This is a genomic window from Campylobacter sp. RM15925 (genome assembly GCF_012978775.1).
GTDB classification, from domain to species: Bacteria; Campylobacterota; Campylobacteria; order Campylobacterales; family Campylobacteraceae; genus Campylobacter_A; species Campylobacter_A canis.
The window spans coordinates 1-55821 of record NZ_LIWP01000012.1 but is presented as its reverse complement, the minus strand read 5'-3'; the positions used below and the strand labels follow the sequence as shown (position 1 = coordinate 55821).

Below are 55821 nucleotides of genomic sequence, written 5' to 3'. Positions count from 1 at the left end.
CAAAATAGAGAATATAAGGCTTTATAGCTAAATTTTAAGTATTTAAAATTGCTACTATTTTATACTCTAAAAAGCAAAATATCAAACTTATATTTCAGTTATAGTAGCAAGAATACCGATGCGTAAAATAAAATATATAGAAAATTTATAACATTGGAGAATTTTTGAAAAATTTATTAGAACTTGTTGTTTGCTTAAAAAAAGAGCTTAAATTTAATAAAAAAATGCTTGATAAAGTAGACAAAAGAAGAGTTAAAAGATATCCTTGTTTGTTGCAATCAAAATCTTTCATAAATTCTCGTGCTATAAAATTTACATTTAAAAAGCGCTCCAAATTTTGTATATCTCATAAAGATGGATGTGTGGCGGTGCTTTTTGGAAAAGGTTCATTTGGAGTGGATGTCGAAGAGTTAAAAGATAGAAATTTTGAGCACATAAACGAATTTTGTTTTACGGAATTTGAAGAGCAAGAGTGGAACAAGTCGCTAAAAAACAAAGAAAAATTTTATCAAATTTATACCACCAAGGAAGCTTTGATAAAGGCTCAAAATTTGGGCTTTAACGAGCTTAAAGTTGTAGATTCTTTAAGATCAAGAGGATATTTTAAAAAAAGCTTTATTGTTAATGATTTGTTTATAGTTTCTGTTGTTTTTAAAGGTAAAAAAGATATAATGATTAAATTTTTATAAAGACGAGAGTTTTGTTTGAGTGTGGTTAAATTCCTAAAATTGTTTGTTTTGGCGATATTACTATCTGCCTGCAATGCTAAATTTCAACCGCCTATTTCGCCTAAATTCAGTGAAAAAAATTTTGAAGTTATTTCTAGGCAAGGAACAGGCATTCTTTATGTAGCCAGTACCGACAAGGGATATAATTTTACTTTGATTAGTGCGCTTGGAGCTCCTTTGGCAAGGCGAGTTTTAACAAAAGACGGCAAATTTGAAAATATTGGATTTTTGCCACCAAATTCAAGATACAACGATCTTTTTGTATCTGTTCTTGATATGATAAAAAACAAAGAGCATGAGAAGGAAATTTTAATAGATGAAGAAAAATTTAAGGTAAAAAGCATTGATATACGTTAGTAAGCCGTCCATAGTGAGTGCACCCGGCATGAGTGCGGATGAAAATATTTTAAATTTACAAACAGGTAAGAGGTTTTTAACTCTTTGCGATAGTTTTATAGAGGGCAAATCATTCATGCTAGGCAAGATAGGCGTTGGTTTTGAAAAATTTAGCTCTAAAACTCCTGAACATTTTAAAACTCGCACAAACGCGCTTGCCTTAAACGCTATGATGCAAATTGATAATACAATAAAAGACGCCATAAAAAAGCATGGTAAAAATCGCGTAGGTGTCGTTATAGGAACTACAACAAGCGGAGTTGAAGAAAACTACAAGATATTTAAAGAGCATGCCAAGACAGGATTTTTTGATATATTTAGATACAATGTCAGCCAAAACGCTCTGGCAAATCCTGCCGAGTTTATCGCTGATTTTTATGGATTAAGCGGAGTTTGCTTTGCTGTTTCTACGGCTTGCACTTCGGGCGTTAAGGCGATAATTGAAGCCAAAAGGCTTATTAAAGCTGGAATTTGCGATGCGGTTATTTGCGGTGGAGTTGATAGTCTAAATACTCTTACTATAAACGGGTTTCATTCTCTTGGGATACTAAGTGAGAGCGAAACTAATCCCTTTTCAAAAAATCGCGACGGTATAAATATAGGCGAAGGTGCGGGGCTTTTCGTGCTAAGCAAAGATGAAATCTCTGATATTGTTATAGTGGGCGAACATTCAAATTGCGATGCGTTTCATATGACTCAGCCTGAAACAAGCGGCAAAATGCAAGGAATTTGCATCCAAGAAGCGCTTAAAAAAGCAAATTTAAGCAAGGTTGATTATATAAATTTGCATGGCACGGGCACCATCGCAAACGATCAGGTTGAAGCTGCCGTAGTAAATGCAAATTTGCCAAATACACCGGCAAGTTCTATAAAGCCTGCGATAGGACATACATTGGGTGCCGCAGGAGCGATTGAAAGCGCTATTTGTGTGATGCTTTGCATGCAAAAAGAAGTTATTTTACCGCCTCATATATATGATGGAATTTATGACAAAGAGATAAAGAGAGTAAATTTGGTTAAAATCAATGAAAAAGCCGTTGTAAATTCTGCCATGTCGTTATCTTTTGCTTTTGGCGGAGATAATGCGGCGATTATTTTTGAAAGAGTTAGATGAGTTTGGCTGATTATTTGCCTCACGGCACTTCTATCGTGCTTATAGATGAAATTTTAGAATTTAAGCAAGATTATATCAAGACTAAAAGTATCATAAAAAGCGATAATAAATTTTTGCAAGACAGCAAATTTGAGATGTATAAAAGCATAGAGATTATGGCGCAAGCGCTTGGGATATATGACTATAAGATGCGCGAGTTAAAAGGGTTAAAATCAGGACTTGGATTCTTGCTTGGAAGCAGAAAGTTTGAGATGTTTCAGCCGTTTTTAAATATAGGGGACGAAGTTGTAATAGAGGCAAGATGTTCTTTACAGGATGAGGAGGGGTTTGGAATTTATGATTGCGAGCTTTATGCGGATGGCAAAATAGCAGCCAAAGCCCGTTTAAACGTAATAAGTCCTAATGATGAGTTTGTACAAAGGATTGTAAATGAGTAAAAAAAGAGTTTTGATAACGGGCTCAAGCAGAGGCATAGGCGAGGCGATAGCAAGACGTCTTGCGGGTAGCGGCTATGAAGTGGTTTTGCACGGAAAGAAGAAAAGCGATGCGCTAACTAACCTTGAAAACGAACTTGGACTTAAAAGCCTTGCTTTTGATGTGAGTGATACACAGGCTGCAAATTTTGCCATTGAAGAGGATATGGCTAAAAACGGCGCTTACTATGGTGTAGTCTTAAATGCAGGGATAACTCGCGATAACACCTTTGTAGCGATTGAAAAAGAGGACTGGTTTGATGTTATGGATGTAAATTTAAATAGCTTTTATAATGTCTTAAAGCCTGTACTAATGCCTATGATACGCACGAGAAAGCCTGCTAGAGTAGTTGTGATAAGCTCGGTTTCAGGCATTATCGGCAATAGAGGACAGGTTAATTATTCTGCAAGCAAAGCGGGGCTTATAGGAGCTACAAAAGCTCTTGCCGTAGAGCTTGCCTCAAGAAATATAACCGTTAATTGCGTAGCTCCGGGACTTATTGAAACAGATATGATAGATGAAAATTTGCCGATGGATGAAATTTTAAAAGCAATTCCGGCAAAAAGAGCGGGCAAAGCATATGAAGTAGCGCCATTGGTTGAGTTTTTACTAAGTGAAGATGCCTCATACATAACAAGACAAGTTATCGGCGTAAACGGAGGTCTTTGCTGATGCGTGTATTTGTAACGGGAATGGGCATAGTAAGCGCTTTTGGCAAGAGCTGGAGTGAAGTAAGAGAGAAATTTAAGCAGGGCGAAAACGCTGTTGTTTATATGAAGGAGTGGGATAGGTATAATGATCTAAATACTCGCCTTGCCGCACCCATTTTAAATTACGAGTGCCCAAAAGAGTGGGATAGAAAGCAACTTAGAAGCCTTGGTATCGTATCAAGATATAGCGTTGAAGCCGCAGGACTTGCTTTAAGTGACGCAGGACTTTTGAATGATGAGAGGATTACGGACGGCAGGATGGGCGTGGCATGCGGTTCATCCACCGGCAGCACCGAGTCGATTTTATCTATGGCTAATCTTTTAAGCACGGGTGAAAATAGCTGCAATGCTAACACTTATATAAAGATGATGCCTCACACGACAGCTGCTAATATAGCTCTTTTTTATAAACTAACAGGACGCATAATACCCACTTCATCGGCCTGTACCAGCGGATCTCATGCTATCGGATATGCTTATGAGAGCATAAAAAGCGGCAGGATAGACATGATGCTTGCAGGAGGCGCAGAAGAGCTCTGTCCAAGTGAAGCTTATGTCTTTGATATGCTTTATGCAACCAGCGTTAAGAACTCAACTCCAAAGCTCTCTCCTGCACCATTTGACTCAGGCCGAGATGGTTTGGTTCTTGGAGAAGGAGCCGGTATAATGCTGCTTGAGAGCGAAGAGAGCGCTATGAAAAGGGGAGCTAAAATTTACGCTGAAGTTGTCGGGTTTGGTTCAAACTGCGACGGCACGCACGTAACAAGACCGCAAAGCGCTACTATGAAAGGCGCGATGCAACTAGCGCTAAAAGAAGCAAATTTAACTCCCGATATGATAGGCTATATCAACGCTCACGCAACCGCTACCAAGCAAGGAGATATCGCAGAAAGCATAGCTACAAATGAGCTTTTTGGCGAAAATATAGCTATCAGCTCGCTTAAAAGCTATCTTGGACACACTCTTGGAGCCTGTGGCGGGCTTGAGGCGATATTTAGCGTTATGATGATGAGAGAGAGGCGATTTTTCCCTACGATAAATTTAAATGATATTGATGAAAGCTGCGCTCCGCTAAGATATTTAAGAGAAGAAACAGCCATAAATACCGACTTTGTTATGAGCAACAACTTTGCATTTGGCGGAGTAAATACATCGCTTATATTTAAGAAAATTTAATAAGGAGCAGTAGTGAAAAAGATATTGTTTTTAGCGATTTTGATTTTTAGTTTAAATGCCGAGGAGATATTTAATCTAAGCATTGAAGAGGCGTTTAAAAATCCTTTAGCTAAAAAATATATATTACCCGATGTAAAAGTGGAATTTGCAGATACATACACAGCTGATAGAGTTGTAGTGGCAGCCACTGCAAGCAGAAAGCAAAGAGGCGAAATATCAGATAAAAAAGATAAGTGTGAAATAGCTTTTTTGGATGCTCTAAATGCTTTTCAAAGACGAGTTAAAAAAGAAAATGGATCAAAAGCCGTAAATATAGTAAGCTTTTTGTATGGCAATGTGTTTAGTTCTAAAACGGAATTTCAATGCCTCTATACTAACAAATTTACGGTTAGACTAAGAGGCGATATAGCCAAATAAAGGAGAAATGATGAAGAAAATTTTTGCCGGTATAGCGGTTTTGGTTTTGGGTTTAAATTTAAGTGCGCGCGATGACGTGCTTTACTTTTCGATTGACGAGGTTTTAAAGTCGCCAAAGGCTGCCGAAGTTCTTAATAAAGACATCAAGCTAAGCTTTGGCTCGGGCACAAAAGGTAAAATTTTACAAAAAGGTCTCACTTCAAACAAAAAGACAAATGCATTTAATAAAAGCGATAAAGAGGCTTGCGAATGGGCATTTTTATCAGCCATCAAGACATTTCAGGAGCGAGCCGTTAAAGAGGGTGGCACGAGAGTTATAAACCTTACCGGTTATTACAAAAAGCAGCCTTTTGACTCTAAAACTCAGTTTCAGTGCGGAGCCGGAGCGCTTATGGCCGGTGTAACGCTAAAAGGCGATATAGCAAAATAATGAATTTAAGCTTTAAGGTTGAATTTTTTGACGCTATTGTTTTTGATAATTCCGGCAAAAGCGAGCTTTTAAAATATACAAAAGAATTTGATATCTCGCATATCCCGCCGCTTGAAAGACGCAGGCTAAGCAAGGCTGCAAGGTGCGCCTTTCATCTTACAAAAAGTCTTGGCGATATCGATATGCCTGTGGTTTTTAGCTCATATAGCGGAGAGATAAATAGATGTTTTGATCTGCAAAGCACGCTTGCAAGAGGCGAGCTTATCTCGCCGACTTCATTTTCGCTTTCGGTTCATAACGCCATATCTTCGCTTCTTAGTATCAGTATGCAAAATCGTCATGAAATTTCCGCTGTGTGTGCGTATGCTACTCTTGAATACTCTCTCGTGCAAGCTAAACTTCATCTTGAAAACGGTCATGATAGAGTGCTTTTGCTTGCTTATTATGAAGCTGTAAATCAGGAGTATTTTAAACAAGAAGAAGCCTCTTTTATGGTTGCTATGGTAGTTTCTAAAGGGCAGAATTTAAAGCTAATTCAAGGCGAAAAGCAAAAAGATATCGATGAAAATTTACTGCTTAAATTTTTACTAAATTTTGATATATGTAAAAAATCATCGTGGACTAGCAGTGATAAAAACTGCACTTGGCAGTGGGACTATGAGCCTTAAAAAGCTTTTGCGTCAAGCTTTGGCGGCTGTGCTTTTTATTATTTTTGGAATTATTTGCATGGTAGGAAATCTAATATTTTTACCTATCGTGATACTTGGTCTTCATAAATTTAAAACAGTTCAAAATTTATCCCGCGATAGCGTTTGGTTGTCTTGGAAATTTTTCATAGCGGTGAGTAAAATTTTTGGCTATTTAGACTATAAATTTGATATCAAAACCGATCTGGGCAAAAATTCCCAAATGATAGTGGCAAACCACCCATCTCTTATAGACGTGGTCTTTTTGATATCTAAAATTCGGCGTGCAAACTGCATAGTAAAGGGCGATCTTACTAAAAATGTATTTTTATCATTTGCTATTAAAGCGTGTGGATATATACCAAATACGGCTAACGAAGAGTTGCTTGAAAGAAGCGTTTGCGCTCTTGAAAACGGAGAAAATTTGATCGTCTTTCCCGAAGGAACGAGAACTAAAGATGAGATAAATTTCCACAAAGCCGCATCTCATATCGCGACAAAAGCGGCAAGCGAAATCATAGGCATTGCTATTAATATGCAGCCAAGAAGCCTAAGAAAGGGCGAGCCTTGGTATAGCACGCCCGATGTTATGATAAAATATGACTTTTATGAGCTTTTTTGCCTTGATATGAAAGGTTTTTTTGCTCATAAGCCAAATCCTATAAGAGCCAAAGAGCTGCATAGGTATATGAATGAAATTTACAGGAAGGAGTTTGAATGCAAGAGTTAGTTAATGAGATAAAAGAGCTTATCATAAACAGCCTGAATTTGGAGGATATGAAGCCAAGCGATATAAATGAAAATGCACCTCTTTTTAATGAAGGTTTGGGGCTTGATAGCGTAGATGCGCTTGAGCTTGGACTTGCCGTTCAGAAGCGATACGGCCTTGTGCTTGATTCAAAGACGGCGAATTTAAAAGAGATATTTTATAGCGTAAATTCGCTTGCAAAATACATTTTTGAAAAGAGGAGCGAGCAATGAAGCAAGAAGAGATATTTGAAATTTTAAAATCCTCTTTGATAGAGCTTTTTGAGATAGAAGAAAGCAGGATAAAGCCAGAAACGCTTATTTATGAAGAGCTTGAGATAGATAGTATAGATGCGATAGATCTAATCGATCACATCAAGCGAAAAACGGGACATAGACTTATGCCCGAGGATTTTAAGAGCGTAAAGACGCTTGAAGATATCGTTAAAGCGGTTGCAAAGAAATTTGAAGCTTAAAACGGCGATAAGGGCGGGAATATTTATAGCAAGCATAGCTTATCCCTTTGCGCTATTTTTTGCAAACCGATTTAGTCTAATCGTCATTGTCGCACTTGGAATTTTATGGACGCTAAGAGGAATTTTAGAAAGCGGAAATTTAAGGCTTGTTTCTTTTTTGGCGGCGGCATTTTTTGGGCTTTGTCTTATCTTTAAAGGATCGGCTTTAGCCTTTTTATATCCCGTCTTGGTAAGTCTTGGATTTTTGGCTGTTTTTGCATATAGCTTAAAAAATGAGGCGATCATAACGAAATTTGCCAGACTGAAAGAGGCAAATTTGAATGAAAAAGTTATAGCCTATACTAGAAATTTGACTAAAATTTGGTGTGGTTTTTTTATTTTTAACGCCGCTTTGGCGCTTTTTTTATCTATTCTTGAGGATAAGATTTACTGGAGCGCTTATACGGGAGTGATTTCATATCTGCTGATGGGCTCTCTTTTTGGCGGTGAGATTTTGTATAGAAAGATTTTTATTTTAAGAGATGGCAGATGAGTTTTATTGATAAGTTTAAGAATTTTAGATTTATAGATGAAGATAGGGATGTATTTGCCCAGTCTAAGAAATTTGCAAGCTATTTAAAACAAAACAATATAAAAGAGGTTGAAATTTATCTAAGTTCGGCTTGTGATTTTTGCATAGCATTTTTTGGCGCGATGATGGCAGAAGCGGTTGCTTATATTTTGCCAAAGCCGATTTTTAGCGGCGAAATGCTTAGTGTAAGAGATGAAAATTTTGCCGAATTTTTATATGTAAATGATATTTACGAGCTAAATTTAAATGAGGATAGCAAATTTTACCTTCAGACTTCAGGCTCAACGGGCAAGAGTAAAAATATAAAAAAATCTCTTAAAAGCATGATTGTAGAGGGCGAATATTTGGCTAAAATTTTTGGCTTTAGTCCTGAAAATATAATATTTGCAAGCGTTTCGCACCAGCATATGTTCGGGCTTGCTTATAGGATATTTCTTCCTATGATGATTGGCTCAAAGGCTATCGCGCGCGAGCTTAACTACCCTGAAGCAATCCTAGAGCTTGATCTTAACAATCATGTTTTAATAACCTCTCCCGTGTTGCTTAAAGCCTTGGTTCAAAGCCCAAGAGCGGACGAGATAAAGCCTATTTGCGGTATAGTTTCGGCGGGAAGCGAGCTAAAAAGCGAGCTTAGAGAAGAGCTTAATAAGCTTTGCAATGCAAAGATAATTGACATATACGGTAGTACCGAAACCGGTACGATAGCGCAAAATTTAGGCGACGGGCTTATGCTTCTTGGGCCCGTTAAGGGCGGACTTGATGAAAGAGAAGCGCTAAACGTAAGCTCTCCTTGGTGCGAGTTTTTTCAAAGTAACGATTGTGCGGGCATAGAGGGTTCGCGTCTCATCTTGCGCGGCAGGATCGATAGGATAATCAAACTAAACGACAAGCGAATAAGCCTAGAAAGTATTGAAAAAAAGCTATTTGAAAGCGGAATTTTAAGCGATTGTTATTGCGCGGTTCATCCGAAATTTAAGCGTGCGGTTGCGCTTTTGGAATTAAATAAAAGCGGGCTTGATAAATTTAGAAAATTTGGCAAAGCGGGCATAGTAGAGCAGCTTAAAGAGATACTAAAGATAGAATACAAAAATAGTGTTAGGCGCTTTAAGATAGTTGAGAGCCTGCCTAGAAATCCTCAAGGAAAATTTTCAAAAGATAAATTCGAAGAGGTTTTATTTAGGCAAATTTCGCCAAAGTGGACTAGGTGCAAAAGTGATGTTTGGGAGTATAAATTTAGCTGCGTTATGAGCGTTGAGCTTGATATATTTACTCATCATTTTGCGAGACTTCCTTTGGTGCCGGGATTTTTTCAGCTTGATTTTGTATTTGCCCTAGCTAGGAGTGTGGGGGTAAAATTTAGTGATAAAACTAGCATGGAAAATCTAAAATTTACTAAATTTGTCCGTCCAAACGATACTCTTGATGTCTGTTTTGACGTGAGCGATGAGAAGATCAACTTCGAGCTATTTTGCAACGGCGAAAAGTGCTCAAGCGGCAGGATAAAATTTGATATATAAATACGGCTTTTTAATCCCATTTTACAACCATCCGGCTCGCATAAAGCAGCTTGTAACCGAGCTTAAAAAGCATGATTTGCCCATTATAATTGTAGATGACGGCTCAGATAGCGCCGGCAAAGCCGTGCTAAATAGCCTTGAAGGCGTTATTATCTTAACTAGAGAGCAAAACGGCGGCAAGGGCGCTGCGATGAAGGACGGGTTTAAATTCGGGCTTGAAAACGGCTTTAGCCATCTTTTTCAGATAGATGCGGATTCTCAGCATGATCTTAGCGTAATAAGCGAGTTTTTAGCTTGCAGCAAAAAAGAGCCTAAAAAACTCATATGTGCAGCTCCCGTTTATGATGAAAGCGCGCCAAAAGCTAGGGTTCACGGCAGAAAAATAACAAATTTTTGGATATATATCAACACTCTTGGCGCAGATATCAAAGACGGGATGTGCGGATTTAGAATTTATCCCTTAAAAGAGCTTGAAACGGCGATTTCCAAAAGCAAGACCGATAGAATGGAATTTGATACTGAAATCCTTGTAAACGCCCATAGAAGCGGTGTTAAGATGGAATGGATAGATATAAGGGTATTTTACGAAAAAGGCGGCGTGTCGCACTTTAAAATGCTAAGAGACAACGCGCTTATATCGCTTATGCACGCTAAGTATTTTTTAACTATGCCAAAATTTGCTTTTGATAGATTAGCAGGCTCTAAAAGCGATAAAATGTGGTGGCAAAAGCATGAGCGAGGCGGCAAAAATTTATTAAATTTGACACTATTTTTAACAAAATACACGCCAAAATTTCTTTTGAATTTTCTGATAAAAATCGTAGTGTTTTTTTACTACGTCACCTCAAAAAAGGAGCGTGAAAATATTAAGAAATTTAGAGAAAATTTAGCCAAATTTGCGGGCAAAGAGTGTGTCAAAGATAGTAGCGTATTTAGTAATTTTTATGAATTCGGTGTTGCGATTTGCGATAAATTTAGAGTATGGCGAGGCGAGATAACCTTAAATGAGATCAAGGCGATAAATTTAGAAGCGATTCAAAACGAGCTCATAAATGCTAAAAGAGGGCAGGTTATACTGACCGCTCATCTTGGGAATATTGAAATTTGCAAAGCGCTTTCAACTAAAGTCGGCGGACTTGATATGGTTATTTTAGCCTATGATAAAAATACACGGGAATTTGCTGAGACTATAGCCAAGATAAGCGGTAAAAGCGTGCGAGTGATGCTTGTTAACGAGCTTGACGTAGAGGCTATGCTGGAACTTAAAAACATAGTAGATAGCGGCATTCATATAGGCATAATGGGCGATAGAGTGCCTATAAGCGGGGATAAATTTAGCGAGGTTAGCTTCCTTGGGCAAAGCGCTAAATTTAACTACGGACCGTATCTGATAGCCGGAATTTTAGGCGTTGGCGTAAGCTCTCTTTGGTGTCAAAAGGTGGGAGATAAATTTGATATAGAGCTAATTAAAATCGCTGATCAGATAAAGCTTTTTAGGGATAAACAAGCAAGCGTTAAGCCATATCTTGAAGCTTATGTAAGAGAGCTTGAAAAAAGATGCGTTCAAACGCCTTCTCAGTGGTTTAATTTTTTTGATTTTTGGGGTCAATGATGAGTGAAATTTCAAAGAAAGTTATCATAAAAGCTCAGTTTTTCGATGTGGATTCTATGAACGTGGTTTGGCACGGCAACTATATCAAATACCTTGAAACAGCGCGTTGCGAACTGCTTGATGAGATAGGATATAACTACGAAGCGATGAAAAACGACGGCTTTGCTTTTCCTGTCGTTAAGCTTGACATCAAGTATGCAAAGCCTGTGTTTTTTGGCGATGAGATCGAGGTTGAGGCTATTTTGGTTGAATTTGAGAGCTTTTTAAAATTTAGATACATCATAAGAAACGTCAAAACAAAAGAGAAGCTAAGTGTGGCAAATAGCTCGCAAGTAGCGGTTGATATGAAGGACATACAAACTTGTCTTGTGTTGCCCGAACCCATTAAAAAAGCGATAAAAAGGTATCAAAATGAAAAACTTAATAGTAATACTTAGTCTTGGTTTAAGCTTGTTTGCGACTAGTTTTGAAGAGATAAAATCAAACATAAAAACTCAAAACATAAGCGGAAGTTTTACTCAGACTAAAATTTTAAAAGGTTTTAATAATGCTTTTAAAAGCTATGGCTCATTTTCTTTAAAAGAAAATGAGCTACTTTGGCAAAACAGCAAGCCGATTTCTTCAACTCTCATCATAAACAAGGACGGAGTTTTTCAAAAAAACGGCGATGATCTTATAAAAACCGGTCAAAATTTCGATGAAAAGCTATTTTTGGCTCTTGTTAGACTTGATGAAAGAGAGCTAAAAAAAGAGTTTGAATATAAAATTTCATCTTCAAGCAAAGGCTGGGATATCGTGCTAACGCCTAAAAATTTACTTTTAAAGCAAATTTTTACTCAAATTTCATTAAGCGGAGATGAGTTTTTAAAACGACTTGAACTTGATGAGGTAAGCGGAGATAAAACAATAAACGAATTTTATGATATAAAATGAAAAAAATCTCTACTTTTTGTCTGTTCCTTCTTGTCTTTTTTGTGTCTGTTTTTTATATCGTAAGCGAGATAAAAAGAGTTGAAACCGATATATTCGCTCTTGTAAATTTTAAAGAAAACGAGCGTGAATTTAAGCTTTTAAAATCCATGCAAAAAGATTTTTCAAATGAATTTTTATTTATGAGCGACTCGAAAGAATTTGCTTTAAAGGCTAAAAAAACCGCTTTTGAATTTAGTATTTTTGATGAATTTAACGCTACGACAAATATCAATCTTTCAAACTATCTTGATGAGATAAACCGGCTTAAGATGGCTATGCTTAGTAAAGAAATTTACCAAGAGATAGTTGGGGGTAGCGGCGAGTTTTTTAAAAAAAATGCCGAAAGCTTTTTTAATCAATTTGCTTTTAAACCGCTTAGCCCAAACGATGATTTTTTCGGTTTTTCAAGTCATTTGAGTGTAGATGATTCAAAGGTAAGCCTTGATCTTTCAAGCCTTATGCTTAGGGTTAAAGACGAAAATAGGGATTTTTATCTCATAAAAGCAAGGCTTAAAAATGGCTATGATGATAAAAAGCTTATTAAATTTTATGAAGAGATAAAAGCTCAGGCGGACAAAGAAAATGCAGAGGCGTTTATAAGTTCGGGTGCGCTTTATTCGGCTTTTGCAAAGGAGAGGGGAGATAAAGAGAGTCTTTATATGAGCCTTGTTTCGCTCTTTCTAAGCTCTGCTTTGTTCTTACTTGCCTTTAGAAATTTCAATATATTTTTTATTATTTTTGTTGCGATTTTCGGATTTGCTTGCGGCTTTGCAGCCTCGCTTGCGGTATTTGCAAGCGTACATATTATGGTTGTGGTTATAGGCACCAGTCTTGTGGGTCTGATGTTTGATTTTGCTCTTCATTGGCTGGGCAAAAGTCAAAATATAAAAATAAGCAGATACGGTATGCGCCCTATGCTTGGCATATTTTTGCTGGGACTTGTTATCACGATGAGCGGATATGGGGTGTTTGTGTTTGCAAAGCTTGAGATTTTAAAACAGATTGCGGTCTTTTCTTTTTTTACGCTTTTTGGTGCGTTTTTGTTTACATATTTTTGTTTGCCTCTCATTCTTGAAGGCAAAATTTTCACTCAAAGCAAAATTTTTACTGAAATTTTAAATAAATTTGAAGAATTTTGCCTTGTGTTTGCAGGCAAAATCGGAATCAAATTTGTATCTTTGCTTGCGATTTTTCTTGCTTCTGTTTTGCTACTAAATTTATCAAATTTAATTACCACCGATAATATAAAAGAGTATTCAAGCTCTCCTGATGAGCTGCTTTTGCAGTCAAAAAAGATATCAGAGCTTAGCGGACTTGCAGGATCTGGTTTGATGATCGTGGTTAAAAACAGCAATGATGTCTTGCAAGCTGAAAATAAACTTTTAAGCGAGCTTAAAGTCGAAAATTTAGTTAAAAACCACGAATCCATATCTAAAATTTTTCTAACCCAAAGCGAGCAGGAGAGTATAAAAGACGCTTTTAAAAAAGCTAAAAACGATCCTAAGATGATAGAAATTTACACAAATTTGGGCTTTGATGAAGATATGATAAACAAAGAGTTTGACAAAGTATCTCAAATTAAAACGCTTAGTTTGGATGAAATTTTAAAATTTGGTATTGCAAAAGATTTTAAGCGCTTCTTGCTTGATGAAAATTCAAGCGTAATTTATGCAAAAAATTTTACAAATAACGATAAAAGCGATGAAATTTTAGCTTCAAACGATGCTTTTGTAGTCGATTTTTTAAGTGCGCTTAATCAAAATTTCACTGAAGCTAAAGCGTCTGCGGCTATGCTTAAACTTATAGCCTTTTGTCTTGCGTTTGTGCTTTTGTGGGTGTTTTTTGGCGCTCTTAAAGCCTCTTTGGTTATGAGCTTAATCACGCTTGGAGTTATGAGTACGCTTTGCGTTTTTGTCTTGTTTGATATGCATATAAACATCTTTGTAGTGTTTGGACTTATCTTGGCAAGTGCGGTCGGGATTGATTATATGATATTTGCTCTAAATAAAAATTTGAGTGTAAATGAGCGTATCTTTGGCATTATGATGGCGGCGGTTACCAGCTTCATATCGTTTTTTATGCTTGCTTTTAGCACCACAGGCGCAATCAGCTTATTTGGTCTTAGCGTTAGTCTTTGCGTGGCTTTTTATGCGCTTGCCGCCAGTGTTTTGAGCGCAAGAAATTTATAAATATCAGAATATGCCTACTATCTGTTTTGCTATTTTGCTTTCAAGTGCCTTTATAGCATCTTGAGGCTTCATGCTCCCGTTTGCCGTGCCTATGGTGTAAGTTTTTTTGTCTATTTGTTTGTTTTTGCTATTTTGACTCACCAATATATCAACCTTCATCTCATAGACCATGCCGCTTGAAAAATTATCCATTATACTGTCTACGAACGACGAACTGATATTTGAAACGACATCGGCGGCTGATTTGTTTGTTTGCTTTACGGCTGAATTTGTTTCGGTTTTAACCGCTTTGCCTATACCGTAATCCTCTTTTTTGTTTTTTGTATCTCTCTTTTTTTCAAACGAAACTACGCTTGTTGTAAGGACAAACATTGCATCCTCTGCTGTATTTGCTATCTTGTATCCTTTTGATTTAAGTCCTTCGCTGAGATACTCTTGTAAGTCTATCTCTTCGCCGCTTATATTTTTGGAATTTATATATATTGTCTTGTTTTGGCTATCAACAGGAGACAGGATGATATTTTGCATCATTTTTACGCTTGTTTCAGGAGAATTTCCTCCGGCACACCCTGCAAATAAAATCAGACATGAGCTTAAAACTATATAAAACAGACCGTTTTTCATCTTAACCTCCTATAAATTTGTGATAATAAGTGATTATATAACTTATTAAATAATAAATCAATATAAAGTTTACATTGTTTTAATACCTTGTAGCCAAGCGGCAAATTTAAAAAATTAAGTTATAATCACGCATGTGTCAGGGGAGCGTTAGCTGAGATTAGGTGCAAGCCTTAGACCCTTAAACCTGAAGCGGATAATGCCGACGTAGGAAGATGCGCTACTTCTGATGCAAATTTAATCCAAAGACAAAATATGCTAATTATAAACGGCAAAGACGAGAGTGAATTTATAGGGCGAAATTTGCAAGATTTTCTCTCAAGTAAAAATTTTAAATCCCAGCAAGTTGTAGCCGAATTAAACGGCGAAATTTTGCCAAAAGATAAATTTGATACTATTTTAAATGACGGCGACAGGGTAGAGATAGTCTGCTTCGTGGGCGGCGGCTGATGAATAAAATGTTTAGCCGAAATGTAGCGGGCGCTACAGACGCTCTTAACGAGCTTAATATCACTATTTGCGGAGCGGGCGGGATAGGCTCGAATTTAGCCGTTATGCTTGTGCGTTCGGGCGTTAAGAAGCTCACGATAATTGATTTTGATACGGTTGAATTAAGCAATCTAAACCGCCAGCACTACTTTCTAAAAGATATTGGCAAGCCAAAAGTAGTCGCACTTAAAGAAGTTTTGGAAAGTATTTCGCAAGTGCAAATCGAGGCGATAGAGGCTAAGATCACCGCTGAAAACGCAAAAGAAATCTTAAAAAACTTTGACGTGATTTGCGAAGCGTTTGATAGCGCCGAACAAAAGGCTATGATTGCAAATTTTGTGCTTGCAAATTTAGATAGCGTGTTTATAGCAAGTAGCGGAATGTCGGGACTTAGCGGAGAGATGAAAGTGCGAAAAGTAAGTGAAAAATTTTATGTTTGCGGTGATGAAACAAGCGATATGAAAGATGGAATAATGAGCCCAAGAGTAAATATATGTGCGGGCATGATGGCGAATTTGGTGCTAAACTTGGCTTTGCAAAGAGCAAAAAAGGAGCGTGCGTGAAAGATGATTTTTTAGAGCTTGGCGGACATAAATTTAGTTCTCGCTTCATCTTGGGTTCGGGCAAATTTTCTCTATCTTTACTTGAGGCTGCGATAAAAGACGCAAAAGCTCAGATCGTTACGCTCGCGCTTCGCAGAGTAAATGAAGGCGGAAGTGAAAATATACTTGACTTTATCCCAAAAGATATCACTATCCTACCAAACACTTCAGGGGCCAGAAATGCAGATGAGGCCGTGCGTATCGCAAAGCTTGCGCGCGAACTTGGATGTGGCGACTTCGTTAAAGTCGAGTGTATAAAAGACAGCAGATATCTGCTGCCTGATAACTACGAGACGATAAAAGCGACGGAAAAACTTGCGAATTTGGGCTTTGTCGTAATGCCTTATATGTATCCTGATCTAAACGTGGCTCGCGATCTTGTAAATGCGGGTGCTGCTTGTGTGATGCCTCTTGGGGCGCCTATCGGCACAAATAAAGGACTCGCCACTCGTGAATTTATCAAAATTTTAATAGATGAGATAGAACTGCCCGTGATAGTTGATGCGGGTATCGGAAGCCCCGCTCAGGCTTGCGAGGCTATGCAGATGGGTTGCGCTGCCGTGATGGCAAATACCGCTATAGCAACTTCAGGAGATGTGCGAGCGATGGCAAAAGCTTTTGCACTCTCTATTGAGGCTGGCAGGCTTGCTTATCTGGCGGGGCTTGGCGAGATTAGCGAAGCGGCAAGAGCGTCTAGCCCGCTAAGCGGATTTTTGGAGTAGGGCGTGAAAAATTTTGACGTGATGAGCTATATGGACGGCATGCAGCGCATAGATGAAAGCTTGATGAATCGTGTCTTAAATTTGCGTGAAAACTACAAGTATGAGGGCTATACGAAGTCTGATGTAAAAAGAGCTCTTGGTATGAGTCGTGTCGATGTAGAAGGGCTTCGTGCGCTTTTAAGTCCTGCGGCTGGCAAGTTTTTAGAAGAGATGGCGGCGCGCGCTCAAAGTGAGATGAAAAGGCATTTTGGAAACGGCATTGAGCTTTTTACTCCGCTTTATATCTCAAATTTTTGTGACAGTAACTGCGTGTATTGCGGATTTAGCTCGCATAATAAAATTTCGCGCTTAAGACTAAAGATAGACGAGATAAAAACAGAGCTTGAAAGTATCGCAAAAAGCGGGCTTAAAGACGTGCTAATCCTTACAGGCGAGAGCGCTAAGAAGCGCGATTTAAACTATATCGGCGAAGCTTGCAAGGAGGCTGCAAAAGTATTTAGCAACGTCGGAGTTGAGATTTATCCGCTAAATTCCGATGAATACGCATACTTGCATGAGTGCGGCGTGGATTATGTGATAGTGTTTCAAGAGACTTATAGCCCCGAAAAATACGCCAAGGTTCATATCGGTGGACAAAAGATGAGCTTTGCTTATCGCTTTAACGCTCAAGAAAGAGCCCTTATGGGAGGAATGAGAGGTGTCGGATTTGCCGCCTTGCTTGGGCTTGATGACTTTAGAAAAGATGCCTTTGCGACGGCGATTCATGCAAATTTCATTCAGCAAAAATACCCGCATGCAGAAATCGCTATATCCTGCCCTCGACTAAGACCTGCTAAAAATAAAAGCGAAATAAATGCGGGCGAAGTTGATGAAAAAAGCCTTTTTCAGGTAATTTGCGCTTATAGAATTTTTCTTCCTTTTGCTAATATCACGATCTCAACGCGCGAGAATGCCAAATTTAGAAACGGTATCATAAAAGTAGCCGCTAGCAAAATTTCAGCAGGAGTTAGCGTTGGAGTCGGCACTCACTTGGATGGAGTCAAAAGAGGCGATGAGCAGTTTGAGATAGACGATACTCGTGGAGTGGATGAAATGTATAAAGATATCTTAGCGCTTAATCTGCAACCTGTGATGAGTAATCACATCTATGTTTGAGCTCATTTGTGTTACAAATAGGCACTTAAGTAGCGATTTTTTAGGCGATTTATCGCGTATAGTTAGCGAAAAAAAGCCAAATGCTGTCATCTTAAGAGAAAAGGACTTGGATGAGTGCGAGTATGAACATTTGGTCTTAGAGGTGCTAAAAATCACTAAAAATTCAAGCACTAGGCTTATTTTGCATACTCATTTGGATGTTGCTTTAAGTCTTGGAATTAAAAATTTACACCTTTCTTTTGGAGAGTTTTTGAAATTTAACGAGACAAAAACCAAGCGAGACTTGGTTAAAAATGAAAATTTAACTATCGGAGTTTCGGTTCACTCTCTTGATGAAGCCATTCTAGCACAAAATTTAGGTGCAAAATATGTCGTAGCGGGACATATCTTTAAAACCAAAAGTCATGAGAGTACGCCACCTAGAGGACTAGAATTTTTAAAAGAAATTTGTGCAAATTTAAACATCAAAACATACGCTATCGGCGGGATAAATTTTAAAAATTTAAGCCTTATAAAGTATGTTGGAGCTAGTGGAGCTTGCATGATGAGGGAGTTTTTGAAATTTGATCAAAGCTAGCGGGAAGCTAGATTTAAGGCTAATTTATTATCATTTTAAAATTTATTAAGGATAATCGGTGAATAAACTTGTTTTTGTGACATTGCTTTGGGCTTTTAGCTTTAGTTTGATAGGGGAGTTTTTAGCAGGTAGAGTAGATAGCTATTTTGCGGCATTTTCGCGTGTTGTTTTGGCGCTTTTGGTCTTTTTGCCTTTTATGAAATTTGAGACAAAAAATGCCGCCATATACGCTAAAATCACACTTATCGGCGCTATTCAAATAGGAGCTATGTATATCTTTTACTATAACTCATTTTTGTATCTAAGTGTGCCTGAGGTGGCGCTTTTTACGATATTTACACCTTTTTATGTGAGCGTGGTTTATGATCTTTTTGCTAAGCGCTTGCGACCGCTTTATCTGCTTAGCGTTGCGGTTGCGGTTTTGGGAGCTTTTATTATCAAATACGGCGGTATAAATAGCAACTTTTGGCTTGGATTTTTAATGGTTCAGGGTGCGAATTTATGCTTTGGAGTCGGACAGAGTGCGTATAAATTTTTGCTTGAAGATAAAGGATTTAACGAACAAAAGGGTCTTTTTGGATGGTTTTTTGTAGGAGCTTGCTTGGTAACGGGATTTGCGTTTGGCATGTTTGGAAATTTTGAGAAAATTTCGCTTGATACGACTCAGTCTTTAGTGCTTCTATGGCTTGGGGTCGGAGCTAGCGGACTTGGGTATTTTATGTGGAACAAAGGTGCTTGCGAGGTTGATAGCGGCACTTTGGCAATCATGAATAACGCGCTTATACCTGCTGCGATTATTGTAAATTTAGTATTTTGGCATAAAGACGCAGACATTGTTCGTCTTGTCATTGGCGGAGCTATTATTTATATATCTTTGATTATCCATAACAAGATAATTTCTTACTATCAAAAAGCAAATGAGTAATTAATTTATTGCAGTATGGTAGACATACTGCAATAAAGATTAAATTAGAAGTGTATAAAGTCCGCCTCTACATTACTTTGTCCCAGAAGATTGTTCAAGGCGTCTATTTTATTTTCAATTGTGATAAAATCATTAGTCAGTATATGTTGTATGCTTGAGTAATATCCATTTGGTTTTGTCTCGTAGAAAAATTCTCGTGAAACAAGTGATGATATCGGTGTATTTGCAAATTTTATCAGGATATCGTTATCTGTTACAGAACCGCTTCCGTCAAAATCAAGCAAATAGTAGCTATCATTATTTTTTTGTACTAGAGATTGTCCTATATATTTATATGGTGTTTCAAATATTGATATATCGTGCACTGTTATTTTAGACGATAGCTCTTTTAGTGTTTGAACTAAAAAGTTTTTTTGCTCATTAGAGTATTGGCTTTGCATTCTGGTATCTATAAAGCTTTTAGATGTGCTTATACCGGCATCCTTTAAATCTAATAAATTAACATCTTTGTATTTACCTTGTGTAAAATAAATTTTATCAGAGTTAAATCTTGTGTTGGATACAAATTTATGTATTGGTGCTATAACTTCAGGAGCAATCGTATCTATGGTTTCACTATATGCTTTTACAAAATCAAACGCAACATCATCTTGTGGTAGGCTTCGTATATCAGCTTCTGTTTTATTCGGAAATTTAAGCAATACATCCCCTAAAGATACCTTCATGTTGCTATCATCATCAAGAAACACATATAAATCTTTTCCTCTTTGAACAAATGCTTCATCTTCTCCATAGTTTATTTTGTTTTCGGCTTCTTTTAATACATTTTCAAGAAATTGCTCATAATCTTTTGAATATTGTCTTACTACTTGTGTAGGTTCAGGTCCATCTGGGGTCATATATGATACATAAAATTTATGGCCCTTGCTTGAATAGTGATAATATTCCTCTGTTGGAGTATCGTTTATAATTGGGTTGTTGCTATCAGTTTGTGAATTGCCTTCTAGTATTTCCTTTGATATCTTATCCTTACTATTGCTTGCTAATACCGCATCTATATTAATGTTGCTATCTAATGATGATATTTTAGTGTCGTTTATCACGTTTTTGATGTCTTGTGCTGTAAAATTTGCTTTTATAGAATTTGCTATGCCTACAAAAGGTTTTAATTGCTCTTGTAGGTTATTGCCGTTTGGTAAATTTTGAACCATATCTGCTGTTGTGTTTGAAGCAACTATCTTGTTTATAAGTAGGTTATGAGCTTCTTTGGTGGTAGCATCTGGTGAATTTGCATATTTGGTATCAAGTACTGCTTTTAAAATTTCAGAGACCAAAGTTCCTTTGTTTACACCTTTGTTTAGGTTATTCGTCCAAAAGTTAATTCCGTCAATGTCTTGATTGGGATTTTTGTTTAATGTTGTTTTGTATATATGTTCTACAAAAGACTTATTGTTGTTCATCTTTGCACCAAAGAACTCTTTTGCAGGCTGTGTTTCTAGCATATAGTTGGCTAGTTCATAATAGTTCAAATTATATTTTAATGCTAAATTCTGCCAATATTTATTACCAGATCCTTCGCTAGCTCTACCAAATATACTTATATATAAGGCTGAAATTTTAGATTGATTCATATGCACGCCTGCTCCTTTTATTTGTATTTATTTTTAGTTAATGTTTTAGCAAAAATATATTAATAAATATTTTGTTTTATAAAAATAATTTTATGGTATAAAACTGCTGTTAGATATGTGACTTTATGATACCTAAGATCAAAACATCTTAAAATGCATTTGAAATTATATATTTTGATACTTTTCAAAAAAACTTGAACACGGTGATATCAAAAAATATTAAAGAAGTCAACTATAATATATCTATTATTTTAATAAACCACTTAAATGCAGTCACTAAAACAAAGAGGATAAGATCAACCCTCTTTGTTTTATTTATCCTACTAAGGCAAATCCATCATCGGTGTTATTGGTTAGTACGCCTGAAAGTTTGATATTTGTATCGTTTGAGTTTGTGTCAGGATTTTCATTTTCATATCCAAACAAATTTGTGACTTTTTGTGGAGAGCCTATAATAGAATTCCAGACATCGGTTAATAATGGAGCACCTTTGGCTTGTTCTTTTATCATTGATGTTATCTCTTCCGGACTTACCTCATAAACACCATCTTTATTAGAATCTATTGGACCTACTCTCCCTAGCTCTAGCACGTTATGTGCTTTTTCTTGATTGATTTCAGGAAATAGATTCTTTATATGTATCAAAGCATTGTCTATGAAATCATGCTGAAAATCGTTCATTGATGACATAAGTGCTACCATTCCAATCATCTCCAATACATTCATATCAGATGTTACATTTTGCCCAATTGCAACAAACCCTTTTATTTGTTCGTTTATCGGAAGTGGATTCCCATCTTTATCTATTACAGGAACACCTGTACTCACTTTGCTCGTCCATTCGGCTGTTTTTAGCTTATTATGATAAAGTTGCTGTGCCTTTTTAGCGGCAGGATATGCAAATATCTGATTTTCGGCAGCATCTAGCATGTTTACTACAACTTCGCCTTTGCTCATACCATTATCGATATGGCTAGCCCAGAAAGCTACTCCTTCGGGATCTACGGTTTTATCTTTACCCAAAAGATTTTTATATATATGATCTATAAAATCTATTGAGCTATCCTTACCCTTGAAAAAATCCTTGCTCACTTGGGTGTCTAGCATTGCATTAGCAGTGTCGGCGATAGACATTCCTTTTGCGTTTGCCTCTTTGAGCCAGTATTGTTGTCCCTCTTTTTCTGGTGCTCTATTATAAAGCGTTAAATAAAGCGAATTTATATCTTTGTTGGTTAATCCCATTTTTTTATCCTTTGTATAAAATAAAGTACAATTAGTTCGATATTTAATGATTTGTTTTAATTGAATAAAGAAGATATAAATATACCAAAAGTTTCTTAAAATTAACTATATATTAATTTTTTGTTTATTTTTTTAGTAAATTTTTAATTTTTTTTATGAAAAGAATAGGAGTAAATATCTATAAGCCCTATATTGCTGTTTTTATTTAAAAAAATATCTTCAAAAAAACTGTAAAATAATAACTTTCAGTTAATATTAAGTATATTGGTTAATAATTTAATTTATTTTTATTAATGTTTACGAAGTTGACTCCAGTGTTTCGGAGATTGACTTTTAATTTATTTACTTCTATGCTAATTCTAATAGGCTTGCCTCCTGTGCAAGCTTTTTCTGTTTTGCATCCGTAGATGATAGATTCTCTTTCAAATTGATCAGACTCTCTTACAATAAGATATGTTGTATCGATTGAATTCTTAAAGCTTAAACTTCCAAGGTGCGTATAGTTTGATTTTAGTTGATGGTTTAAAATATTACACAAGAGTGATAATTATCTCTTGTGAACTTTAATTTTGACATTAAATTTTTAACATATAAGTAATCAATCATACCATGCTCCATTATATCTCTGATAGAATCTATGGCTATTGTTAAAATTGATATGTTATTGTCTATTTGATTGATATTATAAATCTGTTCTTTCTTTGTCTCTAAATCTATTTCAAGCTTTCTAATTTGCTCTTTTTGTTATTGAATTTGCTTAAAAATTTAGGCTTTTAATGGCTATAGTTATAATCTAAAAAGATGCTGCCATTCAAACTATAGCTATTCCACCTAGAATGCGTACAACGATAGTTGATGTCGGCATTGTATTTTTTATTGCCATGTTTGTCTCAATGAAAGAATTTTGCGACTTTACGATTTCGTCTTTAGTCACTATTGTATTTTTAATCCAAGCGTTTGTTTTTATTCCGATATATTTTGTGATCTCGCTTGCTTTTTGATCCATCTCTTTTATTGTTTTTAAGATTTCTTCTTTAGTTTTTTGGTCTCAAGAGCAGATTTTTCTAGAGCAAAATTTGCGGTTGTCACCTCTTTTATTGAAGATTGATTAATTATGATTCCCATGAATCAATCCCCTCTTGATTAGTACTGTTATCACCTTTCAGTATCTGTAGTTTTTATATCTTTATTTTTGATTATCCATATCTTAATTTTGCTTCACAAAATGAGTTGTTTAATACTCTTGTTTTCAGGCTTTTAGCTCCTCTTTAGATATCTTTATTATAAAACAGCTAAATTTTTCAAAGCTTATGGGTTATTTCAAAGTATTTTGCTTGATGATTTCTTGAGCGCCCAGCGCTAAAAGACATCCAACTCTTTTTAGTTTCTTTTTATTACTTTCTTATTTTTATCTCCTATATAATTTTTGAAAAGTCATATAAGGAGATTAAATATTGATCCCACCAATTGCATAGCACATATAGCATATCTTGAATTTCATGATCGTCGTATCTAAGTTCGAGATATGCAGCTTCTACATCCGTCATTGCAGGAATATGATACAAGTACATTTTGATAATATAATTTGGAATTCGATGCTCCATTTGTTTTTTCATAGCAAAAGTTCTAAAGGTTCCTCTTAGTCCGTGTTTTGTGATACCTGATATTTTTGTTAGAAAATAGTTAATCTGCTGATCCGCAATTCCTGAATATATATATGCCTTCATGCTTTTGAAGCCTTTTTAATTCTTTGAGAATTTTTAACACTGTTTTAGAGATTGGTAAAATAAAGTTTTGTCTTGAATTTTCAGTTCACTTCTCTGTCTTCATTCTATTTTTAGGTATATAAATGCAACTATCGTCAAAATTTATATCCGACCATTTAAGATTAAATAGGTTCATCGATCTCAAAGCAGTCTCAAGCGTAAAAAATATAAGTATCTTTTTTCTAATGTTGATTTTTGAATTTGCTACAGATTTTAAAAAATTTTCAAGATCAACTTGATTTATAATCTTTTGATGATGTTTTGAGTTTCTTCTGGAAGGAGTTTCGTAGTGTTTTGAAAAGTTAAAATTTTCTAAAATATTCTCTTTGATATATCCTTGCTTTTTGGCGAATAGAAAAATATTTTGTAGTATGTAAAATAGTTTAACATTTGCGGCAGGATATTTCTCAGGTTCATTGAAAATATCAAATTTTAGCTCATTTAATTCAATATCATCGATTGGTTTTAATGCTATTTCTAAGGGTAGTATATGTTTAGATACCCTTATTTGATAACTTCGTAAAGTGCCGGCTTTGAATTTTAGAATATCTTGAGCATACACAAGAAATTTTTTATAAGCTTCTTGTAAAGTAATCAGTTGCTTTATTATATATCCCGTTTCTTCTAGCTGATTTAAAATTTCTATTCTTTTTCTATATGCTGTTTCAAACTTCATATAAGGATATTCACCTATTTTCATATAGCGTACTTTTTCATTTCCGTACCTGTATAGCCTTATCATCTTCTTCTGCTTTGGAGAAATTTCTAGCTTGAATCTGTCGTGTCTGGGTATTGGTAGACGCAGAATTATATTTTTCTTGTTGTTTTGTTTTTCGATCCATTGATCGATCTCTTGAAATTTTTTCATTTTTCACCTCTTGTAATTTTTGAATTACATCTAATTATAGTGATTCTGAAAACATCAAAAAATGACACAAAAAATTAAAAAATTTATATAGTTTTTTAAAATACATATATAATTGTTTATTATCATTTCTATTAAGCTATGCTTAAGCTAAAAAGAAGATAATAGCGATAATATCGGCATTTGTAAAAAAACAAAACTATTGAATTGTAAAGGATTATAAAAGAGTATATGGTGCCCGAGGTCGGACTCGAACCGACACAAGGTTGCCCTTACCAGATTTTGAGTCTGGCGCGTCTACCAGTTTCACCACTCGGGCCAAAAAAGAATTGTATTTTACCTAAAAGAGATAAAAGATATATTAAATTTTGAAAGAATATTTAAAATTTGGATAAATAAGAAGCTCCGCAAGGAGCTTCTATGAAAAGAAATTATTTCTTTTTGCCTTTTTTGCCGGCACCAGCCACAACAGCTTCTTTAAGTTTTTTGCCAACTTTAAATTTGACAGCTTTGCTAGCAGGAACATCAATTACTTTTTTTGTTCCAGGAACTCTTGCTTTTCTAGCAGCTCTATCAGCTGTGCTGAAAGTTCCAAAACCTATAAAGCTAACGCTACCGCCAGCAGTAAGCGCCTCTTTGATTGTCTCTAAAGCAGCGTCAACAACTTTTAGAGAATCTTTTTTAGAAAGACCAGCCTTGTCGGCAACAGCTTGAATAAATTCAGCTTTTTTCATAGAACCATCCTTTTAAGAAGTGATATAATCGCATTTTACAACGTTTTTTAAAAAAACACAATAGTTTTTTAAGCTAAATTTGAACAAAAATAAGTTTTTTTTAATAAAAAAGGCACAATTTTACGATTTTTATAAAATTTCCACCAAAAATTCGTTTTTAAGGCCACTTTTTTTGATATCAATTAGCATTAAGTTATTTATCGTTAGTTTCCCAAGTTCTTTAATTGTTTTTATATCTGCTTTGGCAACCTCTTTTAGCACTATTCCTCGGTATGCTTTAGCGTAATGACTAACGACTTTACCGTCTTTTATAAATTTAAATGTGGCGAAAGGAACTTTAATGTTATAAAATTTTTCATAAAATCCAGCGCGAAGATCTAAAACCGCTTGATTGCCTATCCATGCGTCAATCTCCTTTGAGAAGTTGTCTTTGTAAAATTTCTCTATATTTAGTCCGTTTATTTTTTCGCCCTGTTTTAGTTTGTATTCTACTATTTCATCGCCTGCCAGTACGCCACCATATAAATTTGAAAATATGAGCACGTTTTTATCTATGAAATTTTGAGCGTCTTTATCTAAGTTTCTATAATCTAAATGTTTATATGCAACTCCTTCATATCTTAAGACCGCTTTTATAACGCTTCTTTTAAAAATATCTTCTCTTAGATCATCGTATTCATCGCTCTTTTTATATCCAAATAGCTTTAAAATTTGATCTTCTGAAGCGGATTTTAAAAATTCATTATAAGCGTTTAAAATTTCCATTCTTTTTTCATATAAATTTGGAAATATAAAGCTATCTTTGTTCATAAATTTCGTAGATTTTATGGCGGTTTTGGCTTCGCTTGGGGAAAACAAAATTTTCATCATGATGCCTTATGGTTTGAAATTAAAATTTAAAAACAGATGATACTCTAAACTAAATAAATTTTAGATTTTGACGATATTTTGCACGTTGGAACTTTATTTGCTTTTAAAGTTTAATTAAAATTTAATTAGGAATTGGCGATGCGAATTACAAACCAGATGATGAAATTTAATGATAATTACAACTATCAAACAAACATGAGAGAGCTTCATAGGCTAAATACTCAAATTTCAAGCGGGCTTAAGATACAAAATTCCTTTGAAGATAGCAGTATCTATAATGACGGAATGAGGCTTGATTATGAAGTTGCAACTCTTGAGCAGATAAAGGACGCTACATCTAAAGCAAGCAGTTTTTCTTTAAATACCGATAAATCTTTAAAGGATTTTAAAGAAAAGCTTGAGCTGTTTAAGTCAAAGCTCGTTCAAGCAGGTAATCAACATCACTCAAAGACCTCCAGAGAAGCTCTTGCAAACGATCTGCAAGGCATAAAAAATCATCTTGTAAATATCGCAAACACATCAATCAACGGACAATTTTTGTTTTCGGGAAGCGCCATAAACACTAAGCCTATCAACGGAACTACAAATGAGTATTTTGGAAATTCTCAGCTCATGAACGTAGTTGGAGGCTCGAAGGTAAATTTGCCTTATAATCTAACGGGAAGCGAGCTATTTTTGGGTAGAGATATGGATTACAACAAGCTTTTAAGCGCCAATGTTTCACTAACCGATCAGAGCATACTTAACAGACAAGATAACGTAAGATACCTAAATGAAGAGAGTAAGCTTCAAAACATGATAGGCTTTAACTATCTAAAAGATGAAACAGGGCTTTCGGATCTTGACTTTGTCGGACCAAATGCTAAGAAATTTCAAAATACAACTTTTTTCCTTCAAGGCAAAAAGCCTGACGGAACTTCATTTACGAGCAAATTTCAAATGACTTCCGATGCTTCCATAAAAGATCTGCTAGAAAAAATAGGCACCGAATACGGCAACACACCAAATAGCAAAGCCGTAGAAGTTACGATAAATAACCAGGGACAAATTAACATAAAAGATCTAACTAAAGGAAATCAGGTTATTGATTTTCATATGATAGGCGCTACGGCAAAGATTGCGGACGTAAATTCTTTAACTAATGCAAATATAAACAACGCTTCTAATGCATTTAACGCCATTAATAGCATGAAAGACCTGAAAGCTCTTAAAGGCGCCAATCCTAATGATTTTGTGATAACCGAATTTGTAAAGAGTAATTACACAAATTTAGATGGTAGCAAGTCTAATGCTTTTGATTACGATAAAGTAAATTTTAAAAACGAAGGAAAACATGTAATAGGAACCGTTTCGCAGATTTCAAGAGCGACGGGTAATTATGCTACGGACAAGACGACTTTAAGCGAAGTTGCGGGAACTAAAAATTTATATGACGGCGAAAAAGGCAAATACAATATCGACGGTCAAAATATACAGATGAAGATCAAATCAAAGAGCGGAGTGGAGTATTCGGTAAATATAAGGCTAGTAGGAGCCAATGCCAATGTAGCCATATCTCACACAAGGCCTGACGGAACGGTTGTGGATTATCAAGCTCCTATATGGGATAGTAGATATAACCCTGTTACAAATCAAACAGAAGGTGTTAGAACGCCTGCTAAAGACGTTACTTTTAGGCAGATAAATGATATCATAGCTATGGTTGCTAGCGATAACGTTCCTACCGTAGATACCGACTATGAAGAGTATCAAAAAGGCATAAAAGCGGCACAAGGAAGCGTTGAAGTAAACATGGATCATAGAGGCAGGATAAAAGTTACCGATATGCAAAATGCAAATACTTCTATAGAAATTGGAATTTTTGATAATAGAAATTCGGATAAATTCGCAGGAGATAGCACCGGAAATACTCCCGCTACGTCTCAAGGCGTGGGCTCGGTATTTACTTTTTCTGCAAATAACGGCGTTACTTTAGATGAGCCAAGCGTTGATATATTTGCCGATCTTGATAAGATGATAGAGGCTGTTAGGCTTGGACAGTATAGGGCTGACGCAAACGGTCCTGATCCTAGAAACTCCGGAATCCAAGGAGCTATCGAAAGAGTAGATCACATCTTTGATCATGTAAATAAGCTTCATACGAAAGTAGGAGCGATTTCTAGCTCGCTAAAAGATACGAATTTAAGAGCGGGAATCCTCTCGGTAAACGTCCAGACAGTTAAGTCAGAAGTCATAGATGCCGACTACGGAAAAACCTATATGAATTTGATGCAAAAGGTAATGAGTTATCAAGCAATGCTTCAGTCGGTTGCAAAGGTAAATCAACTAAGTCTCTTAAACTATATGTAAAATTACGCTATAATCAGACTTTTAAATAAAGGATTTAAGATTTTACGAGAGTCGATTTTAGTTATAGTTGTGTTTTTTTTGATGTTTTTTGGAGCTGCCACGATAGCTCCTGATGCAAATTTCGTAGGAAGCTTCGGTAAAATTTTAGGTGAAGTAAATTACGAACTATTTGGCTTTATAGCTTATATTTATCCGTTTGCTTTGATATTTTTTGCCTACTACGTATATAAATTTTTTAATAAATTTAATCTTGACTTTGCTCAGCTTGTGCTTGGGCTTGTTATTTTATTTTTTGCATTTTTGATGTTTCAAGCTATTTCAAGCTCCACTCAAGCGGGTATCATAGGCGGTTTTTGTATAAACGCACTCAAAGATGTAGTGGGAGTGATAGGCTCATGGGTTTTTATAGTGATGCTTTTTGTGCTTGCATTTGGGCTGATAGCTCAAGAAAATATAGCGGTAGTGTTAAAAAAAGCTTTTGTAGAACCTACCGCAAGAGATACTTATGCCGATCATAAATTTGAGCAGCCAAGACAGATAACTCAGAAAAAATCCACACAAAAAGCCAAAAAAAAAGAGATAAAAGATAAAAATATCGCTGATAATGAAGATAGCGATAGTGAAAATTTAGCAGATTTTATTGATGTAGAGACCGAAGATATCGGCAGTAAAAATATATCTACCATAAACGGCGTTGAAATTTTAAATGAAGTGGCAGAAAACAAAAAGCTTCTTGATGAGATAGAAAAAGGCAAGATTGAAAAACCAAAGGATTTTGTGCTTCCGCCTCTTAAATTTCTAAACGATCCACCAAAGCGCTCTCATAATTTCAATGAAGTTGAGATCGATCAAAAGATATCCGATCTGCTTGATAAATTGCGTAAATTTAAGATAGACGGCGATGTGGTTCGCACTTATACGGGACCTATCGTTACTACGTTTGAGTTTCGTTTGGCTCCGCATATAAAGGTGAGTAAAATTTTGACCTTGCAAGATGATATTGCTATGGCTTTGCGCGCTCAGACTATCCGTATCCAAGCGCCAATCCCCGGCAAAGATGTGGTGGGTATAGAGGTGCCAAACCAAAATATCGAGACGATTTATCTAAAAGAAATTTTAGATAGCGAAATTTATAAAAAAGCCTCAAGCCCTCTTACTATCGCGCTTGGTAAAGACATAGTAGGGGCGCCTTTTATCACCGATCTTAAAAAGCTTCCGCATCTTCTTATAGCGGGAACCACCGGAAGCGGTAAGAGCGTGGGCATAAACGCCATGCTTTTAAGCTTGCTTTATAGAAATAGCCCTCAGACTCTGCGCCTTATGATGATAGATCCTAAGATGCTTGAATTTAGCATTTATAACGATATCCCGCACCTCTTAACTCCTGTTATCACTCAAGCCAAACAGGCTATCACCGCGCTTGCAAATATGGTTGCCGAGATGGAGCGCAGAAATAAGATTATGAGCCATACTCGCACGAAAAATATCGAGAGTTATAACGAAAAGATGAAAGCCGAAGGCGGCGAACAGTTTCCTTATATAGTGGTTATCATCGACGAATTAGCAGATCTTATGATGACAAGTGGCAAGGATGTGGAGCTGTATATCGGAAGGCTTGCACAGATGGCTAGGGCAAGCGGAATTCACCTAATCGTAGCTACTCAGCGACCAAGCGTGGATGTGGTAACGGGTCTCATAAAGGCAAATTTGCCAAGTCGTATCAGTTATAGAGTAGGGCAAAGGATCGACAGTAAGGTAATCCTTGATCAAATGGGCGCTGAAAGCCTCTTGGGGCGAGGCGATATGCTATTTACGCCTCCCGGAAGCCCGGGTATCATCAGGCTTCATGCGCCGTTTGCTAGCGAAAAAGAGATAGAAACGATAGTGAATTTCTTAAAAGAGCAGCAAGAAGTTGTTTATGACGAGAAATTCTTAAAAGAAGACGGCGCAACTTCAGGCTCCGGCGGCGAAGGTTCCGGCGAGGCTCTTGCCGGCGAGCTTGACGAGCTTTACGAAGAGGCTAAAGAGATTGTTCTAAGCGAGCAAAAAACTTCCATCAGCTACCTTCAAAGGCGCCTTAAGATAGGATATAATAGAGCTGCAACGATAATCGAGCAGATGGAACAAATGGGAGTGCTAAGTCCTGTTAATGCCAAAGGACAAAGGGAGATTTTGTAAATTTGGCTTTTTAGATAAAACTTTGCTTTTTAATTGATTTTGAGCAGTTAGTAAAAAACTCTATTTAAATAAAGCCCGTTTGGCGGTGCGGGCATGCGAGTAATGGCTCTTTGTTCGTAAATCGCCTTGCATAAAAGCTCTTTTGCTTTTTTGAAATTTTCATCTTGGATAGAATTTGTATCGGTATTGTTGCTTAAATTGTCACTAGTGCGCAAAATTTCACTATATCTAGTAATTTTACTTTCGTTTTTATTTAATTTGCCGATTTGAGCAAGCTCTAAAGCCTTGAAAACGCTAGCTATCATAAGGCGAATTTGAGCTCTTAAAAATCCGTTTGCCTTAAAAACTATGATGGTTTTTTCTCCACGAGAGTAGCAAAACGCTTTTGTTATCTTGCGCACCGGACTTTTTACTTCGCTTCCAAGCTTCATAAATGCGCTAAAGTCGTGCTCTCCGATAAAGAGCGCAAGAAGTTCATTGGCTTTTTTTAGATCAAATTTTAATAAAAATGTATAATACTGACTTAAAAATGGACTAAATTCGCCATGGTTGATGATGTATCGATACTGCCTAAATTTAGCGTCATAACGCGGATGAAAGCTTTCATCTACTTTTGAAATTTGTTTTATGTGAATATGCGGATGAGCGTGACGGTTGATTAAATTTGCAAGCTTTTTAAAGTCCTTAAAATGCTCGCCACACTCTACGCATGCGACTTGATTATTTGCATGCACATCCTTATCGGTTCTTGAACTTGAGATGATTTTGCCAAAAATTCCTACATGTGCTAAAGCCGAGCTTAAGATGTCTTCTACACCGTTTTCGTGCGGTTGGGTTTGAGAGCCTTGAAATTTAGACCCGTCGTAACTAAATATTAGTTTTATCTTCAAGCTAATATCTCTTAACGATTTTCTTTTTATAAAATATAATAGAGCTTATTAAAAATAGCAAAAATACCGATGGTATCGCTATCATCGCCTTTGATGAGAGCAGCATGATAAGCGCAAAATAAACAAACAGTACACCAAAAATTCCAAAATATATAAAGCCTTTTTCATATCTGTACGTAACCACCCCAAAGCTTATGGCAAATAAAGTGGTCGCAAGCGGAAACAGGGCGATCAAAGTAAAAGTTGCAAAATCTTTGGCTCTTTTTTTGTTGGTTTTGATATCTTTCCAATACTCTATAAACGAGAGTGTTTTTGATATGTTGTCGTTTGAAAACGTATGAAGCTTCATGTATTTAAAGTCCGCTTGATGCCATACGTCGTCTTTGATATCGTAAATTTTGCCGCTATTTAGCTGAAGTTCTAAATTCGAAGCGTTGTTTATGATCTTTGCGTTATCCGCTATGATCACTCTTTGAGCTCCCGCTTGAGGAGAATAAAGAGTAACTCTCTCGTATGTCGTGCCGTTATCATCACTTTTTTCGCTTTGTATATAGACCATCCAGTTTGAAAATTTTTGTCCGAATTGAGTTGTTTTTAGATTAAGCTTGGCGACCGTTTTTTTGTATTCTATAAAATTTTCGTTTAGCTCAACGGCAGTAGGTATCAAAACTATCGCAACTATAAGTAAAAATGCCGAAACAAGACCGCTTAAAATGATAAAAAACCTAGCTATAAAATTTGGCGAGTGCCCGAGGGTAAATATAACAATACTTTCGTTTTCTTTAGATAGTCTAAAAAGCGTCATCGCTAAAGATACGAAAAACGCTATGGGAATAGTAAATAAAAGCACGCGCGGCAACATAAACAAATACAGCTTAAATAGCTCAAAAAATGTTATCTCTATATATGAAGTTATGCGCGCGATCTGTATAAAAAATACAATCGACATAATGAGAAATAGAGTCGAAAATAGCGAAGCGAAAGTGCTTATGAAATTCGTAAAAAGATACCTACTTACTCTACCCATATAAATACTCTAAAAACTCTAAAAAATTAGCTTTAAAAACATAAACCGTAAGCAGCCCAAGGCTTAAAAAAGGTACAAAAGGTAGCTCATATCCTCTTTTTCTAACCGCCATATAAGCAGGCAGAGTTAAAATAGCCGCGACATATATCGCCATTAAACCAAGCTTGATACCTAAAATCGCTCCCATAACTCCGGCTATAAATATATCGGCACTTCCCATAGCTTCGCGTTTCATAGCAAGGCTTACGACAAATCTTAACAGCCAAAAGGCAAACATAAAAATAGCAGCGCTTATAACTCCATCAAAGTTAAACTCAAAGCCTTTGTATGATCCCAAAGCAGGCACTAGCGAATAAATAATCGCAAAAGCCACACTTGTAAAAAGAAGTGGATCCGGAACGGCTTTGTATCTAAAATCAATGGCACTAAGACAAAGTAAAATTATAAAACAAACCCCGATAATAAGAGCTTTTAGAAGCTGCATATAATCAATATCTGAAATTTGAGCATTTGATGTTTCGTGAAAAAACGCAAGCACCATAAGAACTCCGCTTAAAATTTCCACTAAAGGGTACTGAAAGCTGATTTTTTCTTTACAAAATGCACATTTGCCGCCCAAAAAGAGCCATGATAAAATTGGCACATTGTGATAAAATTTAAGTGGCGTTTTGCAGCTTTGACAGTGCGATGCAGGGAAATTTATGCTCTGTCCAAGCGGCATTCTGTATATCAAAACATTTCCAAAAGAGCCTATTGCTGCACCTAAAATAAAATAAAATATCGCTATCATAATCCACCAAACCTTCTTTTTGTATTTTTAAACTTATCAACTATATCACCTAGCTCACTACTCGTAAAATCAGGCCAGAAAGTATCTGTATAAGCAAGCTCTGCGTAACTTGCCTGCCAAAGCATGAAATTTGAAAGTCTTTGCTCTCCTCCCGTTCGCACAAGCAGATCGATCGCTTCGCTCTCATCAAGACAAGCGTTTAAATTCGCTTCGTTTAACTCCAAATTCTGCTCGTTTAGCCTCTTGAAAGCTCTTAAAATTTCATCTTTTGCGCCGTAGTTTATGGCTAAATTTAGCTTTAGTTTTTTATTTTCTTGCGTGAGGTTTTCAAGGTTTATTATCTCTTCTTTCAATCTCGCATTAAAGGCGCTTATGTCGCCTATAGATTTAAATTTGATATCGTGTTTGACAAAAATTTCTCGCTTTGAAATAAGAAATTTTAAAAGCAAATCCATTAGAAATTTAACCTCGTTTTCAGGACGTTTCCAGTTTTCTGTGCTAAAGGCATAAAGGCTTAAAATTTCAATTTCTTTTTCAATGCAAAACCCGCAAACATCCTCAACTACCTTTGCGCCGCTTTCGTGCCCTTTAGTTCTCATGAAGCCTTGTTTTTTCGCCCATCTTCCGTTTCCGTCCATTATGATCGCCAGATGCTTTAGTTTGTTCAAATTATCCCTTAAAATCAATTATTTTGCCATTTGGCGTATAAATTTCACTCACGCTACCTAGTCGTATCTCGCACTCAAATTTTTCATTAAGAAGTTTTGCGACTTTATTAAAAGGCGTGGTGATTGATGAAATTTGAGAATTTTTAAATTCAAAAATTAGCGGAGCGAAATTTCCAAAAACAAGATAAATACTACTTGCTTTTAGCTCTTTTTTCATTTGAAAAATCCCTAAATTTTCTCCGTAAGCAAAAGGAATATGAATGATATCTTTTTGAAGAGTAAAAAGCATATCCGTATAAATTTCAAATTTTTCTTTGCTGCTTTCTTCCGCTAGTTTTAAAAAAATATAATCATAAAACCATTTTAAATTAGGCTCATTTATTATTTTTTCTATCAACTCAAGTCCGTTTTCAAGAGTGTGCAAAGGGCTGAAATTTGGTTTTTCGTATAAATTTTGTATTATGATATTTTCGCTTCCAGCACCTATCTCGCCCCAGTATTCCTTGCCTATTTTAAGCTGTTTCATGCTTTTTGTGCTGAGTGTTTTATTTTTAAATTTTAAGTTGTAGCGGTTGTAGCCTGTTTTTTCAAGCACTTTTATGCTTATAGGCAAAGATGCGTTTAAAACTACTCCACTTTGATTTCCGCTAGCTATTTTTTGTATTTTAGAAATGGTTTGTATCATAGCTCGCTTGCCAAATTTACGATACTAAGAGCTATATTTTGTTTGCTGTTAAGCGGTATTATTTGCTCGCTTTTTTTAGTTATAAAAGTTACTTCGCTAACATCTGAGCCGAATTTTACGTTTTGATCAAGCAGATTTAGGCAAACGGCATCAAGCTTTTTATCTAAAAGCATCTGTTTTGCTTTACTTTTAGCGGTTTTTGCCTCTGTTTCCATTTTGAAGCCTATTTTTTTTACATTTTTAAATTTGTCCAAGGAGGCTAATATATCGATATTTTGTTTTAAATTTAGCTGCCAAATTTCACCTAGATCCTCTTTTTTAAGCTTTCCTTTTGCAGATATTTCGGGTATGTAATCACTCACTGCTGCCGCCATGACAAGCAAATTTGCATCTTTTAGCTCATCTTCAAGGGTGTTTTTTAGCTCGTGCGAGCTTTTAAATTTAAGCGTTTTATAGGGCGTATTTTCGCATTCAAAGCTGGCAATCAGCGTTACATCCGCACCTACGTAGTAAAACGCATCAGCCAAGGCTCTTGCCATCTTTCCGCTTGATAGGTTTGTTATGGTTCTTACTTCATCTATATTTTCGCTTGTGGCTCCGCCTGATATAATGACTTTTTGACCGCTAAATTTAGCCTTGCTAAGAGCCTTTTTAACTTCGTAAATTATAGTTTGATTATCGGCTAAAGCGCCTTTTCCCATATCTTTGCAGGCCAGCATTTTATAGACAGGATCTATAAATTTAACACCGCTTTGTCTTAAAAACTCAAAGCTTTTTTGAGTTGAAAAATGATCAATCATCTTATCGTTAGCAGCCGGAGCTATTAAGATCGGTGCGGTAGATGCGATGAGAGTTTGCATAAATACATTATCGCAAATGCCGTTTGCAAGCTTGTTTATCGTATTTACCGAGGCCGGAGCTATTAGTATAAGATCCATTTTTGCATAGGCTATATGGTTAAGTCCCGCTTGCCAGTTTTCGCTCGCGCTTGTTAAAATTTGATGTTCGCTAAGCGCTTCAAATCCAAGTGCGGAGCAAAATTTCAAAGCTCCGTCGCTAAGCATAACATATACATCAGCGCCTTCTTTTTTAAGCATAGATAAAATTTCGTAAGCCTTATAAAACGCGATACTTCCGCAGACCGCAAGTAGAATTTTTTTATTTTTGAGCATCTTTTTCACCGAAAAATTTATAGAAAAATCCGCTTTTATTTACCTGTTTGCTCCTGCTTATCGCAAGCGAGCCGCTTGGTACGTCCGAGGTGACGGTGCTTCCTGCGGCTATGAGCACATCATCTCCTATCGTTACTGGAGCTATGAGTTGAGTGTCTGAGCCTATAAATACATTTTTGCCGATTATTGTTTTGTGTTTTGATTTTCCGTCGTAGTTGCAAGTGATAGTTCCACATCCTACGTTTGTGCCTTCATCTATCTGCGCATCGCCAAGATAGCTTAGATGACCCGCTTTTACTCTGTTTAGATTTGAGGCTTTTACCTCTACGAAATTTCCTATGTGAGAGTTTTTGATAACGCTTTTTGGGCGAATTCTACCAAGAGGTCCTATGCTCGAGCTTTCTATTATGCTATCTTCTACTACGCTTGAGCTTTTGATGACCGAGTCTTTTATCTCGCATGGACCGATTATACTTACGTTTTCTTGTAGTTCGCATTCTCCTTCAAATTTCGCCCTGCTATCTATATAAATAGAGTCTGCCAGACGCATCAATACGCCCTGTTTCATCCAATTTTGTTTTATCTCTTCTTGCATTATTTTTTCGGCTACGCTTAGCTGAAATTTGTCGTTTATTCCCATGAAATTTTGCTCATACACCGTTACTGCCGAGCATTTGAAATTCAGTTCGTTTGCTATTTTAACGGCATCAGTTAAATAGTATTCGTTTTGTGCGTTTTGATTTTTTATAAGCGGTAAAATTTGCTTTAAAACTTCGGTCTTAAAGGCATAACATCCCGCATTTACGCTTTTTATCATCTTTTGCGTTTCGCTTGCGTCTTTTTGCTCTACTATCGCTTCAACCATGCAGTTATTTACGATGACGCGACCATATCCGTGCGGATCTTTGGCTTCAAACACGCTTACTGCTATATCGGCACTAGCCGCACTTAGTCTAATGATATCATTTGTTTTAATTAGCGGCATATCTCCACATAGGATTATTGTTTTTTCGCTATTTAAATTTACGTTTTTAAGTGCGCCTGCAGTACCCGGGGAAAGTTTTAAATCCTGCTCGTAAATTTTGGTTTGAGGAAAAATTTCTTTGATTTTAGCTTCAACCAACTCTTTTTGATAGCTTAAAACAACGCTAACATCATCGCTTATCTCGTAAGCTTTTCTTAAAATATGTATTATCATCGGTTCGCCGCAAAGCTCAAAAATAACTTTTGGCTTTGTTGATTTCATTCTCGTGCCAAGTCCTGCGGCAAGGATGACTACGCCGATGTCGCTCATATTTTTTCCTTGAATTAAAATTTGCTAAATTTTATCTTACGCTTGCTAAATAGTTGATTAACTTGTGTTAAAGCATAGAATTTAACTAAAACTCAGTAATCATTATCGATTTTAATATGCTATAATCTCGCTTTTGATTTTACAAATAGGAATTTTGATGAGCAAGCTTTTAAAGCGTAAAAAATTTATGTTCAATATACATCTTTTACTATCTATAATTTTTACATTACCGCTTTTAATTATCGCTATTTCAGGCTCTATCATCTCTTATGAGGGCGAAATTTCAGATTTTATAAATTCTAAAAATTTACATACGGAAAAGACTTCGCAAGCCCACTTAAAACCAAGCGAAATTTTAAATAAATTTAAAGAGCAGATAAGCTCAAACCCCGTAAGACTTCAAATTTCAAACGATCTAAACAGATCGGCAAAAGTTTATAAAACAAGAGCCGAAGTTTATTTTGTAAATCCCTATGACGGCAAAATTATCGCAAAAGACGAGTCATCTGAATTTATGCGAACCGTGCTTGTTTTGCACCGAAATTTAGGCTTTGCCCTCTTTGAAAGCGACGATAGGCGAGTAAGGCTTACAGGAAAGCATATAGTAGCGGTTTGCACTATAGTCTTAATTCTGCTTTGCATATCTGGAATTTGGCTTTATTTACCGCTGCTTAGAAGAAATTTCATAAAGGCCTCAAAGTTAAATTTTAGGCTAAAAGGATATGCGTTTTTTTATAATTTGCATAGCGTGATCGGAGTTTGGCTGTTTGCGTTGCTTACTCTTATTTGTTTAACCGGACTTTACTGGTCTTACGGCTGGTACGCTAAGAGTATAAATGCTCTTTTTGCTTCAAAAACAGAAAGCAAAATGCAAAAAGGAAGATTAAGTCCTGTAAAAAGCTATGAAGGAGTGGATAAGGCTTATGAAATTTTTAAAGAAAATAAGGGTGAGGAGTATGATAGAGTTACTTTAATGATCGGTGAAAATAACTCGACTTATAATATTTTTTATTGGATGAAAGATTTTAAAAACGACAGAGCTAAGACGATACAGATAAATGTACACGACGAAAAAGTTATATTTGACAATGCAATAGACGCACCCGATCCTACTTCAAAAGTAAGACTAAGCATGTATGAGCTTCATACGGGGTATTATTTTGGAGAGATAGGCAAATTTATCTGGTGCGTAGCCTCTTTTTCAGTCGTTATTTTTGTATTGAGCGGATTTTATATGACATTTAAAAGAGCTTTTAAGCGCAGGCGAAATTTATAAATTCTCATAATGTTAATCAAAATTTAACTGCTTTTCAAGTAAAAATAACTACAATAATAAGAAAATTTTAAAATTTAAGCTTTAAAGAGAGTTTGAGATGGATTTAGGAACCGTTGTCGGTTGGATTTTGATTATGGTTTTGCTGTTTGGTGCGATGGCTATCGGCGTTGGTATCGGACCTTATATCGACATTCCTTCCGTGATGATCGTTTTTGGCGGAACTATCGGATGCTTGATGGTCGGCTTTAAGATGGAGCAGATGAAAAAGCTCTTTACTTTTTATGGAATCGCCGTAAAGCCTAGGACATTCAATCTTCAAGAGATAGTTAAAAAGATGGTTGAATACTCCACAAAAGCTCGTAGAGACGGAATTTTAGCTCTTGAAACGGACGCAAATAACGAAACTGACGAATTTCTTAAGAAGGGCCTATCTATGGCGGTTGACGGCAATGAGCCTGACGATATAAGAGCTTTGCTTGAAATAGATATGGAGCAAACCAGCTCAAGACATACCGATAATATCAAAATTTTTGATCAGATCGCAGGTTTTGCAGGCTCGATGGGCATGATAGGAACTCTCATCGGACTTGTCGCTATGCTTTTAAATATGTCCGATCCTTCTGCTATCGGCCCTTCTATGGCGGTAGCCCTCATTACTACACTTTATGGAGCGATGATAGGAAATATCCTTGGAGCGCCCGTTGCAAATATCTTAGGTATCCGAGATAAAGACGAAAGTCTTGCAAAAACGATTATAATAGAAGGTATTATGGCTATCCAAGCGGGCGATAATCCTCGTACGCTTGAGATGAAGCTTCTTTCTTTCTTGCCGCCTAAAGAGCGAGTAAGTCAGTTTAACTAAGGCTAAAAATGGCTAAGAAATTAATCGATCCCGCCGATTGTCCTAAATGTCTGCCAAGTTGGCTTGCGGCTTTTGGTGATTTGATGTCTCTTTTGCTCTGTTTTTTCGTGCTTTTATTATCAATGAGTACGATGGACGCTAAAAAGCTTGAAGCGGCGGTAGGATCGCTTGCAGGAGCTTTAAGCGTACTTGAAGGAGGCGCGAAGCCTGATGTAAGCCCTGAACAAAATCAAGACTCTCACGCTACAAGAAACAAAGAACGAACCGATGTTCAGCTAAATTTCGACCAGACCGTAAAATCCATAAATGAGCTCTTGCACGCCAGCGGCTCGCCTGAAGTTACGCTTGATGAGAGTGAAAGCGGCTTTATCATAAGACTTCCTGCAAGCTTGCTCTTTAGCAAGGGAAGTGCGGTTTTAAATAACGATGATGCTATTTTGTTTTTAAAGCGCATCGCTATGGTTATAGATAAGCTTCCAGGCGACATCGTAGCAAACGTAGTAGGACACACGGATAACGAGCTTCCAAATAGCGATAGCATATACAAAAACAACTGGGAGCTCTCTTCAGCCCGTGCTATAAGCGTCGTAGATGAGCTTATCAAAGACGGCGTAAGCCCTAAAAAGCTTATGGCCTCGGCAAAGGCCGAATTTGAGCCGTTTGCTTCAAATTCCACCGAGCAGGGCAGGGAGAAAAATCGTCGCGTAGAAATTCACTTCATCTCGCAAGATAAAGGAGACAGGGCAAAAACGCAACAAAGCATACTTGATATGCAGGGCAAGTAGGAAGCGTAAGTGAAAAAAGTTCTATTTCTGCTATTTTTTGCTTTAGCTGTTTTTGCGGATGACAACTTAACTATCCCGACCGTAAATTTAACCCTAACGGCACCCGATACGCCACAACAACTCGTAACCTCGCTAAACGTATTAATCGTTTTAACAATACTAACCCTTGCGCCTTCGCTTGTTTTTATGATGACAAGCTTTTTGCGTCTTATTATCGTGTTTTCATTTTTGCGTCAAGCGATGGGAACTCAGCAGATGCCCCCATCTACCGTGCTTATCTCGCTTGCCATGGTTCTTACATTTTTTATCATGGAGCCTGTGGTTAAGCAGTCTTATGACGTAGCCGTTAAGCCCTATCTGGATGAGAAGATAAGCTATCAAGTCGCATTTGAAGAGGGAGTTAAGCCGTTTAAAGAATTTATGATAAAAAATACCAGAGAAAAGGATTTGGCTCTGTTTTTCCGCATAAGAAATTTGCCAAATCCGCAAAATATCGAAGAAATTCCGCTAACTATAACTATGAGCGCATTTATGATAAGCGAGCTAAAGACCGCTTTTGAGATAGCGTTTTTGATATATCTGCCGTTTTTGGTTATAGATATGGTTGTAAGCTCCGTGCTTATGAGCATGGGTATGATGATGCTTCCTCCTACTATGATTTCTCTACCTTTTAAGCTGCTTATCTTTGTGCTTGTAGATGGCTGGAATCTGCTTGTTATGAATTTGGTGCGGAGTTTTCATTAGATATTTAGTGCTAAAATTTGAATAAAGGATGGCAAAGATGGCATTTAAGTACAAATTTTATCTTCCGATTAAACATCTAAGCCATAGCGGAGCTTAGCATGAAAAAGGCTTATCTGGCGCTTGCTATTAGTTTAAGTCTAAGCGCAAGCAGTCTAAGTGAGATCATAAATTTGGCTCACGGCTCAAATTTAGCTCAAATTTCAAGCATGCAGCCTCAAAAATCAGCGCTTAAGGACGAAAGCGTTCGCGGCTCTTATATGCCAAATTTAAACTTAAAAGGCGGATATAATTATCATTTGCTAGATCCTAGCATACTAACTCCAAAACAGAGCTTGCAAATTTTGGCCAGTATCGAGTTTTTGTTATATGACGGAGGCAAAAGAGAGGCAAGCTTAGCCGCGCTTAAGCATCTGCACGGAAGTGAAATTTTAAAAAATGAGGATTTTAAAAACTCTCTTGCTCTTGATATTTGCAGGCTTTACTTTAACTTTATTGCGCTAAATGAGATCATAAAAGCAAAAGAGTCTCAGATAAACTATCTTAAAAACGCCCTTGATAGGCTTGAGAAATTTTACTCCGCCGGACTTGCGGCGATTGATGAGTTTGAAGCGATCAAGGCTAAATTTCACGCTGCAAAGGTTGAGGCGCTAAGCTATAAGCAAAAGCAAGATGAGATAAACAGCAAGATAAATCTGCTTACAAATGAAATTTTAACCCCTTCAAGCGGCTCTAGGATAGATGAGCCAAATTTGGCGCAGGGTTCAAACAAAACGGCTCTTAAAGTCCTTGAAGAAGAATTTAAGGCAAGCCGCGAGGATATAAAGATCGTAGGCTCAGCTACGCTTCCTCAAATTTTCATTAAAGACACTTACTCTATCTATCGAAACGACTTTGACAACGACTTCTCTTCGCTTGATCCTAGGTTTCAGGCTATAACGCCGTATCTTGATACGATTTTTAAAAAAAGACACAGGACAAACGAGATAACCCTTGGTTTCTCTTGGAAAATTTTTGATTTTGAAGCGACCAGCAAAGAGAAGCAGATCAAACAAATAGCGTCAAATCAAGCCGCTTTGAATTTGGAACAAAAGAGGCTTGAAAATAGGATAAATTTGCAAAATTTAAAAAACGAATTAAATATCTTAAAAGAAAAAATTAACGCCCATGAGCTGGCACTAAAGGCCGCCGATAGCTCTTATGAGGCGGTTTTGAAAAAATACGAAGCGGGACTTAGCGGATATGTGGAGTTTTTGCAGGCGTTAACAGCTAAATTTGAAGCCCAAAGCGGGCTTGAGCTGAGCAAGGATGAATACGAGATAAAAAAGGCCGAGTTTTTGTATGAAAACGGCGAGGAAATTTTAAAGCGAGTAGTAGAGCGATGAATAGAATTTTAGGAATTTTAACCACTCTTTGCCTGATACTATCTGCGCAAGAGCAAATTTATGCAAATTTTGACGTAGTGGCTAAACACAGCGCAGAGCTTGCCATAAAGAGCTTTGGTATAGTTAAAAAGGTAAATGTAGATGTTTCTGATATGGTAAAAAAGGGCGATGTTTTGGTTGAGCTTGAAAACGAGAGCGAAAAAATCGCGCTTGAAGCGGCTAAAAATGATTTAGAGCTTGCAAATTTGGCTCTTAAGCACGCTAAAGACATATTGGAACGCTTTAAAAAAGTAAAAAGCGTAACTTCTACTCAGGCTTACGAGGACGCGGAATTTGAGTTTAAGCGAGCTAGTTTAGCGGTGCAAAAGGCTAAAATCGCTATCAAAAACGCAAACGAAATGCTTGAAAACAAACTTCTTAAAGCGCCTTTTGACGGCACAATATCCAAAAAGAGCATCGAAGTAGGCGAAGGTGTAGGCGGAGTGGCTCAAAGGCTCATTGGTATATTTTCATATCCTGAAGTTAAGCTTGTGATCAGCTATGATGAAAAATTTAAAGATGTAGTAAAAGTAGGAAGCGAGTTTAGGTATAAGCTTGACGCCTCAAACGAAGAAATGGTGGGCGCTATAGCTTTAATTCATCCTAAAATAGATACGAAAACACGTAAAATTTACGCTGAAGTTTATGCGCAAGGTCTTATGCCGGGGCTTTTTGGCGAGGGATATATAACGGTGAAATAGATGTATAGATTTGCCATAAATAGACCCATAACGACTTTGATGATATTTATGTCGCTTGTCGTTTTTGGCGTCATGTCGCTACAAAGAATGCCCGTAAATCTCTTTCCCGAAATTGAAATTCCGCTCATTAAAATCACTACTTACTCGGGTGGAGATATGAATTTAATCGAGTCAAAAGTCACTAAAAAGATAGAAGATGAGATCTCTACTATTGACGGCATAGATAAAATTCACTCATACAGCTACAATAATCTAAGCGTAGTGCTTATACAGTTTGACCTTGAAAAAGATATCAACGTAGCTGCCGATGATGTGCGAGATAAGGTAAGTAAGGCGGGCGTTGACGGTAGAAGCGAGATAGAAAAGATCAAAGGAACGGGCGATAGAATTTTAAACATATTTATAAGCTCAAATAGTGGCGATGAAGTCGCTCTTATGAAGCTTGTAGATGAGAAGGTAAAGCCATTTTTGCAGCGCATTGACGGGATAGGTAAGGTTGATGATACGGGATTTTTGCAGCCTCAGGTGAAAATTTACCTTGATCCTTTTAAGCTTGATAAATTCGGTTTGAATGCAAACGATGTCGTAAATTTGATCAAGACTCAAAACTTAAAAGCCCCTTTAGGCAAGCTTGAAAACCAAAATTCCGAACTCTTTTTAAAGAGCAATTTTGACGCAAGCAGCATAGATGAGCTTAAAGAGCTTAGGCTTGCAAGCGGGATATTTTTAAAAGATGTCGCGCGCATAGAGCTTGATAAAAAAGATACCGATAGCATCGCCGTGATGAACGGCAAACAAGGCGTGATGCTTGAGCTTTTAAAGATAAGCGGAGTAAATGCGCTAGCTACGATAGAAAACGTAAAAGCCAAGATAGATGAGCTAAGGCAGATCGTGGGCAGCGAGTATGAGCTAAAGATCGCCTTTGATAACAGTGAAAACATCGCAAAGCACATCAGGCAGGTTGGATTTGATATGGTGCTTGGCGTTATTTTGACTATCTTTATAGTATTTTTCTTTCTTAGGAATTTTAGCTCTACTGTTATCTCGGCACTCTCCATACCTACGAGCATTATCGGGACGTTTTTTATTATTGATATGCTTGGGTTTGACCTAAATCGCCTTACTTTAATCGCACTTACGCTTGGGATCGGAATTTTTATCGATGACGCGATAGTCGTTATAGAAAATATCTCAAAAAAGATGCAAGAGGGCGAGACAAACCCGCTAAAAGCAAGTTTTGCGGGAGTGGGCGAGATAACATTTAGCGTACTTTCTATAAGTGCCGTTTTGCTTTGCGTGTTTGTGCCTATTGCGTTCATGGAAGGCATTGTGGGCAGATACTTTAACTCCTTTGCCATGAGCGTAGCGGGCGGTATCGTGGTATCGTTTTTTGTATCCATTATGCTTATACCAAGCCTTGGGGCTAGGTTTTTAAACGCGCAAGAGGGCAAATTTTTTCATCTTACCGAACCGTTTTTTGTCGCTCTTGAAAACGGCTATGCGTGGCTTTTGGCGATTATTTTAAAATTTAAAACTTTATTTGTAGTTTTAAGCCTTGCTTTGCTTGCGCTTTGTATGAGTCTTGCCATGAAAGTCGGCATGGATTTTATGCCTATTGAAGATAATGGCGAATTTGAAATTTTCATTAAAGCCCAGCCCGGAATTTCACTTGTTGCTATGAGTGAAAAGTCCTCGGTTGTGCTTGATGAGCTAAATAAAGACCCGCGTGTGGATTATGCCTATATGCTCGTAGGATATACCGACGCGAAGGATGCTTTTAAGGCTAAAATTTACGCTAAATTAAAAGACATAAAAGAGCGAAAAGATAGGCAGCCTCAGATCATGGAAGAGTATAGAAAGAAGCTTAAGATAGATGATTTAAATATCAAAATTTCAGCCCTTCCTATGGTCGATGCAGGCGGAGCAAACGAGCCCGTGCAGCTAGTTATCACGGGTGATAGCTTGGAAAAACTTGATGAAATTTTATCTCAGGCTAGGAAAATTTTAGAAAGCGTTAGCGGAGTTGTCGATATAAGCAGCGACAACGAAGACAGGATAAATCAGCTTGAAATTTCGGTAAATAAAGAAAAAGCTAAGCGTCTAGGCATAAGCGAATATGATATCACAAGGGTGGTTTACGGCTCTTTTGGGCAAAATTTCCTCGGCTCTTTTGATGACGGTAATGACCAATACGACATAATGCTTAGATTTGATGACGAGCATAGAAAAGATGTATCTTCGCTTGAAAAGCTGCGTATAAGAAGCGCAAGCGGCGAGAGTGTCGCGCTAAATTCGGTCGCAAATTTTAAGCTTACCAAGACTTTTTCATCGATTATGCGATTTAACAAACAGCGTCAAATCCTAATCGTGGCAAATGTGGATAACATCCCGCTTGATAACGTGCAAAAAGTTGTCGATGAGCAAATCCCAAGCATACTGCCTAAAGGATATGATTACCGCATGACAGGCTTTATAGAGCTAATGAATGATACGAACGAGGCGTTTATATTTACGATTAGCCTTAGTGTAATTCTCATATACATGATACTAGCCGCACTTTATGAGAGCCTTATCATGCCTTTTATCATCATGATATCTATGCCGCTTGCATTTGGCGGAGTTGCCGTGGGGCTTTATCTAAGCGGAAATTCGTTCAGCCTTTTTGTAATGGTGGGAGCGATTTTGCTATTTGGAATGGTCGGCAAAAACGCCATTTTGGTTGTGGACTTTGCAAACAGATACGCAAACGAGGGCATGAATGTAAATGAAGCTATTATAAAGGCGGGCTCAAAAAGATTAAGAGCGATATTGATGACAACTTTTGCGATGATATTTGCCATGCTTCCGCTTGCTCTTTCAAGAGGGGCGGGCTATGAGGGTAACTCGCCTATGGCGATATCTATCATCTCAGGGCTCATCAGCTCTACGATCCTTACGCTATTTTTGGTGCCTGCGCTATTTGGCATAACGTATAAAGTAGATAAGTTTATCGGTAAAATTTACAAAAGAGATGAAATTTAAGGACGCAAAATGAGCTTTAAGAGTTTTTATCGGCTTGTTTTTATCGCGGTTTTATTTAGCGGATGCGCCTCTTTAAACCAAGCTAAAAATCAAAATTTGCATAGCAATTCAAGCAAAACCGAAGTCAAGCAAGAGCATATATGTAGGGATAAAACATCAAGCGAGTGCAATGATATGGGCGTTGAATTTGAGCTTGCAAACGATTTGAAAAGTGCAGAAATTTGTTATAAAATAGCCTGTAAAAGCGAGCTTGGAGTAGCTTGTTCAAACCTAGGTTCGCTTTATCAGAGATTTGACGGACACGAAAATGATAGCGAAGTTATAGCGCTGTTTTTAAAAGCTTGCAAACTAAATAGCAAATACGGCTGTTATAACGCGGGCAATTCATATAGACTAGGCACAGAGACGGGGCATAATTTCGTGCGAGCCATAAAGCTCTATGAAAAAGCCTGCATAGATCTTAAGCACTCAAAGAGTTGTACGAATTTAGGCGGTATGCATCATTTCTCTTTAGGAGTTGAGGGCGGTAGCAGAGATGTGGCTAGGAAGTATTATAAGATGGGGTGCGAACTTGGCGATGAGGTAGGGTGTAAAAATTTCTCCTTGCTTGAGGATAAATTTTAGCTCCAACTCACCCTAAAGGTCGTATTTTGACCGATTTCGCTTTCGCAGATGATGTTTAAATCGTTGCTTTCGCAAACTCTCTTTACTAAATTTAGTCCTATACCAAATCCGCCTTGGTCGTTGTTAAAGCGTGTGTAGCGATCGTAAATTTTCTTTTGCTGCTCTTTACTGATACCTTCGCCGCTATTTGTGATAGCAAATTCGTTTTTGCTTAAATTTATGCTTACAAATCCGCCTATGTTTGAATATTTTATAGCGTTACTGATGAGGTTATCTATCATTCTTTTTACTTCATAGAGGTTTGCGTTTATACTTGCTTCGCTTAAATTTATTTCCGGGCTGATTGAGCGTTTGGCAAAAAACGGAGCGAAATATTCAAGCCGTTCGTTAAATAGATTTTTTAAATTTATCTGCTCTTTTTTGCTTGCGTCGCTTTTGCTAAAGGATAGGTACGTAAGATCTTCGTAGATATTGCTTAGGCTTCTGGCTGCCAGTTCGATATTATTAAGGCGTTTTAAATTTTTGCTGCTAAGCGTGCTTTTATCGGTTGTTTCTATACTCATCATTATTATGCTAAGGGGCGTGTTTATCTCGTGCGTTGAGTCTTTTATGAAGCGATTTAGCGCATTTATCTTGGCGTGAAGCGGCTCCAAAGAGAGCTTTGCCAAGTAGTAGGCTATAACCATGATAATTGTAAGTATCAGAAGTAAATTTCCTAAAATTTTAAGCTTTAGGATATTTAAATCGCTTCTTATATCTCTTCCTTCAAGCAAGATGTTTGCCGTTGAGAGCTCTCCGGTGGCATTGTTTTCCATGCTTTGAAGCGCTTCATATATAACTACTTTACCCTCTTTTAAAAAGACTACGTTTTTTTTGGCATCTTTTAGACACTCAGTATCTTGATAGATTATCTTGCCGTCTTTTGAGACTATACATGCGCTTACTTGCTTTTCTTGCATGAGTGCAGCGGCAGAATTTATGCCGTTCATACTAGCTTTCATGTAAATTCCCATTTTTATCTCTTTGAGATTTTTTACTTCGTTTGAGATAAGCGCTTCTTTTGTCATTTTGTAATCGTTTATCGAAAAATAGCTTAAAAATAGCGCGCTGGTGATTAGATAGAGGGATAAAATTTTAGATATTATCTTGGTTTTTTCAGACATAGATGTAGCCGTCACCTCGTTTATTTATGATGCTGTCCTTGCCTAAAATTTGGCGTAAAGTCCTTATATATACGCGCAAACTTTGCTCGCTTGGCTCTTCGTCATAGCCCCAAATTTTATCATATATAACTTCCTTTGTAAGAAGCTTGTTTTTGTTTTGTAAAAATAGCGCTAAAAGCTCACTCTCTTTGTTTGAGATATTTACATTTTCGCCGTCTTTTTGAACTGTTTTGCTGTCTATGTAAAATCTAAACCCGTCGGCAATTTCGATAAAGTCATCGTTTGTATGAGAGAAATTTCGCCTAAGTAAATTTTTGATACGCAAAAGCAACTCTTTAAGCTCATAGGGTTTTTTGAGGTAGTCATCGCAACCGCTTTTGTAGCCTACCTCAAGATCTTCTATTGTATTTAGGGAGGTCGTAAATATAGCAGGTGTATCTACGTCAGCCTTCCTTAAGGACGATAGAAGCGAAAATCCATCGCCTTTAGGAATTTTAACATCAAGTATCAAGATATCGAATTTTTGCTCGTAGGCCAGATCAAGAGCGGTTTTAGCATCTACGCAAGCGGTTATTTTATAATCTATCTCGCTTAGATACTCGGTTATCATTTCGCTTAAAATTTCATCATCTTCTACGAGCAAAATTCTTGTCATTACATTATGCCTTCAGGTTTTTTCATCTCTTTTTTCATTTCATCTTTTTTCATCATCACATCATCTTTTTTATCAGGCATATCTTTTTTCATGTCGTTTTTCATCTCGTCTTTGTGCATTTTCATATCATCTTTCATCTCTTTTGCCATCGGCATATCTTTTGACATCATATCATCTTTTTTCATGTCTGCTGCCATAACACCGCCAACCATAAACATAGCGCCAAGCGCAACTAAAGCTAACTTTTTCATTGTATCTCCTTGTGATAAATTATGCTAGAATCTTAACCAAGAAGTGTGAAGTGAGTGTTAATTGATTTTGTGCCATCAAATTTTAATTATAAAAGCCTACAAGTCACGATCAAATAGTCAAATTTGTTTTAAATTTTCATATCCAGTTTGCTTATCTTTCTAAGCTCTTCTAGAATTTTTGTTATATCGTTGCCTTTTTCTTGTTCGGCTTTTAAAAATTTTAGAAAGAATTCCCTGTTTATTTCATCTTTATAAGTTTTGCTCTTGTTTGTAGCTTTGATTGGCTTAAATTCGCTCTTTTCTTCTTTTTGTATAAGCTCTTTTATGCTCTCTAGCGTTTTAGAAATTTTCTCCAAGCTATCACTGCTTGAAATAGCTATATTGAGAGTGTATTTATGCTTTTTTGTCTCCATTATGTAAGTTATTAAGTCGCCATCTTTTTTGGCTAGATAAATCCTCTCTTTATCAGGTCTCATATCTTTAATCTCGCTGATACCGCCGTTTATCTCAATTTCAGCCCTCTTTCTTATTGCATAATCAAGCCATCTGCTTTTAAATTCCTCTATATTCATATCAGAATCTAAAATCTGCAAGGACTCATCTTCTAAAAGACCGCCTAAATTTTTAACTATTCCTAATCCAAAGGATCCTTTGCTTTCCTTGCCTATGATATTGTTGTTAAGCGCATCTACGCTTACCGCATCGTTTTCGTAGTTACGAAACATATCTATGCCCAGCACTTTGGTACTATTTACGAATTTTTTTAAATTTTCAACTTCTTCCTTGCTCATTGATTGATCAAATCCGCTTAGCTTACCCCAGATACTTATCTTGCCTTCTGTGGTATAACCGCTTAAAGCAAAAGCTTTTTGCATATTTTCTTTAGAGTAAAAAACACTAAGTTCTTTTTGCGGTTTAGTAAATCCCATTTTTACGGCTAGCAATTTATTAAGATGTTTTTTTGATAACTTTTTAGGATCCACTGCGTTTGCCCAGTTTTCAAGCTCGCTTGGCGAAAGATCATCGGGATTTACTTTGTCGTAATCAATCTTTAAATTTGTATTATGATTTATTTGGTTATTCAAATTCTCGGGATTGCCGTCTTTTTGCAAAGCTTTTGGTTGATTGTCTTTAAAGCTGAAATTTAAATTTGCGCTAAAACCATTTATGTTGCTTATCATAATATTCCTTTATTGCTAGGCATTTATGATAAATCGGCAAAATTTAAGAATTATTTATATGAAATTTATTACAAAAATCCGCAGATAAAATATACTAAAGGAAGACTGATAAAGCTAAATGCAACGCCTGTGGCTACGGCTGAAACTGCAAGCTGGCTGTCTAAATTCGCCTTCATTATCATAGCGCTTGCTAAAACCATCGGCGGCATAGCGCACTGAAGAATTCCTATGAGCCATTTAGGGCTAAATTCAACGCTAAATATTAAAGCTATAAGGATAAATATAAGAGGAGCTATTAGCATTTTGCCTGCGATTACGATTAAAGTAGCTTTATATGAGCTTCTTATGCTTCTAAATCCAAGTCCGATACCTATAGCAAAAAGGGCGACCGGAACTACGCTTTGGCTAAAAAGATTAAGCGCGGTAAAAATAACTGAAGGAAGCTCGATACCTCTTAGTATAAGACCTGCTATAAGTGCGATAAATGGCGGAAATTTAAGCACTTTTATCGTGTTTTGAACTAAAGAGACCTTTGCCGGAGCTCCAAAAGATAGTATGAATGGACCAAGTATTGATATGGGTATGGATGTGGCGAACTGATCGTAAAATATAACTTCATTTAGGGCTTCTTCTCCAAAAAAGCCCGTTATGATAGGCATACCGATAAAGATGGTGTTGCCAAACATCGCCAGCAATAAAGCGCTAATTGCTGTAGCTTGGCTAAATTTAAACGCCTTGCAGATAAAAAACACGATAAAAGCGGCTATAAATGAGGATAAGAAGCCTGTTAGGATTATGTTTATGAGAGTTTTATCTATACTTACGTGATAAATTTTATCAAATATCAATGCTGGCAGAGCAAAACATAGTGCGTAATCTATAAAAATACTCGCTTGCTTTTGCTCGAAAATTTTAACTTTTTTTGCAAAATATCCTGAGGCTATAAGTATAAATATAGACAAAAGCGGCGTGAACATAATCAAAACCTAAAATTTTAAAATGAAAGCCGAAATTATATGCCAATGGTTATTAAAGATAGATAAAATTTATCTCAAAAAAATAACCAAAGCTAATACTATACCTTGGCTTAAAGATATGGCTTTAGCATATTATTCGCAAAAATTTAATATAATATTTGGTTTAAATTTAAAAACAAAAGTAAATACATGAAAAATTTTATAAAATTCGTAGTTATCGCTGCTATCATAGTAGCTTGTGGATATTTTGTATACGAAAAATACTTCAAAGAAGAGAAAAAAGATGAGTTTATAACATCTGTGGCGGTTAGAGGAGATCTTACTAAAAGCATTGATAGTAACGGCGAAATTTATGCAAACGAGCTTATTGATGTAGGAGCGCAGGTTTCAGGACAGATAAAAAAGCTATATGTAAAGCTTGGCGATAGGGTAAAAGCGGGCGATATGATAGCTGAAATTGACTCTGCAACCCAGCAAAATAACGTAGATACGAAAAAAGCTCAGCTTGGAATTTATGAGGCAAAATTAAATAGCGCAAAAGTAGCTCTTGAGATCGCCGAGAGTAAATTTAAGCGTGAAAAAGAGCTTTTTAGTAAAAACGCTACCTCAAAAGAAGAATTTGAAAATGCCAAAAATTCTCTTGCCGTTACAAAAGCAAACATAAAAGAGATAGAGGCTCAGATAACTCAGACTAAAATTTCTTTAAACACCGCTCAAATCGATCTTGGATACACTAAGATAGTTGCACCAAAAGAGGGCACTATCGTATCGGTTCAGGTTGAAGAAGGACAAACCGTAAATTCAAACCAGACGACGCCGACTATCGTAAATATAGCCGATTTGACCAAACTTAAGCTAAAAATGGAGATAGCTGAAGGCGATATCACTAAGATAAAGGTAGGCTCAAAGGTTGAGTATTCTATCCTTTCAGAGCCAAATAAGAAATTTCAAACTCAAATTAGCTCTATTGATCCAGGGCTTACCACTCTGAGTAACGGCAAATACAGCCAGACATCAACTTCTGCTAATTCAAGCTCAAGCTCTTTAGCGATTTACTACTATGCAAATGCCGTAATTGACAACAAAGATGAAATTTTACGCATAGGAATGACCACTCAAAACATAATCACTCTTGCAAGCGTAAAAGACGCTATCATAATACCTAGTATCGCCATAAAAAAAGAGGGCGGAAAAAACTACGTAAGCGTACTAAAAGGCGATAATTCGGTAGAAAAAAGAGAGGTCGTCGTGGGACTAACGGATAATCTTAAATCACAGATCATAAACGGCGTTAGCGAAGGCGAAAAGGTCGTCACATCAAGAGGTTCGGCGGCAGAGATAAACGATATGCTGATGCATGAAAGCTCTCGCAGAAGACCTAGGATTTGATATTGAGCGCGCTTATAGAGCTTAAAAATTTAAGCAAAAAGTTTATACTTGGCGAAACTAGCTTTGATGCTCTTAAAGATATAAATTTAAGCATAAAAAAGGGCGAATTTATAGCTATTATCGGGCAATCAGGCTCTGGTAAATCAACGCTTATGAATATCCTTGGCTGTCTTGATAATCCCACAAGCGGAGAATATCTGCTAGATGGCGCGGATATATCAAAATTTAACTCGGATGCTTTAGCCAAACTAAGGCGCAATAAATTCGGCTTTATTTTTCAAAGATATAATCTTTTAAGCACTTTAACTTCGCTAGCAAACGTATCTTTGCCAAGCGTTTATGCAGGCGTAAGTAAAGAGCAAAGAGAACAAAAGGCTACTGAAATTTTAAGCGGCTTGGGTCTTGAGCAAAAGCTTGAGTCTTTGCCTAATAAACTAAGCGGCGGACAGCAGCAGCGCGTAAGTATAGCAAGAGCTCTTATAAACGGCGGCGAGATTATCTTAGCCGATGAGCCTACAGGTGCGCTTGATAGTGCAAGCGGGCTAATGGTGATGGAAATTTTAACGAATTTGCACAAAGAAGGTCATACTATCATCATCGTAACTCACGATCCAAATATCGCAGCTTATGCAAACCGCGTCATAGAGATAAAAGACGGCGAAATTTTAAAAGATAGCGTAAAGAGCGATGAAATTTTTCCTTCTAAATTTACAAAACCGAAACAAAAAAACATAATAAGCTTTTATAAAGATCAGTTTATAGAGAGCTTTAAGATGTCTATAAACGCGATATTTAGCCATAAGCTTCGCTCGCTTTTAACCATGCTTGGCATCATCATCGGCATAGCTTCAGTTATCTGCGTAGTTGCGCTCGGTCAAGGCTCCCAGCAACAAATTCTCTCGGGAATTCGCGGTATCGGAACAAATACTATCGATATCTATCCCGGCAAAGGATTTGGCGATCTGCGCTCGGGCAGGATAAAGACTCTAACGATATCGGATGCTTTAACGCTATCTCATCAAGATTATCTTGATAGCGTTACTCCAAACGCTACTGCTAACGGAACTCTTACTTATGTGAATAAATCCGCCACCGCAAGCATTAGAGGCGGAGGAGCGCAGAGTCTTGACGTGCTTGGACACAAGCTTGAAAGCGGCAGAAGCTTTACCGAAGAGGAGGTTAGGGACTCAGCCTCCGTTATAGTCATAGATCAAAACACCAAAAACGAATTTTTTCAAAACACCGACCCTCTTGGCGAGACGATTTTATTTAACAAGCGCCCGTTTCGTATCATCGGAGTTTTACAGCATAATAACAATATGAGCGATTCAAGCACGCTAAGGACGTATTCTACCTATACAGCGGTTATCAATAAACTAACCGGCGACCGTCATATAGGCTCTATCACCGTAAAGGTAAAAGATGAAGTAAATGCGCAAATAGCCGAGCGTAGCCTAACTGAAATTTTAACCCTTAAGCACGGCAAAAAAGACTTTTTTACCAGAAATTCAGATACCATAAAAAAGACCGTTGAAGAAACAACTAAGACAATGACGCTTCTTATCTCTTGTATCGCGTTTATTTCGCTTGTAGTCGGAGGTATAGGAGTGATGAATATAATGCTGGTTTCGGTAACCGAACGCACCAAAGAGATAGGCATAAGAATGGCTATAGGCGCACGCCAAAGCAATATCTTGCAGCAGTTTTTGATAGAAGCTGTGCTTTTATGCGTGCTTGGCGGAGTAATAGGCGTAATGCTTGCTTTTGGGATAGGCTATGCGTTTAATAAATTTGCAGACGAATTTATGATGATATTTTCAAACTCTTCGATTATCGTAGCACTTCTTACCTCAAGTTTTATCGGTATAGTTTTTGGCTATATGCCCGCAAGAAGCGCTTCAAAGCTAAATCCTATCGAAGCTCTTTCAAGGGAATAAGATGAAAAATTTTTTGGTATTTATTGTTGCTATTTTTTTAAGTGGATGTGCGGTAAAAAGTATAAATGAGGATTATAACAAGCTTATTTTGGATGAAAATTTAAGCCTAAATTTTGAGTTTGAGCAAGAGTGGTGGAAGGGGTATGAAAGAGCTGAGCTAAACGAGCTTCTAAAGCTTGCCTTAAAAAACAATACAAATTTGCTAAAAGCTGCGATAAATATAAATAAAGCCTTAGCTCAAGCAGGGGTCGTAAGCGCAAATTTAATCCCGAATTTTAATGCAAATTTCACGTCCGATATAAACAAAAATTTAGAAGGTGGAAGTTTAAGCAAGAGCTACAAAAGTGGTATTTCGCTAAATTATGAAATGGATTTGTGGCAAAAGCTTGCAAATTCTCGTGATGCCGCTTTTTGGGAGCTTAATGCCACTAAATTTGATGCCGAGGCTACTAGGCTTGCGCTGATAAATAGCGTCGTGGATAGCTATTTTGAGATAGCTTATCTAAATGAAAGTCTTGAGCTTTATAAAGCGGCACTTAAAAATTATATTGAGCTTGAAGCGATAACAAAGGCTAAATTTGAGCTTGGTAAAGGCGAAGAGCTATCTTTAAAGCAGATTCAAAGCTCGCTTTTAAACGCTCAAAATAGGATTTTAACCGCGCAAAAAAATCTAAATTTAGCCAAGCAGACTTTAAGAATCCTGCTTGCCGAAGGACCTGAATTTGAGTTTAAATTCGCTTCGTTTTCATTTGATGATATAAAATTTCTAGGAGTAAATCTTGACGTGCCGCTTTACGCTATAGCAAATCGCCCCGATTTAAAAGCGGCTATTGCTCGCATAGAGGAGAATTTATTAAACGTCAAGGTGAGCCAAAAGAGCTTTTATCCAAGTGTAAATATAGGAGCAAGTCTAAGCGGAAGCGGTGATCAGATAAATGAAGCGTTTTCGCTTAAATTTTTCGGTGGAAATTTAAGCCTTAATTTGCCGTTTTTAAACTACTCTCGCCTTGAGAATAATTTAAAAATTTCAGAAGCGAATTTTGAGCTAGCCAAGATAAACTACTTTGAAACTCTGACAAAAGCGCTTAATGAGCTTGATACGGCTTATAAAAATTTAAAAAACGATAGTACTCTTTTAATAAATTATGAAAAGCAAAGCGTAAATTTTAAAGAGATAAGCGAAATTTATAAGCTTAAATTTGATGCGGGCAAGGGCGAGCTAAAAGACTACCTACAAGCTAAAAATAACGAACTTGATGCACGTTCTAACCTCATCTTGCAGCGATATAAAATTTTACAAGACGAGATAAATATATACAAGGCGATGGCGGGTAGGGTTAAGCTACAATAGTAAATTTAATCCCACG

55 protein-coding genes, 1 tRNA gene, 2 pseudogenes and 1 riboswitch are annotated in these 55821 nt (G+C 36.8%); of the genes and pseudogenes, 38 read left to right on the top strand and 20 right to left on the bottom strand.

Going from position 1 to position 55821, the window contains the following annotated elements; translation table 11 throughout:
* The first annotated feature begins 164 nt into the window (after positions 1-164).
* From CDOM15925_RS07990 to CDOM15925_RS07905, 18 genes are read left to right on the top strand one after another with little or no spacing between them, the layout of a single operon-like run.
* Positions 165-689 (top strand): 4'-phosphopantetheinyl transferase family protein, encoded by a 525-nt coding sequence (locus tag CDOM15925_RS07990; protein ID WP_169942883.1) that lies wholly within the window; start codon positions 165-167, stop codon positions 687-689.
* Between the two features lie 48 nt (positions 690-737).
* The gene (locus CDOM15925_RS07985; protein WP_249934715.1) at positions 738-1085 is read left to right on the top strand and encodes a hypothetical protein; all 348 of its coding nucleotides are present in this window, start codon (positions 738-740) and stop codon (positions 1083-1085) included.
* The gene (locus CDOM15925_RS07980) at positions 1072-2238 is read left to right on the top strand and encodes a beta-ketoacyl synthase N-terminal-like domain-containing protein (RefSeq protein WP_169942881.1); all 1167 of its coding nucleotides are present in this window, start codon (positions 1072-1074) and stop codon (positions 2236-2238) included. Before CDOM15925_RS07985 ends, CDOM15925_RS07980 begins: the two co-directional genes overlap by 14 nt.
* The gene (locus CDOM15925_RS07975; RefSeq protein WP_169942880.1) at positions 2235-2675 is read left to right on the top strand and encodes a hotdog family protein; all 441 of its coding nucleotides are present in this window, start codon (positions 2235-2237) and stop codon (positions 2673-2675) included. Before CDOM15925_RS07980 ends, CDOM15925_RS07975 begins: the two co-directional genes overlap by 4 nt.
* A complete protein-coding gene (gene fabG, locus CDOM15925_RS07970; protein ID WP_169942879.1) occupies positions 2668-3384 on the top strand; it encodes a 3-oxoacyl-ACP reductase FabG in 717 nt (238 codons plus the stop codon). The genes CDOM15925_RS07975 and fabG overlap by 8 nt, the downstream gene beginning before the upstream one ends.
* A complete protein-coding gene (locus tag CDOM15925_RS07965) occupies positions 3384-4598 on the top strand; it encodes a beta-ketoacyl-ACP synthase (protein WP_169942878.1) in 1215 nt (404 codons plus the stop codon). The genes fabG and CDOM15925_RS07965 overlap by 1 nt, the downstream gene beginning before the upstream one ends.
* Positions 4599-4610: 12 nt before the next feature.
* Positions 4611-5015, top strand: a complete 405-nt coding sequence (locus tag CDOM15925_RS07960; RefSeq protein WP_169942877.1) for a hypothetical protein — start codon at positions 4611-4613, stop codon at positions 5013-5015.
* A gap of 10 nt (positions 5016-5025) precedes the next feature.
* Positions 5026-5445, top strand: coding sequence for an excinuclease ABC subunit A (locus CDOM15925_RS07955; RefSeq protein ID WP_169942876.1), 420 nt, complete (start codon positions 5026-5028; stop codon positions 5443-5445).
* Positions 5445-6113 carry a beta-ketoacyl synthase chain length factor gene (locus CDOM15925_RS07950; protein ID WP_169942875.1) on the top strand — a complete coding sequence of 223 codons (669 nt, stop codon included), beginning with the start codon at positions 5445-5447 and terminating at the stop codon, positions 6111-6113. Before CDOM15925_RS07955 ends, CDOM15925_RS07950 begins: the two co-directional genes overlap by 1 nt.
* Positions 6073-6861 (top strand): lysophospholipid acyltransferase family protein, encoded by a 789-nt coding sequence (locus CDOM15925_RS07945; protein ID WP_349644343.1) that lies wholly within the window; start codon positions 6073-6075, stop codon positions 6859-6861. Before CDOM15925_RS07950 ends, CDOM15925_RS07945 begins: the two co-directional genes overlap by 41 nt.
* On the top strand, positions 6849-7112 hold the full coding sequence (locus CDOM15925_RS07940) for a phosphopantetheine-binding protein (protein ID WP_169942874.1): 264 nt from the start codon (positions 6849-6851) through the stop codon (positions 7110-7112). The genes CDOM15925_RS07945 and CDOM15925_RS07940 overlap by 13 nt, the downstream gene beginning before the upstream one ends.
* The gene (locus CDOM15925_RS07935; protein WP_169942873.1) at positions 7109-7354 is read left to right on the top strand and encodes an acyl carrier protein; all 246 of its coding nucleotides are present in this window, start codon (positions 7109-7111) and stop codon (positions 7352-7354) included. Before CDOM15925_RS07940 ends, CDOM15925_RS07935 begins: the two co-directional genes overlap by 4 nt.
* On the top strand, positions 7332-7886 hold the full coding sequence (locus CDOM15925_RS07930) for a COG4648 family protein (RefSeq protein ID WP_249934714.1): 555 nt from the start codon (positions 7332-7334) through the stop codon (positions 7884-7886). The genes CDOM15925_RS07935 and CDOM15925_RS07930 overlap by 23 nt, the downstream gene beginning before the upstream one ends.
* Complete coding sequence (locus CDOM15925_RS07925) at positions 7883-9442, top strand: AMP-binding protein (protein ID WP_169942871.1); 1560 nt, start codon at positions 7883-7885, stop codon at positions 9440-9442. The genes CDOM15925_RS07930 and CDOM15925_RS07925 overlap by 4 nt, the downstream gene beginning before the upstream one ends.
* Positions 9432-11054 carry a glycosyltransferase family 2 protein gene (locus CDOM15925_RS07920; protein WP_211436711.1) on the top strand — a complete coding sequence of 541 codons (1623 nt, stop codon included), beginning with the start codon at positions 9432-9434 and terminating at the stop codon, positions 11052-11054. The genes CDOM15925_RS07925 and CDOM15925_RS07920 overlap by 11 nt, the downstream gene beginning before the upstream one ends.
* A complete protein-coding gene (locus tag CDOM15925_RS07915) occupies positions 11054-11491 on the top strand; it encodes an acyl-CoA thioesterase (RefSeq protein ID WP_502707285.1) in 438 nt (145 codons plus the stop codon). Before CDOM15925_RS07920 ends, CDOM15925_RS07915 begins: the two co-directional genes overlap by 1 nt.
* Positions 11466-11987, top strand: coding sequence for a LolA family protein (locus CDOM15925_RS07910; protein ID WP_169942867.1), 522 nt, complete (start codon positions 11466-11468; stop codon positions 11985-11987). Before CDOM15925_RS07915 ends, CDOM15925_RS07910 begins: the two co-directional genes overlap by 26 nt.
* The gene (locus tag CDOM15925_RS07905) at positions 11984-14215 is read left to right on the top strand and encodes an MMPL family transporter (protein ID WP_169942865.1); all 2232 of its coding nucleotides are present in this window, start codon (positions 11984-11986) and stop codon (positions 14213-14215) included. The genes CDOM15925_RS07910 and CDOM15925_RS07905 overlap by 4 nt, the downstream gene beginning before the upstream one ends.
* Before the next feature lie 3 nt (positions 14216-14218).
* Here CDOM15925_RS07905 and traT read toward each other — a convergent pair whose 3' ends face one another.
* On the bottom strand, positions 14219-14839 hold the full coding sequence (gene traT, locus CDOM15925_RS07900; RefSeq protein ID WP_169942863.1) for a complement resistance protein TraT: 621 nt from the start codon (positions 14837-14839) through the stop codon (positions 14219-14221).
* A gap of 128 nt (positions 14840-14967) precedes the next feature.
* Positions 14968-15067, top strand: a riboswitch (TPP riboswitch).
* Positions 15068-15091: 24 nt separating this feature from the next.
* On the opposite strand from traT, the gene thiS reads away from it, so the two are divergent.
* The 6 genes from thiS to CDOM15925_RS07870 are packed head-to-tail and all read left to right on the top strand — an operon-like array spanning position 15092 to position 19306.
* Positions 15092-15286 carry a sulfur carrier protein ThiS gene (gene thiS / locus CDOM15925_RS07895; RefSeq protein WP_169942861.1) on the top strand — a complete coding sequence of 65 codons (195 nt, stop codon included), beginning with the start codon at positions 15092-15094 and terminating at the stop codon, positions 15284-15286.
* The gene (gene thiF / locus CDOM15925_RS07890; RefSeq protein WP_169942859.1) at positions 15286-15888 is read left to right on the top strand and encodes a sulfur carrier protein ThiS adenylyltransferase ThiF; all 603 of its coding nucleotides are present in this window, start codon (positions 15286-15288) and stop codon (positions 15886-15888) included. Before thiS ends, thiF begins: the two co-directional genes overlap by 1 nt.
* Positions 15819-16649 carry a thiazole synthase gene (locus tag CDOM15925_RS07885; protein ID WP_169942857.1) on the top strand — a complete coding sequence of 277 codons (831 nt, stop codon included), beginning with the start codon at positions 15819-15821 and terminating at the stop codon, positions 16647-16649. The genes thiF and CDOM15925_RS07885 overlap by 70 nt, the downstream gene beginning before the upstream one ends.
* A 21-nt stretch (positions 16650-16670) precedes the next feature.
* The gene (gene thiH, locus CDOM15925_RS07880) at positions 16671-17804 is read left to right on the top strand and encodes a 2-iminoacetate synthase ThiH (RefSeq protein ID WP_249934716.1); all 1134 of its coding nucleotides are present in this window, start codon (positions 16671-16673) and stop codon (positions 17802-17804) included.
* The gene (locus tag CDOM15925_RS07875; RefSeq protein ID WP_169942855.1) at positions 17797-18381 is read left to right on the top strand and encodes a thiamine phosphate synthase; all 585 of its coding nucleotides are present in this window, start codon (positions 17797-17799) and stop codon (positions 18379-18381) included. Before thiH ends, CDOM15925_RS07875 begins: the two co-directional genes overlap by 8 nt.
* Before the next feature lie 58 nt (positions 18382-18439).
* Positions 18440-19306, top strand: a complete 867-nt coding sequence (locus CDOM15925_RS07870) for an EamA family transporter (protein WP_169942853.1) — start codon at positions 18440-18442, stop codon at positions 19304-19306.
* A 44-nt stretch (positions 19307-19350) separates the two neighbouring features.
* Here CDOM15925_RS07870 and CDOM15925_RS07865 read toward each other — a convergent pair whose 3' ends face one another.
* The 7 genes from CDOM15925_RS07865 to CDOM15925_RS07830 all read right to left on the bottom strand — a co-directional run bounded on the left by CDOM15925_RS07865 (position 19351) and on the right by CDOM15925_RS07830 (position 26411).
* Positions 19351-20937 (bottom strand): DUF4214 domain-containing protein, encoded by a 1587-nt coding sequence (locus tag CDOM15925_RS07865; protein ID WP_169942851.1) that lies wholly within the window; start codon positions 20935-20937, stop codon positions 19351-19353.
* A 315-nt stretch (positions 20938-21252) separates the two neighbouring features.
* Entirely contained in the window at positions 21253-22179 is a 927-nt protein-coding gene (locus CDOM15925_RS07860) for a DUF4214 domain-containing protein (RefSeq protein WP_169942849.1), read from the bottom strand.
* A gap of 1415 nt (positions 22180-23594) precedes the next feature.
* Complete coding sequence (locus tag CDOM15925_RS07850) at positions 23595-23906, bottom strand: hypothetical protein (protein WP_169942845.1); 312 nt, start codon at positions 23904-23906, stop codon at positions 23595-23597.
* 85 nt (positions 23907-23991) lie between these two features.
* A complete protein-coding gene (locus CDOM15925_RS07845) occupies positions 23992-24813 on the bottom strand; it encodes a tyrosine-type recombinase/integrase (RefSeq protein ID WP_169942843.1) in 822 nt (273 codons plus the stop codon).
* A 229-nt stretch (positions 24814-25042) separates the two neighbouring features.
* Positions 25043-25129: transfer RNA gene (locus CDOM15925_RS07840), tRNA-Leu, on the bottom strand.
* 112 nt (positions 25130-25241) lie between these two features.
* Entirely contained in the window at positions 25242-25544 is a 303-nt protein-coding gene (locus CDOM15925_RS07835; protein WP_169942840.1) for an HU family DNA-binding protein, read from the bottom strand.
* A 129-nt stretch (positions 25545-25673) separates the two neighbouring features.
* Positions 25674-26411, bottom strand: a complete 738-nt coding sequence (locus tag CDOM15925_RS07830; RefSeq protein ID WP_169942838.1) for a YaaA family protein — start codon at positions 26409-26411, stop codon at positions 25674-25676.
* Positions 26412-26552: 141 nt separating this feature from the next.
* On the opposite strand from CDOM15925_RS07830, the gene CDOM15925_RS07825 reads away from it, so the two are divergent.
* The 3 genes and pseudogenes from CDOM15925_RS07825 to CDOM15925_RS07820 form a co-directional block, all read left to right on the top strand.
* The gene (locus CDOM15925_RS07825; RefSeq protein ID WP_169942836.1) at positions 26553-28763 is read left to right on the top strand and encodes a flagellin N-terminal helical domain-containing protein; all 2211 of its coding nucleotides are present in this window, start codon (positions 26553-26555) and stop codon (positions 28761-28763) included.
* An 81-nt stretch (positions 28764-28844) separates the two neighbouring features.
* Positions 28845-29159: pseudogene (locus CDOM15925_RS10270) on the top strand (DNA translocase FtsK 4TM domain-containing protein); the annotation flags it as partial.
* A gap of 312 nt (positions 29160-29471) precedes the next feature.
* Positions 29472-30941 (top strand): annotated as a pseudogene (locus tag CDOM15925_RS07820) (DNA translocase FtsK); the annotation flags it as partial.
* Positions 30942-30988: 47 nt separating this feature from the next.
* Here the strand turns inward: CDOM15925_RS07820 and truA are convergent.
* Genes truA through glmU form a run of 7 tightly spaced genes read right to left on the bottom strand, consistent with a single transcriptional unit; the run spans position 30989 to position 37467 of the window.
* Positions 30989-31831: a tRNA pseudouridine(38-40) synthase TruA gene (gene truA / locus CDOM15925_RS07815; protein ID WP_169942834.1), complete on the bottom strand. Its 843-nt coding sequence runs from the start codon at positions 31829-31831 to the stop codon at positions 30989-30991.
* A 1-nt stretch (position 31832) separates the two neighbouring features.
* A complete protein-coding gene (locus tag CDOM15925_RS07810) occupies positions 31833-32858 on the bottom strand; it encodes an LptF/LptG family permease (RefSeq protein WP_169942832.1) in 1026 nt (341 codons plus the stop codon).
* A complete protein-coding gene (locus CDOM15925_RS07805; protein WP_169942830.1) occupies positions 32851-33648 on the bottom strand; it encodes a prepilin peptidase in 798 nt (265 codons plus the stop codon). Before CDOM15925_RS07805 ends, CDOM15925_RS07810 begins: the two co-directional genes overlap by 8 nt.
* The gene (gene uppS, locus CDOM15925_RS07800) at positions 33645-34316 is read right to left on the bottom strand and encodes a polyprenyl diphosphate synthase (protein WP_169942828.1); all 672 of its coding nucleotides are present in this window, start codon (positions 34314-34316) and stop codon (positions 33645-33647) included. The genes CDOM15925_RS07805 and uppS overlap by 4 nt, the downstream gene beginning before the upstream one ends.
* 1 nt (position 34317) lies before the next feature.
* Positions 34318-35001, bottom strand: coding sequence for a hypothetical protein (locus CDOM15925_RS07795; RefSeq protein WP_169942826.1), 684 nt, complete (start codon positions 34999-35001; stop codon positions 34318-34320).
* Complete coding sequence (gene coaBC / locus CDOM15925_RS07790; RefSeq protein ID WP_169942824.1) at positions 34998-36173, bottom strand: bifunctional phosphopantothenoylcysteine decarboxylase/phosphopantothenate--cysteine ligase CoaBC; 1176 nt, start codon at positions 36171-36173, stop codon at positions 34998-35000. Before coaBC ends, CDOM15925_RS07795 begins: the two co-directional genes overlap by 4 nt.
* Positions 36160-37467, bottom strand: a complete 1308-nt coding sequence (glmU, locus tag CDOM15925_RS07785; RefSeq protein ID WP_169942822.1) for a bifunctional UDP-N-acetylglucosamine diphosphorylase/glucosamine-1-phosphate N-acetyltransferase GlmU — start codon at positions 37465-37467, stop codon at positions 36160-36162. The genes coaBC and glmU overlap by 14 nt, the downstream gene beginning before the upstream one ends.
* A gap of 157 nt (positions 37468-37624) precedes the next feature.
* Between glmU and CDOM15925_RS07780 the strand changes: the two genes are divergently transcribed.
* The 8 genes from CDOM15925_RS07780 to CDOM15925_RS07745 all read left to right on the top strand — a co-directional run bounded on the left by CDOM15925_RS07780 (position 37625) and on the right by CDOM15925_RS07745 (position 46901).
* Complete coding sequence (locus CDOM15925_RS07780) at positions 37625-38743, top strand: PepSY-associated TM helix domain-containing protein (protein ID WP_169942820.1); 1119 nt, start codon at positions 37625-37627, stop codon at positions 38741-38743.
* Positions 38744-38840: 97 nt separating this feature from the next.
* A complete protein-coding gene (locus CDOM15925_RS07775) occupies positions 38841-39605 on the top strand; it encodes a motility protein A (RefSeq protein ID WP_169942818.1) in 765 nt (254 codons plus the stop codon).
* A gap of 8 nt (positions 39606-39613) precedes the next feature.
* Positions 39614-40390, top strand: coding sequence for an OmpA/MotB family protein (locus CDOM15925_RS07770; RefSeq protein WP_169942816.1), 777 nt, complete (start codon positions 39614-39616; stop codon positions 40388-40390).
* A gap of 9 nt (positions 40391-40399) precedes the next feature.
* Complete coding sequence (gene fliP, locus CDOM15925_RS07765; RefSeq protein WP_169942814.1) at positions 40400-41134, top strand: flagellar type III secretion system pore protein FliP; 735 nt, start codon at positions 40400-40402, stop codon at positions 41132-41134.
* A gap of 98 nt (positions 41135-41232) precedes the next feature.
* A complete protein-coding gene (locus CDOM15925_RS07760) occupies positions 41233-42516 on the top strand; it encodes a TolC family protein (protein ID WP_169942812.1) in 1284 nt (427 codons plus the stop codon).
* Positions 42513-43256, top strand: a complete 744-nt coding sequence (locus CDOM15925_RS07755; RefSeq protein ID WP_169942810.1) for an efflux RND transporter periplasmic adaptor subunit — start codon at positions 42513-42515, stop codon at positions 43254-43256. The genes CDOM15925_RS07760 and CDOM15925_RS07755 overlap by 4 nt, the downstream gene beginning before the upstream one ends.
* A complete protein-coding gene (locus CDOM15925_RS07750; RefSeq protein ID WP_169942808.1) occupies positions 43257-46277 on the top strand; it encodes an efflux RND transporter permease subunit in 3021 nt (1006 codons plus the stop codon).
* Positions 46278-46286: 9 nt separating this feature from the next.
* Positions 46287-46901: a tetratricopeptide repeat protein gene (locus tag CDOM15925_RS07745; protein ID WP_169942806.1), complete on the top strand. Its 615-nt coding sequence runs from the start codon at positions 46287-46289 to the stop codon at positions 46899-46901.
* Here the strand turns inward: CDOM15925_RS07745 and CDOM15925_RS07740 are convergent.
* From CDOM15925_RS07740 to CDOM15925_RS07720, 5 genes are all read right to left on the bottom strand, one after another.
* Complete coding sequence (locus CDOM15925_RS07740) at positions 46898-48064, bottom strand: sensor histidine kinase (RefSeq protein ID WP_169942804.1); 1167 nt, start codon at positions 48062-48064, stop codon at positions 46898-46900. The genes CDOM15925_RS07745 and CDOM15925_RS07740 overlap by 4 nt on opposite strands.
* Positions 48057-48719, bottom strand: coding sequence for a response regulator transcription factor (locus CDOM15925_RS07735; protein WP_169942802.1), 663 nt, complete (start codon positions 48717-48719; stop codon positions 48057-48059). The genes CDOM15925_RS07740 and CDOM15925_RS07735 overlap by 8 nt, the downstream gene beginning before the upstream one ends.
* Positions 48719-48970 carry a hypothetical protein gene (locus CDOM15925_RS07730; protein WP_169942800.1) on the bottom strand — a complete coding sequence of 84 codons (252 nt, stop codon included), beginning with the start codon at positions 48968-48970 and terminating at the stop codon, positions 48719-48721. The genes CDOM15925_RS07735 and CDOM15925_RS07730 overlap by 1 nt, the downstream gene beginning before the upstream one ends.
* A 128-nt stretch (positions 48971-49098) precedes the next feature.
* On the bottom strand, positions 49099-50151 hold the full coding sequence (locus tag CDOM15925_RS07725; RefSeq protein WP_169942798.1) for a Cj0814-related protein: 1053 nt from the start codon (positions 50149-50151) through the stop codon (positions 49099-49101).
* A 68-nt stretch (positions 50152-50219) separates the two neighbouring features.
* Positions 50220-51134: an AEC family transporter gene (locus tag CDOM15925_RS07720; RefSeq protein ID WP_249934713.1), complete on the bottom strand. Its 915-nt coding sequence runs from the start codon at positions 51132-51134 to the stop codon at positions 50220-50222.
* A gap of 183 nt (positions 51135-51317) precedes the next feature.
* Between CDOM15925_RS07720 and CDOM15925_RS07715 the strand changes: the two genes are divergently transcribed.
* From CDOM15925_RS07715 to CDOM15925_RS07705, 3 genes are read left to right on the top strand one after another with little or no spacing between them, the layout of a single operon-like run.
* On the top strand, positions 51318-52517 hold the full coding sequence (locus CDOM15925_RS07715; protein ID WP_169942795.1) for an efflux RND transporter periplasmic adaptor subunit: 1200 nt from the start codon (positions 51318-51320) through the stop codon (positions 52515-52517).
* 2 nt (positions 52518-52519) lie between these two features.
* The gene (locus tag CDOM15925_RS07710; protein ID WP_169942793.1) at positions 52520-54454 is read left to right on the top strand and encodes a MacB family efflux pump subunit; all 1935 of its coding nucleotides are present in this window, start codon (positions 52520-52522) and stop codon (positions 54452-54454) included.
* Between the two features lies 1 nt (position 54455).
* Positions 54456-55805, top strand: a complete 1350-nt coding sequence (locus CDOM15925_RS07705; protein ID WP_169942791.1) for a TolC family protein — start codon at positions 54456-54458, stop codon at positions 55803-55805.
* Positions 55806-55821 lie beyond the last annotated feature (16 nt).

Excerpts from the sequence above, each read along its gene's own strand:
- CDOM15925_RS07745 (WP_169942806.1), top strand. The coding sequence starts at position 46,287 with ATGAGCTTTAAGAGTTTTTATCGGCTTGTTTTTATCGCGGTTTTATTT.
- CDOM15925_RS07705 (WP_169942791.1), top strand. The coding sequence starts at position 54,456 with ATGAAAAATTTTTTGGTATTTATTGTTGCTATTTTTTTAAGTGGATGT.
- thiS (WP_169942861.1), top strand. The coding sequence starts at position 15,092 with ATGCTAATTATAAACGGCAAAGACGAGAGTGAATTTATAGGGCGAAAT.
- CDOM15925_RS07910 (WP_169942867.1), top strand. The coding sequence starts at position 11,466 with ATGAAAAACTTAATAGTAATACTTAGTCTTGGTTTAAGCTTGTTTGCG.
- CDOM15925_RS07955 (WP_169942876.1), top strand. The coding sequence starts at position 5,026 with ATGAAGAAAATTTTTGCCGGTATAGCGGTTTTGGTTTTGGGTTTAAAT.
- CDOM15925_RS07850 (WP_169942845.1), bottom strand. The coding sequence starts at position 23,906 with ATGAAGGCATATATATATTCAGGAATTGCGGATCAGCAGATTAACTAT.
- CDOM15925_RS07860 (WP_169942849.1), bottom strand. The coding sequence starts at position 22,179 with ATGGGATTAACCAACAAAGATATAAATTCGCTTTATTTAACGCTTTAT.
- CDOM15925_RS07770 (WP_169942816.1), top strand. The coding sequence starts at position 39,614 with ATGGCTAAGAAATTAATCGATCCCGCCGATTGTCCTAAATGTCTGCCA.
- CDOM15925_RS07760 (WP_169942812.1), top strand. The coding sequence starts at position 41,233 with ATGAAAAAGGCTTATCTGGCGCTTGCTATTAGTTTAAGTCTAAGCGCA.
- CDOM15925_RS07965 (WP_169942878.1), top strand. The coding sequence starts at position 3,384 with ATGCGTGTATTTGTAACGGGAATGGGCATAGTAAGCGCTTTTGGCAAG.
- CDOM15925_RS07845 (WP_169942843.1), bottom strand. The coding sequence starts at position 24,813 with ATGAAAAAATTTCAAGAGATCGATCAATGGATCGAAAAACAAAACAAC.
- CDOM15925_RS07750 (WP_169942808.1), top strand. The coding sequence starts at position 43,257 with ATGTATAGATTTGCCATAAATAGACCCATAACGACTTTGATGATATTT.
- CDOM15925_RS07715 (WP_169942795.1), top strand. The coding sequence starts at position 51,318 with ATGAAAAATTTTATAAAATTCGTAGTTATCGCTGCTATCATAGTAGCT.
- CDOM15925_RS07940 (WP_169942874.1), top strand. The coding sequence starts at position 6,849 with ATGCAAGAGTTAGTTAATGAGATAAAAGAGCTTATCATAAACAGCCTG.
- CDOM15925_RS07805 (WP_169942830.1), bottom strand. The coding sequence starts at position 33,648 with ATGATAGCGATATTTTATTTTATTTTAGGTGCAGCAATAGGCTCTTTT.
- CDOM15925_RS07915 (WP_502707285.1), top strand. The coding sequence starts at position 11,054 with ATGAGTGAAATTTCAAAGAAAGTTATCATAAAAGCTCAGTTTTTCGAT.
- CDOM15925_RS07875 (WP_169942855.1), top strand. The coding sequence starts at position 17,797 with ATGTTTGAGCTCATTTGTGTTACAAATAGGCACTTAAGTAGCGATTTT.
- thiF (WP_169942859.1), top strand. The coding sequence starts at position 15,286 with ATGAATAAAATGTTTAGCCGAAATGTAGCGGGCGCTACAGACGCTCTT.
- CDOM15925_RS07885 (WP_169942857.1), top strand. The coding sequence starts at position 15,819 with ATGTGCGGGCATGATGGCGAATTTGGTGCTAAACTTGGCTTTGCAAAG.
- CDOM15925_RS07950 (WP_169942875.1), top strand. The coding sequence starts at position 5,445 with ATGAATTTAAGCTTTAAGGTTGAATTTTTTGACGCTATTGTTTTTGAT.
- CDOM15925_RS07735 (WP_169942802.1), bottom strand. The coding sequence starts at position 48,719 with ATGACAAGAATTTTGCTCGTAGAAGATGATGAAATTTTAAGCGAAATG.
- coaBC (WP_169942824.1), bottom strand. The coding sequence starts at position 36,173 with ATGCTCAAAAATAAAAAAATTCTACTTGCGGTCTGCGGAAGTATCGCG.
- CDOM15925_RS07795 (WP_169942826.1), bottom strand. The coding sequence starts at position 35,001 with ATGATACAAACCATTTCTAAAATACAAAAAATAGCTAGCGGAAATCAA.
- CDOM15925_RS07730 (WP_169942800.1), bottom strand. The coding sequence starts at position 48,970 with ATGAAAAAGTTAGCTTTAGTTGCGCTTGGCGCTATGTTTATGGTTGGC.
- fabG (WP_169942879.1), top strand. The coding sequence starts at position 2,668 with ATGAGTAAAAAAAGAGTTTTGATAACGGGCTCAAGCAGAGGCATAGGC.
- CDOM15925_RS07810 (WP_169942832.1), bottom strand. The coding sequence starts at position 32,858 with ATGGGTAGAGTAAGTAGGTATCTTTTTACGAATTTCATAAGCACTTTC.
- traT (WP_169942863.1), bottom strand. The coding sequence starts at position 14,839 with ATGAAAAACGGTCTGTTTTATATAGTTTTAAGCTCATGTCTGATTTTA.
- CDOM15925_RS07740 (WP_169942804.1), bottom strand. The coding sequence starts at position 48,064 with ATGTCTGAAAAAACCAAGATAATATCTAAAATTTTATCCCTCTATCTA.
- CDOM15925_RS07865 (WP_169942851.1), bottom strand. The coding sequence starts at position 20,937 with ATGAATCAATCTAAAATTTCAGCCTTATATATAAGTATATTTGGTAGA.
- CDOM15925_RS07905 (WP_169942865.1), top strand. The coding sequence starts at position 11,984 with ATGAAAAAAATCTCTACTTTTTGTCTGTTCCTTCTTGTCTTTTTTGTG.
- CDOM15925_RS07725 (WP_169942798.1), bottom strand. The coding sequence starts at position 50,151 with ATGATAAGCAACATAAATGGTTTTAGCGCAAATTTAAATTTCAGCTTT.
- CDOM15925_RS07825 (WP_169942836.1), top strand. The coding sequence starts at position 26,553 with ATGCGAATTACAAACCAGATGATGAAATTTAATGATAATTACAACTAT.
- CDOM15925_RS07780 (WP_169942820.1), top strand. The coding sequence starts at position 37,625 with ATGAGCAAGCTTTTAAAGCGTAAAAAATTTATGTTCAATATACATCTT.
- thiH (WP_249934716.1), top strand. The coding sequence starts at position 16,671 with ATGAGCTATATGGACGGCATGCAGCGCATAGATGAAAGCTTGATGAAT.
- CDOM15925_RS07975 (WP_169942880.1), top strand. The coding sequence starts at position 2,235 with ATGAGTTTGGCTGATTATTTGCCTCACGGCACTTCTATCGTGCTTATA.
- glmU (WP_169942822.1), bottom strand. The coding sequence starts at position 37,467 with ATGAGCGACATCGGCGTAGTCATCCTTGCCGCAGGACTTGGCACGAGA.
- CDOM15925_RS07935 (WP_169942873.1), top strand. The coding sequence starts at position 7,109 with ATGAAGCAAGAAGAGATATTTGAAATTTTAAAATCCTCTTTGATAGAG.
- CDOM15925_RS07835 (WP_169942840.1), bottom strand. The coding sequence starts at position 25,544 with ATGAAAAAAGCTGAATTTATTCAAGCTGTTGCCGACAAGGCTGGTCTT.
- CDOM15925_RS07755 (WP_169942810.1), top strand. The coding sequence starts at position 42,513 with ATGAATAGAATTTTAGGAATTTTAACCACTCTTTGCCTGATACTATCT.
- CDOM15925_RS07925 (WP_169942871.1), top strand. The coding sequence starts at position 7,883 with ATGAGTTTTATTGATAAGTTTAAGAATTTTAGATTTATAGATGAAGAT.
- CDOM15925_RS07775 (WP_169942818.1), top strand. The coding sequence starts at position 38,841 with ATGGATTTAGGAACCGTTGTCGGTTGGATTTTGATTATGGTTTTGCTG.
- CDOM15925_RS07830 (WP_169942838.1), bottom strand. The coding sequence starts at position 26,411 with ATGAAAATTTTGTTTTCCCCAAGCGAAGCCAAAACCGCCATAAAATCT.